Raw genomic sequence first — 57671 nt, 5'->3', positions numbered from 1 at the left:
CCATGGCCAGAACCAGCGACCCCAATAGCGCGCGCTCACAATTTTTCATCAACTTGCGCATGAACCTCTCGCTGGACGCCCGCATGGGCCGCGACGGCTACGCAGTGTTTGCCAGGGTCATCGACGGCCAGCACGTAGTTCGCGACATCAGCAATAAACGCACCCACCGCTTAGGCGACTTTGACGACGTCCCCATTGAACCGATCGTACTGGAACGCATTAGCCTGAGCACCAGCCGACCTTAGCCGGAGCGCACGATGACCGCACTGAGCATCAACCTGAACAAAATTGCGCTTATCCGCAACTCCCGCGACACCGCTTACCCAAGCGTTACCGAGCACGCCCAGCGCTGCATTAACGCCGGCGCCCACGGCATTACCGTCCACCCGCGACCGGACCAACGCCACATTCGCGCCGACGACTGCTACGCCCTCGCGGAGGTGCTAGATGTCGAGTTCAATATCGAGGGCAACCCGCTCGCGCCAGCAATGAAGAGCGACCGGCACGGGGTTAGCGACTACCCCGGCTTTATGGAAATCATCCGCCGCACCCGCCCTGCGCAGTGTACCTTAGTGCCAGACAACAACAGCCAACTCACCTCTGACCACGGCTTTGACCTGCAGCGCGACGGCGATACCCTGCTCCCCATCATTGAAGAACTAAAACAACTCGGCGTCCGAGTCAGCCTGTTCATGGACCCAGACCCCAACCAGATCGTCCTTGCCAAAGCGATTGGCGCAGATCGCATAGAACTGTACACCGGGCCCTACGCGGAACACTTCGGTGGCGCACAGCAACAGGACACCCTGGCGCGCTTTGTCGAGGCCAGCAAGGTTGCTGCCGATTGCAACCTAGGGCTCAACGCCGGCCACGACCTCAACCTGCACAACCTGGCGCTGTTCAAAAACAGTGTCACCGCCCTGCTAGAAGTCTCTATCGGCCACGCCTTTACCGTCGACGCCATCGAACTCGGCCTCGATAACTGTATTGCCGCCTACCTCGACTGCCTGCGCTGAGCGGGCCTTCCTTAGCGAACATCCAGACGACAAAAATTCGCCACAAAATAGCAATTTACGAAAAATTCAACGGCGGGAAAACAGAAAAAATAGCTGGGAAAATGGGGTGGCCGACGGGGCTCGAACCCGCGACAACAGGAATCACAATCCTGGACTCTACCAACTGAGCTACGGCCACCACAAAGTATGACTTTTCCCGTAAATGGCACGCCCGACAGGATTCGAACCTGTGACCGACGGCTTAGAAGGCCGTTGCTCTATCCAGCTGAGCTACGGGCGCAACAAGCGTCAGGAGTTGACCAAAATGGTCGGGGTAGAGAGATTCGAACTCCCGACATCCTGCTCCCAAAGCAGGCGCGCTACCAGACTGCGCTATACCCCGAAACATGTGTAACTCATGCCCCCTTACAGGAGCTGCGCATGATACGCAGGCGCCTTAGAGGCGTCAACAATTTTAGCAAAAAAACTTACAGACTTTATTGGCCTGCACATTTGCAGCGTGCGACAATAACAGCTTAATTTCAATCACCTTTTTTCGGAGAAAAACCGGGATGGCGGCACAGATTCTGGACGGCAAGGCACTGGCGGCAAGCTGGGAAGAGCAGCTCTCAAAGCGCGTGGCAGTGTTAAAGGACAAATCCGGCGGCAAAACGCCCATTCTGGCAACGATCCTGGTCGGTGACGACCCCGCCTCGGCGACCTATGTAAAGATGAAAGGCAACGCCTGCCGGCGCGTTGGCATGGACTCAATGGCCGTCGAGCTTCCCGCCTCTACCACCACCGAACAGCTGCTTGCAAAAATTGACGAGCTCAACAACGACCCCGACGTCCACGGCATTTTGCTCCAGCACCCCGTCCCCGAGCAAATCGACGAACGCGCCTGCTTTGACGCCATTGCCCTGAGCAAGGATGTCGACGGCGTCACCTGTCTAGGCTTTGGCCGTATGGCCATGGGTGAGGCCGCCTATGGCTGCGCCACCCCTAAGGGCATTATGCGCCTACTGGAGCACTACAACATCGATATCGAAGGCAAACACGCCGTCGTGGTCGGGCGCAGCGCAATTCTCGGCAAACCCATGGCAATGATGCTGCTCGAAGCCAATGCCACCGTCACTATCTGCCACTCGCGCACGCAAAACCTGCCCGCACTGATCGCCCAGGCCGACATTCTTGTGGGCGCGGTGGGCAAGCCTGAGTTCATTAAAGCCGACTGGGTTAAAGATGGCGCGGTCGTCGTCGATGCCGGCTACCACCCCGGCGGCGTGGGTGACATCGAGCTGGCTCCACTCATGGAGCGCGCCAGCGCCGTCACGCCGGTTCCCGGTGGCGTCGGCCCGATGACCATCAATACACTGATTTTTCAGAGCGTCGATTCAGGCGAAAAAGCACTGGCCTGAGGCGACTCCGTGGCAAAACGACAACGCAAACCCAAGGTCATTGGCCCCAGCCAAAAGGCCGCGCGAGCCGTTCTCATCGGCTTTATGCACGGCCTGTTTACCCTGACCCGCACAGTGAGGTTTCGCAACAAACCGCAAATAGAAACGCCCTGCGTTATCGCTGTGTTTCACGACGAGTTGCTGCCACTGTGCAAATATTTTGCCCACAGCAACGCCAGCACGATCGCCTCGCAGAACCACTTTGGTTATGCCATCGGCAAAGCTCTGGAGGCCTACGGCATCAGCGTCGCCTTTGGCTCACCCAGCCGCGGCGGCCGGGACGCCTTTTTTCAGCTGCTGCGCCGCGCCAAACACTCGTCGATAACCGTGTTCACCGTCGATGGCTCACGCGGCCCTCGCCACGAAATGAAGCCCGGCGCCGTCGCCCTGGCGCGCAAGACGGGACTGCCCCTTTACCTTATGAGACTGGAATACAAGGGCTGGCGGATCGAGTCGACCTGGGACAAATTTAAAATTCCGCAGCCCTTCACTGGCGCCACCTTTCACTGCGAACGCTTTCCACTAGAAAACTACGACAGCAATGCCGAGGTCGAGGCTATCACCAAAGATGCCGAACGGCGCCTGCAAGCCTTACTGAAAGACGATTACCAGGAAAAACGCGCCCAATGAAGCTGAACCGCTGGCAGCAAATCCTGCTGCTGAGCCTGTACACGGCGGTGATCACCGTCCTGTCGCTCACCCCCGCTCAAGATATGCCATCGCTAAATGTCTGGGACAAGCTGCAACACTTTGCCGCCTATTTTGTCTTTATGGTATTCGCCTACCCGGTGTCCAACAGCAGCCGCGGGCGGCTGGTTTTTGCACTGCTGATTATCGCCTACAGTGCGCTGATGGAGTACGGCCAGTCATTAATGCCCGGCCGCATGCCCTCGGGGGGCGATATGCTGGCCAACAGCCTAGGGGTTGTCGGCGGCTTTATCGCCATGAGCGTCTTCAGCGCCTACCTCGCTAAGCGCAAGCGCTGAAGCGACGCTCAGCTGCGCCGCCAAGTCGTCCCTTGCCGGCTGTCCTCGAGCACCACGCCCTGCTCCAACAGCGACTCGCGGATTTCATCTGCACGGGCAAAATTGCGGTCTTTTTTCGCCTGAACCCGCTCCGCGATTAAGGCCTCGATCGCCTCCGCACTCAGCTCGCCCGCCGAACCGGCCTGCAAAAATGCCTCTGCCTCACAGCCCAGCACGCCCAGCACCGCCGCCAGTGAACGCAGTAAGCCGGCCTGCTCAGTCAGCTTTTCCATATCCCCCGCGGCGCGGCTAGTATTCATTTCTCGCACCAGATCAAACAGCACGGCCAGCGCCTCGGGCGCCGCGAAGTCATCACTCATCGCGGCGTCAAAACGCTGCACATAGGCATTGTCCGCCGGCAAATCGCCATAGGGCGTCAAGGCCGCCAGTGGCAAACCCTTTAAGGCGTGATAAAAACGCTCGAGGTTCTGCCGGGCAATCTGCAAATTCTCCTCGGAGTAATTAATGGCGCTGCGGTAGTGACTGGAAATCAAGAAGTAGCGCACTACTTCCGGGTGGTATTTGTCGAGAATTTCGCGAATGGTAAAGAAATTGCCCAGCGACTTAGACATTTTCTCATTGTCGACCCGCACCGCACCCGCATGCATCCAAGTATTGGCATAGGGCTTACCGGTGGCGGCCTCGGATTGCGCAATTTCGTTCTCATGGTGCGGAAACACCAAGTCGGGGCCGCCGCCGTGAATATCGAAATTGTCGCCCAGACAGCAGGTCGACATCGCCGAGCACTCGATATGCCAGCCCGGGCGCCCCTCGCCCCAGGGTGATGGCCAGCTGACCTCGCCCGCTTTAGCGGCCTTCCACAGGGCAAAGTCACGCGGATCTTCCTTGGCTTCATCAACCGCTATGCGCGCCCCCGACAATAATTCTTCGGGATTCTTCCCCGACAATTTACCGTAGTCGGCAAAGCGGCTCACCCGGTAGTAGACATCACCGTTGGCCGCCGCATAGGCGTAATCGCGCTCAATCAACTGGGTGATCATCGCCAGAATATCGCTGATATGCGCCGTCGCGCGGGGCTCGGCATTTGGTTCCGCAATCCCTAAACGCTCGGCATCTTCATGCATCGCAGCGATAAAGCGTTCAGTCAGCGCGGTGTATTGCTCACCGTTTTCCTCGGCGCGCCGCAAAATCTTGTCATCAATATCGGTGATATTGCGCACGTAATTGAGCTCATAGCCCTTGGCGCGCAGGTAGCGACTAATAACATCAAAGGCCACCAACACGCGAGCGTGACCAAGGTGGCAGTAGTCGTAGACCGTCATACCGCAGACGTACATTTTGACCTTGCCGGGATCAATCGGTGTCAGGGCTTCTTTTTTGCGGCTCAGGGTGTTGTATATCTGTATGCTCATGATCTTCGCTATTGCTGGCAGAAGGGGCTACACGCCCCGCCTGCATAATGAATTGAGACGCCTGCGGCGACCGGCGCTTTACTGGTCGGCCTTGCCCCAGCTGTCACGCAGCGCAATGGTGCGATTAAACACCGGCTGCTCGCTACTGTGCTCATAGCGGTCGGCGACAAAATAGCCGGTACGCTCAAACTGGAAGCGGCTTTCCGGCGCGCACTCCGCCAAACCCGGTTCAATCCAGCAGCCCTCGAAAACGGTCAGCGACTCCGGGTTGACATGGGCCATAAACTCCTCGCCGCCGCGATCCGGTGCCGGGTGATTAAACAGCCGGTCATAACTGCGCACCGTCGCCTGTTTGCCACCTTTGGCGGACACCCAGTGAATCACCCCCTTGGGCTTCACGCCGTCAGCCGGATCCTCGCCCAGTGTATCGGGGTCATAGCTGCAGTGAACCTCGACGATATTGCCCTGCTCATCCTTAACCACTTCTTCGGCCAACAGCACATAGGCGCTGCGCAAGCGCACTTTTTTACCCAGCACCAGACGCTTGAATTTCTTATTGGCCTCCTCGCGAAAATCATCGCGCTCGATATAGATCTCGCGACTAAAGGGCAATACGCGCTCGCCGAGGTTGTCGCGGTTGGGGTGGCCCGGCGCCGACAACTGCTCGACCTTGTCCTCGGGATAGTTGCTAATCACCAGCTTCAGTGGGTCCATCACACACATCGCGCGCGGGGCATTCTTATCGAGATCATCGCGGATTGCATGCTCTAACATGGCCATATCGACAATGCCTTCGCTGCGCGCCACACCGACCATTTCACAGAACTGACGCAGCGCCGCCGGGGTAAAGCCGCGACGGCGCATACCGGCGATCGTCGGCATGCGCGGATCGTCCCAGCCGTCGACCACACCCTCATCAACCAGCGCTTTGAGCTTGCGCTTGCTGGTCACTGTGTAATTGATATTCAAGCGGGCAAACTCGTACTGCTTGGGCTGAGCGGGCACCGGCAAATTGTCGATAAACCACTCATACAGTGGCCGATGGTCTTCAAATTCCAAGGTGCAGATAGAGTGGGTAATCCCCTCGATGGCATCGGACTGGCCGTGAGTAAAATCGTAGGTGGGGTAAATACACCATTTATCACCGGTTTGGTGATGAGACTGCTTGCGAATGCGGTAGATAATCGGGTCACGCATATTCATATTCGGCGCAGCCATATCTATCTTGGCGCGCAGCACCTTTGTACCCTCGTCATACGCGCCGTCGCGCATAGCAGCAAACTCGGTGAGATTCTCTTCTACGCTGCGCTCGCGAAATGGGCTATTGCGCCCCGGCTCCGTCAGCGTACCGCGATATTCACGCGCTTGGTCGGCACTCAGCTCACAGACATAGGCTTTGCCGGCGCGAATCAACTCCAGCGCATAGTCATAAAGGGTATCGAAATAATCCGACGCGTAACGCACCGGCCCCGACCACTGGTAACCCAGCCAGTGGATATCTTCCTGAATGGCATCGATATAGGCCTGCTCTTCCTTCGCCGGGTTGGTGTCGTCGAAACGCAGATGGCAGTGGCCGCCAAAATACTCGGCTAAGCCAAAGTTCAAGCAGATAGACTTGGCGTGGCCTATATGAAGAAAACCATTGGGCTCGGGAGGAAAGCGGGTGACCACCTCACCCTGCAGGCGGCCGGCTTCGATGTCCTTGCGGATAATACTGCGAAGAAAGTTATTTCCGGCGACGTCTTGTTCACTCATTGAATCGTAATTCTCTCGGTTTGTGGCGCCAATCACTGGGCGGGTCGGCAAGAAGGACGGTCGGCCCCACTTACGGGCTCGGTTTCGCCGCCAAGGCAAAAGCCGTATTATAGCGGCTTTAATTTCGGCTTATAAGCGAGATCAAGGCAAATGGTTATCTTTAAAACAAATTTCGGCGACATCAAAATCGAACTGGATTTCGAAAACGCCCCCAAAACAGCGGCAAACTTCAAGCAATACGTTGAAGAAGGCTTCTACGACGGCACCATCTTCCACCGCGTTATCAACGGCTTTATGGTGCAAGGCGGCGGCTTTGAACCCGGCATGAAGCAAAAAGCCACTCGCGAGCCCATCGAGAATGAGGCTGACAACGGCCTTAAGAACACCGTTGGCACCCTCGCCATGGCGCGCACCATGGACCCCCACTCGGCCAGCGCCCAGTTCTTCATCAACGTTAAAGACAACGACTTCCTCAACCACAGCGGCAAGAACATGCAAGGCTGGGGCTACGCGGTATTCGGCAAAGTCAGCGAAGGCATGGACGTTGTTGAAAAAATCAAAGCGGTCGCCACCACCAGCGCCGCCGGCCACCAAGACGTCCCCGCCGAAGATGTCCTCATTGAAAAAGCGGTATGGCAGGACTAAGCATGCGCAGCCTGTTCATCTCTGATCTACATCTCGATGAGCAGCGCCCGGCGATCAGCCGGGCGTTTTTCCATTTTATAGAACACCAGGCCAAAGCCGCTGACGCCCTGTACATTCTCGGCGACTTCTTTGAAAGCTGGATCGGCGACGACGACAGCAGCGAGCTGATTGAACAGGTCAAAACCGCCCTGTCTGCTCTGCGTCCCAGTGGCTGCCAACTTTACCTGATGCATGGCAATCGCGATTTTTTGATCGGCGAGCAATTTTGCCAAGACGTTTCCGCCACCCTGCTTAGCGACCCCACCGTCATTCAGCTAGCCGGCGAAAACACCCTGCTGATGCACGGCGACAGCCTGTGTACCGGTGACCAAGAATATTTGGCCTTTAGGCAAATGGCCCGCTCTGCGCAGTGGCAGCAACAAATACTCAGCAAAAGCCTGGCCGAGCGCCGCGCACTGGCCAAGCAAATGCGTATGGCCAGCAGTGAAGCCAATAGCAACAAGGCCGAAGACATCATGGACGTCACCCCCGAGGAAGTCCTCAAGGTGATGACCGAGCACCGCTGCCAGCGACTGATCCACGGTCACACTCACCGCCCGGCCCGACACGCCATCACCGTCAATGGCCAAAACGCCGAGCGCATCGTGCTAGGCGACTGGCACCAGCAAGGCTGGCAGCTAGAGTGCGACGGCCAACATTTAAGCCTGGACGCCTTCGACATCCGCTGAGCTGTCCAGCCCCCTTCAACAGCCTCCGGCTGCGCGCACTAGCGGTGCACGGTGCCAGCCATTGGCGCTACAGCCCTGCACCACCTTTCCCCAAGGCCCTGTTGTTTTTGCGAAAATAAACGACAACTCACTGTTTCAATTGATTATTTTACAATTGGCACAGCCATTGCTATCTCCATCATAGAACGTTCAGCCGCCGATACCGTCGGCGCAAGCTTCGCACTAGAACTTGAGAGTCTGTGGCCTGATCCCCCTCAGGGCTGTCAATACCAACTTATGGAGAGCAGTAATGTCTTGGTATCGCACCGCCATCAAAACCGCAGTTAGCACACTGGCACTGAGCATCAGCAGCCTGAGCGTGGCCGTTGAACCGGAAAAAGAAGAACTCAAATTTGGCTTCATTAAACTGACCGACATGGCGCCATTGGCCATCGCCTATGAAAAGCAGTACTTCGAGGACGAGGGTCTCTACGTCACCCTGGAAGCCCAGGCCAACTGGAAAGTCTTGCTAGACCGAGTCATTACCGGTGAGCTGGACGGGGCTCACATGCTCGCCGGCCAGCCGCTCGGCGCCACCATCGGCTTTGGTACCCAGGCCCATATCATTACCGCCTTCAGCATGGACCTCAACGGCAATGGCATCACCGTCTCCAATGACATCTGGGAGGAGATGAAACCCCATATTCCCAAGCGCAGCGACGGCAAACCCGTTCACCCGATCAAGGCCGACTACCTCAAACCGGTGGTCGACAAATACAAAGCCGAGGGCAAGCCCTTCAAAATGGGCATGGTATTCCCGGTCTCCACCCACAACTACGAGCTGCGCTACTGGTTGGCAGCGGGCGGTATTCACCCCGGCTACTACGCCCCCGCCAAAGGTGATACCAGCGGCCAAATTGACGCCGACGCACTGCTTTCCGTCACCCCCCCACCGCAAATGCCGGCCACCATGGAAGCCGGCACCATTTACGGCTATTGCGTGGGCGAGCCGTGGAACCAGCAGGCCGTATTTAAAGGCATTGGCGTGCCGGTCATCACCGACTACGAAATCTGGAAAGATAATCCCGAGAAAGTGTTCGGCGTCAGCAAAGCCTGGGCAGATAAGTATCCGCAAACCCATATCGCTGTCGTGAAAGCGATGATCCGCGCGGCTAAATGGCTGGACGCCAACAACAACGCCAACCGCCCAGAAGCCGTCAAGATTCTGTCTCAGCCAAACTATGTCGGCGCCGACTACGATGTCATTGCCAACTCCATGACCGGCACCTTTGAGTACGAAAAAGGCGACAAGCGCGAAGTGCCCGACTTTAACGTCTTCTTCCGTCACAACGCCACCTACCCCTACTACTCTGACGCCATTTGGTATCTCACCCAGATGCGCCGCTGGGGGCAGATTGCCGAGCACAAGCCAGACAGCTGGTATATGGACATCGCCAAAAAGGTATACCGGCCCGATATCTATGCCCTGGCTGCTAAAGAGTTAATTGCCGAAGGCAAAATGGCCGCGAGCGACTTCCCCGACTTTGCCAGTGAAACCGGCTTTAAGGCGCCGCAAACCGAGTTCATTGACGGCATCAGCTACGACGGCCGCAAGCCCAATGACTACCTGTCTAAATTCAACATTGGCCTCAAGGCAGGCGACAGCCTGAAGTAAGCCCAACGCCCGCCGCCTGCGGCGGGCTAACGGAGTGGTTATGTTTAAGCAAAATACCTTCTACTATCTCAACCTCGCTGGCTTTCAGTGGTTGATTCCACTGTTAAAACTCGCCAGCGGGGATGAGCCCCGCGAGCAAGCACGGCAAATCGCCCGCCAAATCGGCCTGCCGCTGTTGGCAATCGCGGTATTTCTGGCGCTGTGGTCTGCCGCCGCCGCGCGTATCGACACCAGCCTGGGCAGCTTCCCTGGGCCCGCTGCGGTCGTCAGCGCCGGCCAGAGCCTCTGGCAGGAACACCGTGCAGAGCGTGAAAAAGCCGAGGCCTTTTACGAACGCCAGCGGCTGCGCAATGAAAAGAAGCTGGCCAAGAACCCCGACGCCGAGGTAAAAATCCGCCCCTACACCGGCAAACCGACCTATCTGGATCAGATTGCGACCAGCCTAATCACCGTGTTCAGCGGCTTCTTACTCGCCTCGCTAATCGCCATTCCAATAGGTATCGCCTGCGGCCTGAGTCCGCTGCTGAACACCGCTATCTCGCCGATCATCCAGGTGCTCAAGCCGGTGTCGCCACTGGCCTGGTTGCCGCTGGTGACCATGGTGGTCAGCGCCGTATATATCAGTGACGACCCACTCATGGCCAAGTCCTTCGTCAACTCAGCCATCACCGTCACACTCTGCTGCATGTGGCCAACGTTGATTAACACCGCCATGGGTGTGGCCAATATCGATCGCGACCTCATCAATGTCGGCCGTGTTATTCAGCTCAACTGGTTAACGCAAGTGCGCAAAATTGCCCTGCCCGCCTCACTGCCGATGATCTTCACCGGCCTGCGTATCTCCCTGGGCATAGGCTGGATGGTATTGATCGCCGCAGAGATGCTGGCGCAAAACCCTGGCCTGGGTAAATTTGTCTGGGATGAATTTCAAAACGGCAGTTCTGAGTCGCTGGCGCGCATCATGTTTGCCGTTATCACCATCGGCCTTATTGGCTTTGCCCTCGACTCATTGATGCAAACCCTTCACCGAATCGTCGCCCACGACGACGCTGCCTGAGGATCAGACTATGCCCCACTATTTGGATATATCGCAGATCAGCATCGACTTCCCCACCAAGAACGGCCCGTTTCGCGCGCTGGATAAAGTGGACTTAAAGATTGAACGCGGCGAATTTATTTCCCTGATCGGCCATTCAGGCTGCGGCAAATCGACCGTTTTAAATATTGTCGCCGGTCTCTACCAGGCCACTGAAGGCGCCGTGGTACTGGAGTCTAAAGAGGTTAATGAGCCAGGCCCGGATCGCGCGGTGGTCTTTCAAAACCACAGCCTCTTCCCCTGGCTGACCGTCTATGAAAATGTGGAACTCGCCGTTAAACAGGTGTTTAAGGGCAGCAAATCCCGCGCCGAAATCCACGACTGGGTGGAGCGCCAGCTCGAACTGGTGCATATGTCGCACGCCATGCACAAATACCCGGCGGAAATCTCCGGCGGCATGAAACAGCGCGTGGGCATTGCCCGGGCGCTGGCCATGGAGCCCAAGGTACTGCTCATGGACGAGCCCTTCGGCGCCCTCGACGCCCTGACCCGGGCGCATTTACAGGATGCGCTGATGGAGATCCAGGCAACCCTTAACAACACCGTTATTCTCATCACCCACGATGTTGACGAGGCGGTATTACTGTCCGACCGCATTGTGATGATGAGCAATGGGCCCGCCGCCAGTGTCGGCGAGGTACTTAAGGTCGATCTGCCGCGACCGCGCGACCGACTGGCGCTGGCCGGCGATGCCGACTACAACCGCTACCGGGCAGCGGTACTGACCTTCCTCCACAAGAAGCAGGCCAAGTCCACACCGATCACCGCGGCCAAATCAACCGCAAGCCACAGCGAAACCTCGTTAAAAAAGGCCGTAGGAGCCTGATATGGCCAAGCACCGCCGCCCACCGGCTAGCGCACCGGAAAAAACCGCCCTGCGCCTTGGCTTTATGCCACTGAGCGACTGCGCGCCGCTAATCATCGCCTACGAAAAAGGTTTTTTTGCAGCAGAGGGCTTAGAGGTCGAACTGTGCAGGGAAACCTCGTGGGCAGCCATCCGCGACAAGGTCGGTCTGGGTATACTCGACGGCGCACAAATGCTGGCGTCTATGCCGCTGACCAGTCGCCTTGGCATCGGCGGCCCGCGCTTTAATTTCATTAGCGCCATGGTGCTCGACTTAAATGGCAATGCCATCACGCTGAGCCGCGAGCTCTACCAGCAACTCGCGGCGATCGACCCCCACAGCGCCAACTGCCCGGCCGCCGCCGCATCGGCTCTGCGCTCGCTGATCAAACAGCGCAAACCCACCCAGCCCAGACTGCGCTTCGGCACGGTCTACCCCTGCTCACCACAGAGTTTCGAGCTGCGCTACTGGTTGGCCTGCGGCGGCATTGATCCGGATCGCGACGTTGAAATCGTCGTCGTGCCCCCTCCCAAAATGGTATCGGCAATGAGCGATGGCAACATCGACGGTTTTTGCGTCGGCGAGCCCTGGAACACACTGGCGGTGCAGCAGCGCCTTGGCGATGTGGTCGCCAGCAAATACCAGCTGTGGAACAACAGTCCGGAAAAGGTCTTTGCCATTACCGAGGACTGGGCGGCTCGCCACCCCAACAGTCATCAGGCACTGCTGCGCGCCCTGTTGCGCGCGTGCATATGGCTAGACCAAGCCGCCCACCGCCAACAGTGCGCCAGGATTATCAGCCAAGCCGCCTATATCGCCCTGCCGGAAGACACCGTCGCCCTGTCCCTGCGTGGCTATTCCCAAAAACACTACGCTGAACGGCCGCAGTACCAGCCCGACTTCCATGTCTTCCACCGCTACTCGGCCAACTTCCCCTGGCTCAGCCACAGCGATTGGTACATCGCCCAACTCTACCGCTGGCAGTTGCTGAGCGAGCCGCTAAACCTGGACGACATCGCCAGCGCGGTATTCAAGCCCGACCTTTATCGCCAGGCCGCAGAGGCATTGGGCATCGACTGCCCCAAAATCGACCGCAAGAGCGAGGGCAATCTGCACGAAAAAATGTTGCTGACTAACTCCACGCAACTGGGACCCAATCGCTTCATCGACGGCACGATTATCCCGGTCGGCGGTACCTTGCAATACCTAAAGCAGTTAAAGTTAGCGGCCAATGCATTGGATACATTGCAACAAGCCAACCCCGAACAACGTCTGAGCAATCAATGAAACTATTACTGATCGACCTCGAGGCAACCGCCGTGGAGCGTTTAAGCTCCGCCCTGTCGAGTGCCGGCATCCACTGCCGCAGCCTCGCCGGCGAGCACTGTGACCTTTATAGCGAGCTGCAGCAATGGCCGGCCGACATCATTCTCACCTGCATTGATTCTCCTCACCGCGACACCTTGGAACACTTCGCTCACAGCCACGCCAACAGCCCTCAGACCGTCATCGAGCTGGCCGGACGCAGCTCGGAAAGTATTGCCCGTCTGGCCAGCGAGCTGCAGCTAAGCCTCTATGCCATTAACAACTTGCGAGACAGCCTGCTACAAGCACTGCTGGATATCGTCATTTACCAGCTGCACAGTCTCGATCAGCTCAAAACTGAAATGGCGGCAGCGCGCTTTACGCTAGAAAAGCGCAATCACACCCAGCAAGCGGTTTCCTATATTGTCGATAAATTTGCGCTGCGCCCCGAGCAAGCGGAAGAACTGTTGCGCAAGAATGCCCACCAGCAGCAGCGCAGTATTGAAGAAGTCGCCAGGGGCTTATTGGCGGGAGGAAAACTGGCCGCGATAGGCGCCTGAACCCTATCAGGCCGCCTGCAGTGGCCCGCTGTGAAAGCGAAACAGAGTGTCGGGCGCGACAATCAGCTCGCCCTCGCGCTGGCGAAATTCGGCGATGCGCTCGTCGATCGCCCCATCGGCATAGGCTCTGGCCAGGCTCAAATAGTCTTTAAAATGACGCGATTCAGACTTTAATAGCGAGCGGTAGAAGTCACCTAACTCCGTATCCAAGTGCGGGGCAATCTTGGCAAAGCGTTCACAGCTGCGCGCCTCAATCAGCGCACCGCAAATCAGAATATCGACCAACTTTCCCGGATCACTGGCGCGGCACAGCTCGCGCAGGCCGTTGGCATAGCGGGCCGAAGAGATATGCCGGTAGGCCACCCCCCGCTTTTTCATAATCGCCAACACCTGCTCGAAATGGCGCAGCTCTTCCCGCGCCAAACGCGACATTTTGTTGAGCAGGTCAATTTTATCGACGTAGCGGAACATCAGGTTCAGCGCGGTACCGGCGGCCTTTTTTTCGCAATTGGCATGATCAATCAGCAGCTCTTCAGGGTGCTGCAAGGCCGCCACCACCCAGGCATCGGGGGTTTCACAGGGAAGAAATTCAAGAATTTCGGAGATATCGACGGCCATCGCCACTGCCTTGCACAAAAGCCGCGATTATATCAGCCGCCGAGCGCTGGCTCAGCCCTCTTTTTGCACATAGCGGCCGATATAGCGCTCATAGTGTGCTTCAGAAAGCAGAAAAAACTCGCGATCAATGGCTTCGCGCAGCGCCAACAGCGACCGGTCCTGCCAATTCACATCCACCGTAAAGCCGTACTCACGGGGCTGATGGATCTGCCCGGCACCGGCGCGCAGCAACTGAAACAGCCAAATATACGGATCTTTATGCAGCGGATAGCGCACACGCTGTACTTGCAGCTGCCAAGCCAACAAATCCGCATTCACAATATGCACTTTGTCCTGCATAACTTGCACAAGAAAACTGTCCAAGCGCGCATCAATAATACGCTTTTGCTCCTGGCTATAACTGTTCCAGTTAATCACCTCGTGACAAAAACGCTTGCAGCCACGGCAGACATCATCGCCGATGCCAGTCGAGCAGACACCAATACAGGGTGTGGCCACACGGCGCAGCAGATCAGACAAAACAACTCCAGACAGGTTTTTCAGCCAAGGCGAAAGAGTAAGCGAGCACCCGACCCGACGCAAGAGCAGTAACAAGATGAACAAACCTTAACCTGGGTAGGGATTTTCAGTATACTTGCCCACCCTATTTCGCATCGATGACGGGCATCGATAGCCCCCGCCTCCGGCGATCCCGGACTAGGGGTACCGAAACTGATAAGAGGAGTTAACAGTGCTAGAAGCATATCGTAAGCATGTCGAGGAGCGCGCGGCCCAGGGCATCGTCCCCAAGCCCCTGAACGCCGAGCAAGTAGCAGGCCTGGTTGAGCTGCTCAAAAATCCGCCTGCCGGCGAAGAAGAAACACTGGTTGAGCTGATCTCAAACCGCGTGCCGCCGGGTGTTGACGAAGCCGCTTACGTCAAAGCTGGCTTTCTGTCTGCCATTGTTAAAGGCGAAGCGAACAGCCCTCTGATCAGTAAAGAACAAGCCGTTAAACTGCTGGGCAATATGCACGGCGGCTACAATATCTCCACCCTGGTGGAACTGCTGGACGACGCGGCCCTGGCTCCTCTGGCCGCCGAAGAGCTCAAGCACACTCTGCTGATGTTCGATGCCTTCCACGATGTGGAAGAAAAAGCCAAAGCCGGCAACGACCTGGCTAAAGGCGTTATGCAAAGCTGGGCGGACGGCGAGTGGTTCACCAACCGCGCCGAAGTCCCCGAAAGCATTGTAAAAACCGTATTTAAAGTCACCGGTGAAACCAACACCGACGACCTGTCACCGGCGCCCGACGCCTGGTCGCGCCCAGACATCCCGCTGCACGCGCTGGCGATGTACAAAATGGAACGCGACGGCATCAAGCCCGACGAGCAAGGCAAAATTGGTCCCCTGGCGCAAATTGCTGAGCTGGAGAAGAAAGGCCACCCCATCGCCATGGTCGGCGATGTAGTCGGTACCGGCTCCTCGCGTAAATCTGCCACTAACTCTGTGCTGTGGTTCTTCGGCGACGACATTCCTGGCGTCCCCAACAAGCGCGGCGGCGGTGTGTGTATCGGCGGTAAAGTTGCCCCGATCTTCTACAACACCATGGAAGATGCCGGCGCACTGGTATTTGAAGCCGACGTTGAACAGCTGAACATGGGTGACGTGATTGAAATTCGCCCCTACGACGGCGTAATCAAAAACGTCGAGACTGGCGAAACGCTGAGCACCTTCGAACTGAAGTCTGAAGTGCTGCTCGACGAAGTTCGCGCTGGCGGCCGTATCAACCTGATCATTGGTCGCGGTCTGACTACCAAAGCCCGCGAATCACTGGGTCTGGAGCCCTCCACCCTGTTCCGCGTGCCCTCGCAGCCCGCCGACACTGGCAAAGGCTTTACTCTCGCACAGAAAATGGTTGGCCGCGCCTGTGGCCTGCCCGAAGGTCAGGGCGTACGTCCCGGCACCTACTGCGAGCCGAAAATGACCACTGTGGGTTCTCAGGACACCACTGGCCCGATGACCCGCGACGAGCTGAAAGACCTGGCCTGCCTGGGCTTCTCTGCCGACCTGACCATGCAGTCTTTCTGCCACACAGCGGCCTACCCCAAGCCCGTTGATATCGATACCCAGCACAGCCTGCCGGACTTCATCATGACCCGCGGCGGTGTTTCCCTGCGCCCCGGCGACGGTATCATCCACAGCTGGTTGAACCGCATGCTGCTGCCGGACACGGTCGGTACCGGCGGTGACTCACACACCCGCTTCCCAATGGGTATCTCCTTCCCTGCCGGTTCTGGTTTGGTGGCGTTTGCTGCTGCCACAGGTGTTATGCCTCTGGATATGCCCGAGTCGGTACTGGTGCGCTTTAAGGGTGAAATGCAGCCGGGTATCACCCTGCGCGACCTGGTTCACGCCATTCCTTACCAGGCGATCAAAGACGGCCACCTGACCGTTGAGAAGAAAGGCAAGAAGAACATCTTCTCTGGCCGCATTCTCGAGATCGAAGGCCTGGAAGGCCTGACCGTAGAGCAGGCCTTTGAACTGTCCGATGCCTCGGCCGAGCGCTCTGCTGCCGGCTGTACCATCAAACAGGGTATTGACGAAATCTCCGAGTACCTGCGCTCCAACATCACTCTGCTGCGCTGGATGGTCAGCGAAGGCTACGGTGACAAGCGCACCCTGGAGCGTCGCGCTCGCAAAATGGAAGAGTGGCTGGCCAACCCCAGCCTGCTGGAAGGCGATGCAGATGCCGAATACGCTGCAGTTATCGAAATCGACCTCGACCAGCTGACCGAGCCGGTTGTTTGCTGCCCGAACGATCCCGACGACGCCAAACTGCTGTCTGAAGTTGCTGGTGACAAAGTCGATGAAGTGTTCATTGGTAGCTGCATGACCAATATCGGTCACTTCCGCGCCGCCGGTAAACTGCTCGATGCCCACAAAGGTAGCCTGTCTACCCGCCTGTGGCTGTCACCGCCGACCAAGATGGATCAGCACACGCTGATGGAAGAAGGTTACTACAACATCTTCGGCGCAGCTGGTGCCCGCATGGAAATGCCTGGCTGTTCACTGTGCATGGGTAACCAGGCACGTGTTGCCGACGGCGCCACCGTGCTGTCGACATCAACGCGCAACTTCCCCAACCGCCTAGGCACCGGCGCCAATGTCTACCTGACATCCGCCGAACTGGCTGCAGTTGGCGCGATTGTTGGCCGCCTGCCCACGCCGGAAGAGTACCAGCAGTACGTGCAAGGCCTGAAGAGCATGTCTGCGGATATCTACCGCTACATGAACTTCGACCAGATCGAATCCTTCCAGAAAGGAGCCGAAGAAGGCGCGCGCATCGCTTCAGTAGAAATTACCGAAGTGTCTGCCTAAGCCTCTGGCCTAGTACGAAGAAAGCCGCCCTCGGGCGGCTTTTTTTATGCCTGCGATTCATTACTTAAAGCGGTAGCGAATCGGCAAACTGCTCAAACCACTAACAAAATGACTGGGGATATAGCCCGGCTCGCCAGCCAGTTCTAGCGACGCCAACTGTGGCAACAGCTGTTGCATAAAGCAGGTAATTTCCATCCTCGCCAAGTGCATGCCCAGGCAATTGTGGCGGCCGTGACCAAAGGCCAGGTGCTTACTGGGCGGGCGCCCCACATCAAAGACGTCCGGCTGAGCGATCGCCTGCGCATCGCGATTGGCCGACTCAAAAAACATCACCACGGTATCGCCCTTTTTCAAGGCCGCCCCGGCCAACTCGGTATCGGCCAGCACGGTGCGCGCAAAATGCTTAACCGGCGACACCCAGCGAATCATTTCATCGGCGGCGCCAGCACACAGCGCGGGTTCCCCCTGTAGTCGCCGCAGCTGCTCGGGGTGCTGCAGCAGTGCCAGCAACCCCCCAGCCAGACTGGCGCTGGTAGTGTCGTGGCCAGCCGTGGCCAGCAGCACCAGGTATGAGGTCAGGGTAAAGGGGTCGATCAATTCACCGCCGAGACGGGCATTGGCCAACACACTGGCAATATCATCGCGCGGCTGGCGGCGGCGCTCGTCCACCAGCACGCTAAAGTACTCCGACATCGCCTGTACGGTTTCCATAAATACCGTAGCGCTGTCTTTGTCCTCACTAATATAGGCATCGGGTGCAAACAGCCGCTGAGTCAACGCCAAGATATCCGCCTCGTCTTGCCGGGGAATACCGATTAACTGCATCACCACCCGCAGCGGGTACCAAAAGGCAATATCGCCGGCAAAATCACAGCGACCGTCACGCTCGCGCATCTGTCCGATAAACTCCTCGGCCAGGCCTTCGACATGACCGCGAAGCTTGGCGATATTGGCGGGCATAAACCAGTCGCGGGTCAGCTTGCGCAGTGCCATATGCTGCGGCCCATCCATATGCACCAGGGTTTTGACCCCCATGATGTCGCCAAACCGTTCGAGATTGGCCTTCTCCAGCGCCTCCAGAATCACCACTGCTCTCGGCTCGGCGCTAAACAGCGCCGGTGTAGACTCGATATAGCGAATATCCTGATAGCGGGTCACCGCCCAATAGGGCCGAATATCATCCGGCTCCACCCAACAAATCGGCTGGGATTGGCGAAGCTCGGCCAACAGCCGGCGTATCTCGGCGGGGCGCGCATAGGCTTGTGCATGCGTTAAATTTCGAGGATCGAGGGCATCCATAATACTGTCCTTAAATTGCGGCGCGGCAGTCAAAACTGCGCCTTAATGCTGAGCCCCAATTGACGGGGTTCATTCAAATAGGCATTGAACGAGCCCTCTTGCACCGGCATGGCAAAATAGATAGTGCGATAGGTGACATCCGTGCAGTTCTTGCAAAACACGCTGACATCCAGCTCCCGCTCAGCAAAATGACGCAGGCCAAGGGTTACATCAAACAGGGTATAGGGCCCCTGGGTCGGCTCATCGGCAGTATCCGGGCTGGCCCAGTGCTCACCGCTGTAGGACGCTGAAATACGCCCGTAGCCCGCCAGCGACGCGGTGATCGGTTGCTCGTAACTCACTATCGCCACGGCAGAGAGTTCTGGCGCCCGCGGAGTTTGACGACCATCGAGGTGGCGAATCGTCTCGGGGGCATCGCCGAGGTCTGAAAACTCGGCCTCTAGCCAAGTCACACTTAATTCCGTACGCAAGCGATCACTTAACTGCACGGTATTCTCCAACTCCACCCCGCGCGATGTCGCCTCACCCGTGTTGCGGGTAAAGAAATTAAAACCGTTAAAGAAGTTGATTTGCAGATTTTCGTAGACCGTATTAAACAGCGCGATATTGGTTTGCGCGCGATTCTCCCAATAGCGCGCCTTCAGCCCAAATTCCCAACTGGTAGCATGCTCGGGTTCATAGCGCTTGTTATTGAAATTATCTGCCTCCTGGAACAGGTTAACCGCGCCCGACTTATAGCCCTTACTGAACGTCAGGTAGGTCATTACCTCCTCAGCCACTTGGTATTGACCCGATACCGTGCTGGTTAGCACGCTGTCCTCGTACTCTTCATAGAAACTTGGCGAGTTGTAAATACCGAATAGATCCAGCGCATTGCGCGGTGTATTGGCATCACCAGAGGGCGGCGTCCCCGCCGCCCCCGTCGCCACAATGGCGCGCGCCAGCTCCGAGTCGTACCAATACAGCTGATCGTAGCCGCCATCCTTTTGATCGATGCTGTAGCGCAGCCCCGCCACCAGCGTCCAGCCGGCCTCAAACTCCGTTTGGGTATGGATAAACGCTGCGGCACTGCTGGCCTGCTGGTAGTAGCCATCACTGATAATTTTCTCACCCTCAGCGGGAAACAAGTCAAAACCCCGAAACCCCAGCGGCACACCAATCATACTCAGCAGCGTGGTGCAGCCGGCGGTCATCCCCGGCGGCCGGCACACCGGCGCCGTGTCCGCCGGCAAGCCAAGCACCTCAGGAATAGCTCGGGTCGTGCGGAAGCTGGCGTAGTTATTGGAATCGGTGTCAGCAATGAAATCCCGCACACTGCGGTAGTCTTCCTCCGAATAGTAAAGGCCAACAACAACATCGACCGGCCCCAGGTTCGTCGCCGCATTAAACTCCTGTGACCAGAAATCGATCTGCGTGGGCTCATTGATCATCAGGATATGGGCTGGACCAAAATCGGCATCACCGCGCAGCTGTTCATCGCGAAAGCGACGCAGGCCGGTGACCGACTTCAGCTCGACATCGCCAAGCTGCCAGTCCAGCTGCCAACTGAGGCCGACATCCTCGCGGTGCTCTTCAGAATCCGCATTATTGTTCGTCAAGCGCTGATCTTCGGCATTGCGGTCAGTATAAAAATCAAGGCCGCGCAGATTGGCATAGTAAGTCAGGTCCTCAGTAAGAGGCCCACTGAGCACTTGCACACTGCCCCAGCAACAACCGGCATCGGATTTTGCGTAGTCGACAATCAGCCAGGATGACAAATCTTCGTTAAGCTCAAACAACCACTGCAACTTGCTGCTTATGCGATCTGTTTGATTGTAAGTACGACCATTCTGCTGACGGCTGCGCAAAAAACCGTCTTGATCGTTGCTGACCACGGACAACCGTAGCGCATGGCGATCACCCAGCGGAAAATTTATCGCCAGCGCCGCATACTGCTTGTTAAAACTGCCGGCCAGCAGCTCGCCGCTAGCCGAGAATCCCTCCACGCTGGGGCGACTGCTGTTTAGCGACAGCGCACCCGCCACGGTGTTTTTCCCAAACAATGTCCCCTGGGGCCCACGCAGTAGCTCCAGCCGGCCAATATCATTCATATCCTGCAGTGCCATGGCCGAGCGAGAGCGGTACACGCCGTCGATAAATACCCCCACCGCCCCCTCAAAGGTGCGGCCATTACCCACCGTGCCAATACCGCGAATTTTTAAACTGGAGTTTTGCGAACTCTGACCAGTATCAAAACTGACACTGGGATTGATATCAGTCAGGTCAGAGGCATCAAACACCCCCGCCGCACGCATCGCCTCCGAAGACATTGCGGTAATGGCAATAGGCACCTCCTGCACGCTTTGACTGCGCTTTTGCGCGGTGACAAGCACCTCCTCCAACTGACTGCTGTGTGCTGGCAGCGCCAAGCCCAGCAACACCGTCAAGCTCAGTCTACCAAAACTGCTAAACCGCATACGCCTCCCCTCAGCGACTCGCTCGTCGCTGCCATGTCGTTTTTATTATTACTACGCTACCGTTAGCTGCTGGGCGCCGGCACTGCCGACGCCCCCCGCGGCTCAAAGGGTTTTGAGATATTCGATTATCGCTCGGCGCTCGGCCTCGCTCAGCACATCGCTAAACACATGCCCGGCGTTGCTGTTGCCCAGCATGCGACTGTCGAAAATCAGTCGCTTATCCACCGCCTCCGGCGTGGGGTCCTCGATAGAGACCGGTGCCAACCAGTTGAAATTGCTTTTCAAAAAGCCCTCCACCATCTGCATAAAGCTGGGGCCACTGGCATCAATCGGGTTGCAGTTGTACTCCGCCGAGCCCGGCATCTCATCACAGCGCAGAGCGCTGTGCTTCCAGCCCAGCGCCTGCGGGTCATAGGCGCTGGCAAAGTCCTGGTCGAAGCCGGTGACCGGACCGAGCGTGCGCAGCTGCCGCTGCCAAATAGCCGGGCGCTTACTGCTATCTAGCAGCGCCTCTACCGTCGGCACCGAGCCATTGTGTAGATACGGGGCCGTCGCCCAAACCCCATACAACGGCGGCGCTTGGTAGCCAATCACGCCCTGTTCCCACCCGCAGGCACCCTGGGGACGCATAGCGGCAGGAAAATTATCGTCTGCAGCCTCGGTAACAGGGTCCTTCTCTTCCGGCGGCACGTAAAGCGCAGAGCCCTCTGGCGAACCCCAGTAACTGGAGCCAAAGATCTCGCGTAAGTAGGGCGACAAATTATCGGCCCTTGCGCTGTCGGTACCGATGGTGGCCAGTGGCGAGATGTGGGCAGCCATGCCCTCTAAAGCAGGGTCCTCCAAAAATGCCGGGTCGTTAACATAGCGCGGAGAATAGGCGCCGTGACAGCTGGCGCAGCTGCCGTTACCCCCCTCCGGGCGCGGCGCGGCACTGTTGCCCTCTTCCGCCCAAAGATCTTTGGTGTGAAACAACACCGCGCCCTGCTCAGCAAGCGCCTGATCGATGCCAGCCGGCCAGGCCGGCGACACCGTGGACAATATATAGGCGGACACATCTTGGTCGTGAGCTTCCACCACATGCCGATAAGTTACGCCATCAAAGGTCTCGGGGGTGAGCGAGCCGGCCGCCATCACAATGCGAGTCGCGTCGACCGACTGCCCGGCATCAAAAAACTTGCGCGCACGGTGGCTGTAATTCCACCAGGGCGGGGTATCCTGCGCCTGGGCGGTAGGGTGATCAAGGTCTGGGCCCTGACTTAAGGTCGCCTTTAAGGGGTTGGGTGCCAAGCCCAGGGTGTCGTTGTCGAGCAACATGGCCAGCAGTTCAAAAGCGCCCACCGCGTTATTGTGACCGCGCTGTTTAACCCCGAGATTGAGTAAGGCTTCCATACTCAGATTCCCGGTATTGACCGGAATCCCCAAGTCGCGCAGCGGTGAATTGTCGGCCCCCATCATAATAAAATCGATGTTGGCATTGCCCAGACCAAAACTCTCGCGCTTGATCAGCAGGCCGTCTGGCGATTCGACCTGTCCGCCATGACACTGAAAACAGGCCACTGTGCCAATACTATTGCTCCAGCTACCATCACTGTTTTTCAACAGCCGATAACCGGCGGGCAATCGCCCCGAGCCGCCGTTGCTGGTATTGGGGTCTTCGCCCGGTAGTGGGTAGGGGTTGTGGTAGTCCACCGCATTTACGCCGTAGCGCAGGGTGAACATCTCATCGAAATTTTCCGGCCGGGAGTCCAGGCCCCACGATTGCCAGGCACTGTTAAACTCGGCCACGCTCATCTGACTCAGGCCGCCCTCAGCAAGACCCTCGGTCAAGGCGAAATACCCGCGGTCGCGGCGCTGACGATACTCACCACAGGTCTTGGCATTTTGTTCGGGCTCGTCGAGCGCCGCCTGGCACTCTTCAAACCAGGCATTAAAATAGACCGCCCGTCCCTCGTTGCGACCGGGCACAATCGTAGCGCGCGGATCCACCGGCAGTGGCTCACTATCCGGTTTGCCCTCACAGGCGACCTCGTAGCGATGACGCGCGCGACTGCTACCAAGTAACGGCAACGGCGGCTCAACTGTGACCCCCGCATCGAAATCGCAGTTGTCAGGCCGATCCCAGCAAGCGAGCAATTGCAACATTGCCCCATAGGCCGCAGACGCCGGCGGCCAGGGCGTGCCACCACTGTGGCCCACACCGCTGTCACTCACTTCACGCAGCAGTACACTATCGGCCACGCCACCGCCCAAGGCCTGCCAGGCCTGCTGTAACCGCAGGTAGTCGTCGCCACTGTCGGCGCTTAACTGCAAACGCCGGCCCTCATCGGTATCCGCAACACCGCCCTGAATATGGCAGGTTCGACAAAAATCCATACTCGACTGCAGCGAGGAGACAAAAAATTGCTCTGCCGTCTGCGGCTGACTGCTGTCAACACCGCCATCACTACTACCCTGTGGCGTTCCGTCAGAGGAACCGCCACAGGCTTGCAGTAATATTGCCAGTATCAAGAACTGAATGTGGAGCTTGATCATATCAGGGAGCCTCTATTGTTATTGTTTCCCGACTGTTACTGCCCGCATTTACATACTTATGTACGCTTTTGTTTCAATTTGTACTCTTGTATGGTTTCCGCGTCAAGTGCTAAGCTTCGCTCATGCATCATTCTTCTGTAAGCACCACCATCGCCCGCCCTCCCCAGCAAGCCCGTGGTCGCGAACGCTTCGAGAAAATATTGTCCGCCGCCCAACAACTGCTGCTACAGCGCGGACTCAGCGATTTTTCCATTCCCGAGCTGGCCAGTACACTGGGCTATACCCGCACCAGCATCTACCACTTTTTCCCGACGCCCTACGCCCTGCTCAATGAATTGACACGGCGCGCACTGGAGGAAGTCGAATTACAAGTCGAGCAGGTCAGCCAAAACATTGAAGGCAAGAGCTGGCAGCAGGTGATTGAGGAAGTGTCGACGGTCGTCGCCAATTTTTACAATCAGCACCCTATCGCCAGCATTCTGATTCTCGGCAGCGTGGCCAGTAATGAAAGCCATCAGGCAATGCAATTGACCATTGTTCACCTGGGGCGGCACGTTGATAAGCTGATGAGCGCGGTGAATATCAAGCTGCCCAGCGAAAACCCCGACGCCAAAGCCCTGACAGTAGAACTGGGCACCGCTTGCCTGCGGCTGTCCTACTTTTTACACGGTAACATTACCCCTGAATATCGCCGAGAATGCGCCAATGCGATGATCGGCTATCTCGAGCGCGTCATTACTCAACAGTCGGTGAAGCAAGCCCCATAACACGGTCTTCAGGGCAAAGACTGCCACCGAGATCACCGCCCTGAGTCACCCACAAATGCGCCAGCGATAAGTCCTGCAACCACTGCCGCCCCGCAGCGACGCCTTTTAGCATGGCCACCGTCGCCCCTGTGCCCGCCAACAGACACAGTGGCGCCACCACGGACACGGAAGCGAAGCTATCGGGCTGTGGCCAGCCCGTATTGGGATTCAGAATGTGGCAATAGCGTTGACCGTCAACCAGCATATAGCGCTGGTAATCACCGCTAGTGGCCAAACCACCCTGCTGCAAAGCCAAGGCGGCAGTCGCGCGCTCCGGGCAACGTGGATCGCGAACCCCCACCTGCCAGGCTCGACCATCCGGATGCGGACCCAGCGCATGAATATCGCCACCCAACTCCACCAGCCCATGGACAATGCCCTCGGCCTTGCAGACCCGCGCGGCACAATCTGCCGCATACTCCTTGCCAAAACCGCCAAAATCCAGCTGCATGCCCGGCGTCGGCAATGCGATCTTCGGCGCCTGCCAGTTGACCTTGTGCCACCCCACCAGGGGCAGCAGTGCTTCGAGCAAGGCGCCGCTGGGCAGGTTTGCGGACTGGAAATCCCAGGCTCGCCGCAAGACCCCCGAACTGATATCAAACAAGCCGCCGCTCTCTCGGTAAGCGGCATCGGCGTAATTCAACAGCCCCGCCGTTTCGTCGTCGACCGACACGACCCGGCCGCCGGCGGCAGCGTTAATTTCGCTGACGATGCTATCGGCACGATAGCGTGAGTATTTATGTTCAATGCGCTGCACCTCAGCTATGGCAGCCCTAGCCGCGCGCTCAGCCTGACGCGGGCTGCTCGCATACAGTCGTAACTCACATGGCGAAGCCATCGCAGTAAATGAAAAGTAGAATAATTTCATTGCAGTTGGATCACTGCCAGCGCCAGCGCATACCCAGGGTAAGCATATCGAAATCGACCAGCGCCGGGTTCTCAACTTGCACGTCTTCTAGCGCATACTTTGCACTCGCGCGATAGGACTCCCAATCCAGGCTCAGGGTCAACTCGTGCCAACTTTTACTTAATGCCAGGCGATAACTGACAGCGCCGTAGGGCGACAAGCGGTAATCCGAAGAACCGTAGCCGTCGTCGCGACCGGTAAAAAAATACGGCGCGTAAAAAAATGCTTGGCTCTGACTGTAATAGCGCAGTGAGGGCACTAACTGCCAGCCGCCAGGCAAATTTTGGTACCAAGCCACATCAATAGTGTGCGACGCCAACTGCCAGTCGTCATCGAAATAGCGATAATCCAGGTGCAGGGCCGCATTGGCCGGCACAGCAAAATAGCGCAGCTTTGCTTCCGCAGTGAACGCTTCACGCCGATCCGGCCGCGCATCAGGCAAGGCGTTACTTTGATCGACAACCCAGTATTTTTTATAGGGGTCAGACAGGTAGCCATCGTGCAGTGCATAGCTGAGGCCCAGCTGCAGGGCAGTATGCTCGTTAACAAGTTGCGTCACACTGCCAAACACATTGGCGCTAGTTTTATCGGCGCTATCGATGCGATCAGCCATTGACTTGCCATCCGTTGGGCTCAGGGCATCATCGCTATAAGCTATCCCGCCGCTCAACGTAGTCTGTTGACCGGGCAAATCGTGATCAACCGACAGGCCGACATTGGCGGCCCGGTAGTCGTTTTCGTCGGAATAACCACCGACGACCGAGGCCACTGTACGACTGCTGAAATAGCGACTTACCGTCACCTGCACATCTTTGCGCTGTTCCCTGATACTGGCGCCACTCATTACCTGAATCGGGCCGTTGTTGCCCGGCATCACAAACCACGGCGAGGCGCCGCTCATGGTTTCATAACTCAGATCAACAGCGAGATCGACGCGCTCTCCCAGGGGCGCCACATAGCGAAGTAAGTGGCTGTCAATGTCATAACGAGAGGTCGTGCCACCCGCGACATCCTCAGCAGCCATATCCGCCTCGCGATAAGCCGAAAACTTGTAATCCAGAGAGGCCTCGCTGGCCGGCGCTAAAGCCGCCAACTCACTGATCATCCCCGGAATCGTTAATGCGGCAGCTGTCAATCTGCGCAGCGCCTTCCCCGTGTTGGCGTCATCACTCATCACGTTCCCTCGGTTAATTACAACCGCAGCCGCCGCCGCTCGCGCTGGCGCCACCACTACTGGCTTCCTTGCTAAAATATACATGCCCACGCTGGTTGGCCAACTGTACATCCGGCTGCCAGGCCATCTCCGGTCGCGCCAGATAGTCGCGCTGCCAAGGCTGCACCGGGCTAACTGCCGAGCACGCACACAGCGCAACGCTCAGTACCAGCACGCCACACACACGCATCATATCGCCCCCTCTTGTGCTAACAACTGAGTAATCATCGCCCTGAGCTGCTCCGCATCCCCGGGGCGAAAACCCTCGTGAATATGTTGAACACGGCCCTGGCGATCCAACAAAAATGCCGTGGGCATACCCTTAACCCCAAACAGCGCGGGCAGCTCGCGCTTGGCGTCATAAACAACGGGGTAATCAACAGGGCGCCGCTGCAAGAACTTCAGTGCCTCACTGCGATGGGCATCCACATTCACTGCAATGACGGCAAAGCCCTTCTCGCTAAAATCCCTATACAGGGTGTTTAACTGCGGCAGTGATAAACGGCAGGGGCCGCACCAGGACGCCCAAAAATCCACATAGATTACCTGGCCGCGGTACGCGCGACTGTCTAGCTGTGCAGGTGACTCGGCTTGCAATGGCGCGAGGCTAAACGACGGCGCCAATTGCCCCAGCTCCAGGGAAAAACCCCGGCTACTGGCCATTAGCACGACAACAACAAAGCCCGCAGTGATTCGACGGAGCATGGCAACTCGACTCTTTTTATTATAATTCCAGCGAGATTACCCTAATATTTGCTAGCTCACTACTGTCCTGACACGCCCAGTGCTGTTCAAGCGCGCCACGACGCCATTTATCTAAAAGGCCTTGGGCGCGTAGCCCGTCACCTCGCTCAGCCCCATTTCCCGCCCCAGCGCCGTAAGAGGGTGGACAACAACTAGACCTCTCACCGACTTTTTCAGCTTGCCCATATCCGCCTGTTCAGCCTTAGTCAATGGACGGTGAAAGGCCAGCTCTTTGAGGGCTTCGGCCTTGCTGCCATTTTGCCGCGAACGCTGCCCCTTGATACTGGCAAGGCGCTTTTCCAAGGTGAGGATTTCTTTGTCAAATTGCAGCACTATCAGTTTATCGTCGCGCACTATCGCCGCCTGGCGCTTGCGGCGCAGCACATCGAGTTTATTGTTCAACTGCTGGATCTCTTTGCTCAAATTCACCACATAATCTCCGCGGGACAGGGGACGCCGGAGTACAGTTCCAGCCATTGCCGCGCAGTGTAACAAATGCACCGCCCTGGCACCCCCATATCAGACGCGGCACTTGCAATAAAAACTGTACATATATACAGTTACAAAAAATCACAACGTTAGAGGTGAACCATGGCGGTAGTAGCCAAGTGGATGTGCGACAGGGACAACACGATGTTTGACAGTAAAAAAGACGCCGATGCCTACGACAAAATGCTGGAACTGGCAGAGCAGTTTAGCGCTTTGCTGCAACGGGAAATTCCGGGCGTCGACGATAACAAGGCCGAAGAATTTGGCATTCTACTGGCGAAAAACAAAGACAGCCTCGTGCAAGCCTGCAAGGGCAAGGTTGAAGTCCTGGAAAGTCTCGGCAGCGAGCCCTCCAGCAATGTCCAAGCCATTGCTGGAGCCTGACCGCCTGCAGTTTTCCGCTATTCCCACAGCCCGGGCTGCAGGAATAGCGCACTACAGCGGCGCAACCTCTACATCGCGCCGCTCGGCCTGGCGCTCCTCTTCCGCAAGGCTGGGGAAATACTTCATCAGATAAGGCCGGCGAAGAATCAAAAACGTGGTCGGCACAAATATCAGTGACAGTATCGTGGTCAGCACCGTACCCCCTGCCAATACCACGGCAAACGGTGGCCAAAACGTCCCCTCGGCCACCAACAGTGGCACCAAACCTGCCACCGTGGTGAACGTCGTCGAGGCTATATGGCGCGTGCAGTCCGACACGGTCTCCACGATCTCCGCGCGGTTGCCCGCCATCGCCAGTGGCGAGGCTTTTAATTCGGTAAGAATCACAATGGCGGCGTTTACCGCCAGCCCCATCAAGCCCATCAAACCAATGATTGCCGTAAAGCCAAAGGGATAGCCAGACAGCCACAGACTCAGCATACCCAAGCCGGCTGACTGAAACGCTACCGCAAACACCAGCGCTGACAAGCGGAATGAATTAAAAGCCATCACGACAGTGACAATGAGCAGCACCATAATAATGCCAACACTGCTCATCAACTTGCCCACCGCGCGATTGCGGCCCTCGGCTTCCCCCCCCACGTCCAGCTTATAGCCCGCCGGCACCACAAAGTTGTTTGCCTCCAGCGAAGCACGCAGCGCATTGAGTACCGTGGCCGGCAGTACGCCATCGCGAATATACACCTCAACCTTATTCATGCGCTGGCCATCCCGGCGAGTGATCTGCGCCTGAGCCGGTCGTAATTCGGCACTGGAAATGGCCGACAGAGGGCGCGCACCAGTAGGTAAGATCAAGGGAAACGACAGGAAACGGTCAACACTGGTCTCTTTGACACCGGCGCCGGATACCCGCACCGGTAACTGCTCACTGCCATCGAGTAAACTGCTAGTCACCAACCCGTCAACACTAGCTGCCAGCAAGCTCGAGACATCCCGCAGGCCTACCTGACTGCGCTGCGCCTCGCTTTCCTCCACATCCAGCCACAACTTGGGCACGACCTCGCCCAAAGAGTCACGCACATGCACAACGTCGTCTAATTCCAAGGCGGTGCGCCGCACTTCATCACCCAGGCGTTTCAACTGCTCGATATCACTGCCATAAAGCCGCAATTCAACGGGGGCGATGGTCGGCGGCCCCTGCCCCAGCCGACGGACAATCGGCTGGTACTCTGGGAATGCACTATCGAGTTCGCGCTGCAATACCGCCACCAAGCGGTTAGCAACCATCGGGTCACTGACCGTGGTCATCGCTTGGGCGTAGTTCGGCATGCCATCGCGATTATCGAGCAGATTGTAGTAAAACGATGGCGCACTGCGACCGATGAACCAGTGTAGCGCCTGCACCTCCGGGTGAGAATTAATGACCTCGGTCAGTCGCTCTGTGGCGCGCTGAGTTTCACGAATGCCGGTGCCAGCCGGCAGGTAAACCTCAATATCGATCATATCCCGGTCCGATGGCGGGAAAAATTGCTCGGGCAAACCGCTGGCCAAAACAAACCCAAAAATCGGCAAAACGCAGCACAGCAGTGCCACGCGACGCGGCGCCATCAATGCGCGGCTAAGCAGACGCCGAAACCACAAAGCGAGCGCCGGCGAGGACATCCCCGACTTTTGCTCGGCCGACAGCCAGCGACCGGCAATCGGGGCGATAATAAACAGGGAGATCAGCCAACTGCCCAGCAGTGCATAGATCACCGAGTTTGCCAGCGGGCCAATAAACTCTCCCGCCGACCCCGGCATCAGCGCTATCGGCATAAAGGTCAACATCGTCGTCAGTGTCGAACCCAGCAGTGCCACCCACAGATGCTTAAACGCCTTGACCGAAGCCGCAATGGGCGAATATCCCGACTCTCGGTAGCGACGCACCATATCAACGACCACGATGGCGTTATCGACCATAATCCCCAATGCGACAATCAAACCGGTCACCGACATCTGGTGAATCGGCAGGCCGCTAAAGTGCATACAGGCCAGCGCATACAGCATGGTCAATGGCAATGACAGCGCGACAATCACCGCTGAACGCCAACCCAGGGTAAACAGCAAAATTGAAAAAATAAACAAGAAGCCTAGAGCGATATTGCCCACCAACTCCGCGAGCCGGGCACTGGTATAGCGCTCCTGAGAAAACAACTCATCAACCACAATTTCCTCAGGCAGATTGACCGCAAAGCGCTGGATTTCGCCGAGCAACTCCGCGGCCCAAAGGTCGCCGCGGACGCTTGGCAACATGCGCACGGCAATGGCAATCGCGCGCTCGCCATCAATCACCGTAATCTCTTTGGGAACTACAGGCTCCCCGCGATACACTTCGGCAAGGTCTTGCAGTTGCAGCGAGCCGCCTTCCGCCAAGGTCAACAGCGGCGTGCGACGAATGCGCTCCAACTGATCAAAGCCGCCAAATAGCTCCACTGGCAACCGCTGTTGGTCGCTGACCAATTCACCCGCCGCACTTTTTGCGTCGCTATTGGCCAACAACGCCGCCACCGACGGCACATCCAGGCCCACCGCACCGGCCTTAATCACATCGACCTTAACCTGTACTTCCTCAGCCGGCACGCCCCATAACTTGACAATATCAGTGCCGTGCAGATTGCGCAGTTCGCTAGCCAGTTCCTCGGCGTAACGCCCCATACGCAATAAATCGGGCTCACCATCCCCCTGCCAGCGAACACTACCTATCCAGGTGAAAGCATAATTGCGCTCGTGATCCAATTGCGGAGGCGACGCGTCGGCGGGCAAACGCTTGCCCGCTTTCTCCAACTTGTCGCGCACCTCTGACCACAAGCGATCGGTGTCGGCCGGTTTTACTTCGTCGGCAAACTCAATACTGATTGCCGCCACACCGGACTTCGCCGTGGCGACAATATGACTGATCTCCGGAATACTGCGCAGCTCTGTTTCAAGCGGTTTAACAATCAGTGTTTCCACTCGCTCGGCACTTGCACCGGGCATACTGGACAATACGATACCGTGACGATTGCCAAATCGAGGGTCTTCTAGACGCGGCAAGGTCGCCACTGCCGCCAAACCCGCCACTAGGATCAGAGCGATACCCAGCGCGATGTAGCGAGGGTTATTCAGCATCGACAAGCACCTCGTCATCGCTCAGCATTACCCGAAGTCCCGGCGCCAAACGATGGGTTCCCGCCACCACCACACGATCACCGTTTTGCAGTGCTCCATCGACGTAGACTTGGCCCTGATACTGGTACAGCGGCTGCACCGAGCGCTTGCGCAGATGGTATTCACCCTGGCCGTCGACACTCACCTGATAGACCGCCCAGGTGCCGCGCACGTCACCCAACAAGGCACTCATCGGCAGCCAAAAACCCTCGCGTTGACGGTTTTCAGGCAAAATAAGGTGCACCGTTTCACCGTCGACCAACGGCGTTTCGGCGGGCAATTGCACGCGTATGCTGCGAGTCTGCGTACGCCAATCAAGGTTGCGCGATACCGACAGCAGCTTCACTGTCCATAGTTGCTGACCACGGCGAATTAGCAGTTCCTGGCCCAACACCAAGTCGCGTCCCAACTGATCCGACACGCCAAATACGGCTTCACTACTCCCCGTTTCAACCAGCTGCAGCACTGCCTGACCTGCGGCCACAACAACGCCCTCTTCTATCGTCAGCGCGGCGATTTCACCGGAAAACGGCGCCAGTAACCGCGACTTTTGCAAGCGCAATTCATTGCCCTTCAGCTTTTCTTCAACTTGCTTGAGCTGGGCGCGAGTACTTCGCAAGCGACTTTTCAGCTCATCCATCTGACCCTCTGAGACATATCCCTTGTCCGACAGCGAGTTGTAGCGCTTATAATCACGCGCCAGTTGCTGAAAACGTGCACGCACCTCACGACTAGCGGCGCGCAATTCGCCCTGTTCAATGTCCAAAGCTTCGGTGTCCAACTCCGCCAGCAGCTCACCTTTCACAACTGACTGCCCATTGACGACCTGTAAACGCCGAACTTTACCCGTTAACTCAAAGCCGATATCCGCCCGCTGGCTACCCACCACACGCCCGGCAAACAAGCGCTGCACCTCATAACCCGCCTGCCTTTCCACCCTTTCACTTTTCACCGGATGGGGGCTGGCCTGCACCAAGTCGGCGACGGCCATTAGCAGTAAGCAAAGCAGCGGCAACACCGGCGACAGTAGCTTGCAAGGAAAGTGCGGGAACAACATGGCGAAGACTCTAAGTGGACTACACAGTCCAGAATATATTGAAAACAGACTAGACTGTCCAGTCTATTTTGGTTACGGTAATCACTGCAGCGTAGACTAAGGTGTTGGACGTGGGTCAAGAAAAAAATCGCGGACGCAGTAAAAGTGAAGAAAAGCGCAGCCTGATTATCAGTGCGGCCGGCGATTTGTTCATGGAGCAAGGCTATGAAAACGTCAGCATGGACGGTATCGCCAAACTCGCAGGTGTCTCCAAACAGACGCTTTACAGCCATTTCGGCAACAAAGAACAACTATTCAGCGCAGCCATTGAGAGCAAATGCGAGGAGTACCAGCTCGATGGCAGCCTGGACAACAACCAGCGAAACTGCCGGGAAAACCTGGAATACTTCTGCGAGCACCTAGCCCAGTTAATCGCCAGTCCAGAAGCCGTACAAGTTCTTAAAGCCTGCGCAACCGAAGCGGGCCGCTCTAACGTGGGCAAGCTCTTTTGGGAGGCCGGGCCGGCGAAAATCCGCCTGCAGCTACACGAGTTTCTCAGCAAACAGCAGCAACTGGGCATCTTGCAGATCGATGATATCGACCAAGCCTGCAGCCAACTGATTGCCATGCTTCACGGCGAGGCTCACACCTGTACCTTATTGGCCCTGCCCTGCTCCGAGTCCGGCAGTAATTTGCGCGACTACAGCCGCTCTTGCGTAGATATGTTTTTGCGCTACTACGAAGTCTGAGTATCCGCCTCGTCCGGCTTCTTGGGAGCCACCCAGCCCGGGGGTAACTTGATCACCGGTTTCTGTAACAACGCGCTATTAGGGTAGGTAATCGTGCCGCCATCTTCGCGGCGAATCAGCACATGAAAGGAGGCAATCTCGACAATTTCACCGGAAATGTCTTCATCGGCATCAACCACTTTTACACGGTCTCCCACCCGATAGGGAAACGCGAAAAAAATAATCACCCCTGCAGTCAAATGGCTGAGTATCGACCACTGGGCAAACAGGGCAATACCGATTACCGCCAGTACTGAACTCAGAAAAATATACACCTGGTGGTAGCCCAGGCCGAGCACAAAGCAAGCCGCCAACACCGATAGCAGCACCATCGAGAAATTCAGCAACTTGCGCACGGCAAAAACGCGGCGCGCAGCAATACGCCGGCTCTCAGAAAAATCATTGATCAAGCGGTTGAGCGCATCGTTGAAATACACCAGTGCCGCAATCACCGCCACCGCCAATACAACCTTCAACATACCTACATCCTCTTACTTGGCAGCCTTGCGCGGCCGACGCAATTTGCGCAGCTTTGCCAGCTGCTCTGCCGTGCTGTCTGCACGGTAATAACAGCGCTCGAAACACTCATACATTTCGCCAAACCACGCTGCCCAGCGCGGAGCTTCACACTGCACTCTTGTCAAAAACGCCGCCGCCGTTTCGCCCTGCTGTTGCCGCAGGCCGGTGCGCCGTGCCAGCGCACGACAGGCCGCCAGATAATAACGCAGCGCGGGCTCAGGGCGTGACAACAAACTGGGACCCAATACCGACAGCGCGACGACGGCCAGTGGCAGCGCCACACAGATCAGTAGCGCCAACAACATACGCTTCACATTAATTTCGCCGAGCAGCGACGATAGTACGCCAGTTTGCGACTCACTATCGTAGTTCAACACCCATTTTGCCCAGGCGTAATTAACGCTGTCGAGATAAAGGCGAAGATCCCGCGCCCAACTGAAATTACGCAGCGAAAACGGCGAGCCCGCCAAAAAACCCAGCTGATCGCGCAACAGCAAGTCGGCCCCCAAGGCAACGCGATCCGGCGCGACAGTCTGAGTGGGATCGATACGCTGCCAACCCACACCGTCTAACCACACTTCGGCCCAGGCGTGGGCGTCACTCTGATGCACCAACAGGTAATTCTCGCTGTCGTTAAACTCTCCGCCCTGATAACCCACCACGATCCGCGCCGGCACCCCCGCCGCACGCATCAAAAATACGAAGCTACCGGCGTAGTGTTCACAGAAGCCTTGCAGGCTGTCAAAAATAAAATCATCAACATTGTCACGCCCCAACAGCGGCGGCTTCAATGTATAACCAAAGTCACCTGTTGCAAAAAAATTAAGCGCCGCAGACACCCGCAAGGCAGGCTCGGCATACTGCTCGCGCCACCGCGCCGCCAGCGCCCGCGCCCGGGGATTATCCTGGCCACTGAGCCGCAAGTTGCGGCGCAACAACTCGGCGTCCGCCTCCAGGCGCGGTTGATCAAGGGCACTGCGCACGTGATATTGCAAGCGACCGGTGAGCGGTGACGATGGCAGCCATTGATAGCTACCGGCATAATAAATGTCGTCGCGGCGCACATTGCCCACCGCCAAGGTGTACAGCCAGTTATGTACCCCCGATTCCAAAGTCACCGTGTAGTCTATTTGGGGGCCGCTGAGGGGCCCGGCTGTGGGCCTGCGCCAACCCCGCAGCCGATCAACGGTCCAGTGCCCATCGCGGTAATGCTCCAAGACCAAGCCCCGCCAATAGCGCTGCGCTGGCGCCGGCGGCAAGCCGTCAAACGTCACTCTAAACGCCAGGGCCCCGGACTGACTCAGTTCAGCGATATCGCCAAACCGCAAGCTGTCGGACATAGCGGTCTGGGCTTTTACGCTCGGCAGCGGCATCGACCACAATGGCCCGATACGCGGAAAAACCAAAAACAGGAAGAGCATCAACGGCAGCGCCTGCAACAGCATGACCGCAGCCAAACGCAAGCTGGCTAGCGCCGCCGGACGTTGGCGATACATCGCCTGCTGGGCAAGCAGTAAAATCAGTACTTGTAGCGTAGCCACGAACAGGGCGGAAATTTGCTGTTCGAACAAAAAACGGCAGGCGAGCACGAAATAACACAGCAATAGCACTAGCCAGCGATCACGGCGGGTTTTCATCTCGATTAATTTCAGCAACACCGCCAGCACCAGTGTCGCCACCATCGGCTCCAGCGCCAGCCACTGACGATATTGCAGATAGATACCCAGTACCGACACGGTCACCAATCCGACCTTGACCACCGCACTTGGGAACGGCCAAGCCGCACTGATAATCTGCCAATACCACCAGGCGAATAGCGCCCATACCGCCACCATCCACAGAGGAATAATTGGCATCAGCGGGACAATTACCGCCAACTGGGCCAGCAACAGCCACTTAACGGCGTAGCCCTCACCCCCGCTCGCCACAAGCCCCCCCCGGGAACAACGCCAGTTCGCGCAATACCGCCGCCAAGTGCGCAGGCCCGACACCCGCGGCGACAGTGACCGCCGGCAACCGCAGCGAGAATGACAAGTCGCGTCGGTCACATTCCAAAGCCCAGGCGCACAAGGTGCTCAGACGGTCCTCCACCCCGAGATCCCCGAGACTCTGCCAATCGAGTATTAACTCCTTGGCATGACTTTGCTCATAGCGCTTGCTGTACAGACCCTGCCCCTTGGCGTAGGCCTTCCAGAAAATACGGCGCGGCGACTCGCCCACCCGATAACGCTCAAAGCCACTGAATTCTTCACTGTCAGCACGCACATCCAAGGCGTAACCTTCGCCGTCGTCGCCAGCACTTTGCAGCGGCCGCAGCAGCTTTGGTTGCGGGTAGACCAAACACTGCCAATTCAATGCCGGCATCGCCCAGCAGCGCAGGATCCCCAAAGGGTAGTCCGAGCGCAATTGCAAGCGCCCAGGCTGCAAACGACCGCGTTGGCTAGCCGGCCATGCCAAACGCAATTCCGCCCCCTCCCCGGCACTTTCCAATTCACAGAGCTGTCGGTGCTGCCCCATGAAACGCAGCTGTAACTGGTAGCGCGGCCGCCGGCCCGATTCAATGTGCAAATGAAAGTGGGCGGTATCGCCCGCAAACACCGGTTCACTGGCGCCCGCGCGCAGCCTCAGCCCGGACAAATTGATATAGGTGTGCAGGATCGCTACCAAGAAAACACCAAATAGACCAAAGCAAAAGGCAAACACCAGGTTATTTTGGTAATTGATGGCCAACAACAATAGACCCAGTAGCATCACCGAGAATGCGCCACCGGCGGTGGAGAGAAAGATAAATATCGTATTCTGCCGCAGGGTAATCTCACTGCGCGGCGGGTTGCGCTGATCCAGCCAAGCTTCGAAACGCCTCCGCACGGCGGCCCGTAAAGCGCTCACCCTAGATCAACACCGAAACCTGGGAAAGCATTCTCGTCACCAGCTCAGCGCCATCGGCATTGCTATCAGCGGCCGCTTGCAAGCGGTGCGCGGCAACCGGCTCTAACACCGCTTGCACATCGTCCGGCAGGAGATAGTCCCGCCCCTCAAGCAAGGCCCAGGCCTTGGCACACTGCAGCAGCGCAAGTGCCGCGCGTGTAGACAAACCAAAGGCGATCTCCGCATCCTGGCGACTAAAAGCGATAAGGCGCTGCATATAACTCAGCACGCTGGCACGCACTTCCACCTTCTTTACGCGCTCGCGCAAGCTCAGAATCAACTCCTCACTCAACAGCGCCCGAAGTTGCCCCAACTGTTCTCTTGGATCTCCCCCTTCCAGTAATTGCCGCTCCGAACGCTCGTCAGGGTAGCCCAGCGAAATACGCATAAGAAATCGATCTAACTGGGATTCCGGCAGTGGAAAAGTGCCCGACTGGAACCAGGGGTTTTGTGTCGCCATCACAAAAAATGGCCGCGGCAGGTCCCGGGTTTCACCTTCAGTAGTCACCCGGCCCTCAGCCATCGCTTCAAGCAGTGCGCTCTGTGTTTTAGGGCTGGCACGGTTGATCTCGTCCACTAGCAGAAACTGGGTGAAAATAGGCCCGGGGTGAAAGTGAAAGGCGTTGCTGTTGCGATCAAAAATGGAGACACCGAGGATATCCGAGGGCAGCATATCGCTGGTAAATTGCACGCGCCGATAACCGAGCCCGGTTACCGCTGCGAACGCCTGCGACAGTGTCGTTTTACCCACTCCGGGTAAATCTTCGATCAGCAGGTGGCCGCCGGCGAGCAAGCAACACAACGACTGCTGAATCTGCCGCTCCTTGCCCAGCACGATCTTGCCAATTTCTGCACTGGCCGCGCGCAGCAGCTCCAGTTCAGACTGCATCAATCCCCCTTTGCATATCGGCTTTTAGATCGCGAATATCTTCCAGTCCAACTGCGACACGAATCAGCGTATCACTAATTCCCGCCTGCTCACGCTGCTCTGGGCTCAAGCGCCCATGGGTGGTAGTCGCCGGGTGAACAATAGTGGTTTTGGCATCTCCGAGATTCGCCGTAATCGACACCAGGCGTGTTGCATCAATAAACCGCCACGCCGAATCGCGATCCCCACGTACCGTAAAGGACAGCACGCCGCCAAAGGCCTGCTGCTGACTCGCAGCCAAGGCGTGCCCCGGATGGCTGGGCAGCCCCGCGTAAAACACCCGCTCTATCGCCGGCTGCGTATCCAGCCAAGTCGCCAGAGCTAGGGCATTGTCACTGTGCGCGAACATGCGCAAACGCAGAGTCTCCAAGCCCTTGAGAAAAACCCAGGCATTAAACGGGCTCATACTTGGCCCAGCGCTGCGAATAAATCCCAGCACCTCGTCCATCTGTTCGCGCCGACCGACTACCGCTCCGCCGACACAACGCCCCTGACCATCCAAATACTTCGTGGCCGAATGCACGACAATATCGGCGCCCAATTCAAGCGGTCTCTGTAAGGCTGGCGTACAAAAACAATTGTCTACGACTAACAAACAGCCGCTTTCCTTGGCCAGGGCAGACAGTGCCTTAATATCGGCAATTTCCGCCAGGGGGTTAGAGGGCGACTCGAGAAACAGCAGTTTCGTGTCAGGCCGAATCGCCGCTCGCCAAGCGTCTATGTCAAGTGGCGAGACAAAGCTGCTACTGACACCAAGCTTGGCCATATATTTGTTCAGCAGAACGGTGGTTGTACCAAACACGCTGCGCGAACAAACAATATGGTCACCACATTGCAACAGCGCCATACAGGTACTTAGAATCGCCGCCATACCTGAAGATGTAGCCACCGCGGCTTCCCCGCCCTCCATCGCCGCGATACGCTCCTCAAAGGTACGCACTGTCGGATTGGTGTAACGCGAATAAACATTGCCGGCTTGCTCGCCAGAGAAGCGCGCGGCGGCTTCCTCCGCCGAGGCAAAAACGTAGCTCGATGTCGTAAAAATCGGTTCGCTGTGTTCCCCTTCGGCACTGCGGCGCTGACCCGCGCGCACCGCCTGCGTATCTAATTGCGCATCGCGCAGCACCTGGCGGCGCTGCTCTTCGTAATCCTGGCTCATCGGCATTGCTCCATTCAGGACACGTCGTTATGCAGACCAACCAATGCGCCGTCACCCGAGGCAGCATTGCGCACACTCTGCTGGCTGTCATTGCGGTCGGCGGCCAACTTATCAAGATATGCTTGATCCACATCACCGGTGACATAATCGCCGTCAAAAACCGCGCAATCAAAAGTATCAATATTCGGGTTGCCCTCGGCAGAGCACTCAACCAAATCTTCAAGGTCTTGGTAAATCAGCCAGTCGGCACCGATTTCTTGCTGTATCTCCTCGACACTGCGGCCGTGAGCAATCAGCTCTTCCGCTGAGGGCATATCGATACCGTAGACATTAGGGTAGCGCACCGGCGGCGCCGCCGAAGCAAAATACACCTTGCGCGCACCGGCCTCCCTAGCCATCTCGATAATTTGCTGGCAAGTGGTGCCGCGCACGATGGAATCATCCACCAGCATCACATTCTTGCCCTTAAACTCCAGACCGATGGCATTGAGCTTCTGTTTTACCGATTTTTTGCGAGCGCTCTGACCGGGCATAATAAAGGTTCGGCCAATATAGCGATTTTTCACCAAACCCTCGCGAAATTTCACCCCCAATACCGAGGCCATCGACTGCGCCGCAATACGGCTGGAATCGGGGATAGGCACTATCACATCGATATCGTGATCGGGGCGATCACGCAGTACTTTTTCAGCTAATCGCTCACCTTGACGCAAGCGCGACTTGTAGACTGACACGCCATCCATAATCGAATCGGGCCTGGCGAAGTACACATGCTCAAAAATACAGGGGCGACAGTGGCTTTCCTCCGCGCACTGCCGCAGAGTAATCTCACCAGCATCACTGATGTACACCGCCTCGCCAGGCGCCACGTCAGCCACCAATTTAAAACCCAACGCATCCAGCGCCACGCTCTCCGAAGCGAGCATATATTCCTTGCCTTCAGCGCTGTCACGGACTCCGTAAACCAACGGCCGAATACCATTGGGATCACGAAAACCGACCACCCCGTAGTTCGCAATCATCGCCACCACGGCATAACCACCACGACAGCGCTTGTGGACACCTGCGACAGCAGAAAAAATATCATCGTCACTGGGGACTAACTTGCCGAGCTTTTGCAATTCATGGGCAAACACATTGAGCAGCACTTCCGAATCCGACTCGGTATTGAGGTGGCGCAAATCCGATTGAAAAAGCTCCTGAGACAGCTGCTCGGCATTCGTTAAATTGCCGTTGTGCGCCAGGCTGATGCCATAGGGGGAGTTAACGTAAAACGGCTGCGCCAGTGCGGGGCTAGAACTGCCCGCCGTCGGATAACGCACATGGGCAATACCCATATTCCCCAGCAAGCGCTGCATATGCCGCGTGTGAAACACATCGCGCACGAGGCCATTGCCCTTGCGCTGATTAAGCCGGCCATCCTGGCAAGTGACTATGCCGGCGGCGTCCTGGCCGCGGTGCTGGAGTACAGTCAGGGCATCATAAAGATCCTGATTGACGTTGCGTTTGGCGACGATGCCAGCGATACCACACATGCAGCCCTACCTCTTGTTGCATATCGGTTAGATTAGCGGTGAGTGTCCCACAAAGACGACACCCACCCTACGAGATCACTAAAACTTTGTTCTGACCAGTCCCGCATTAACAGGAACTCTGGAATCAACTTGGATTGCTGCCACCACAGGTCGTTTTCTATACCGGCAAGCAGTGACGGCAGCAACACCAAAGCCGCCAACACCACGATCATGCCCCGGGTGGTGCCAAATATCATACCCAGCAAGCGATCGGTTCCACTCAAGCCACTGCGTTTAACCACTTCGGCGATCAAGTGGGTCGCCAGGCTTCCCAGCACCAACGCACCGGTAAACAGCAGAACATAGGCGAGAATGTCACGAAGGTAGATTTTATCGACCAGCGGCTCCAGCACCGCCACCATTTGCTGGTGGAAGGCAACGGCAATAAAAAACGACACCGCCCAGGAAACCAAGGACAGGGCTTCGCGAACAAAGCCGCGCAGCAAGCTGATCAGTGAGGAAACGACGACAATGGCGAGAATGGCCCAGTCAGCCCAATTAAAGCTCGTCAGCACCGCTTGCGGCTCCAGGAATCTGTAAAGGAGCGAATTCTACCAAGCTGAGCCTTCCAGCCCAAGCCTTTATCCTTCAAAGCGGCTGAGTATCGACTTTAATGCAAAGCGACGGTTAATTTCGACCCGCAACGCCTCGGCGCGCTCGCGGTTCAAAGCAGGCCCCACTAACACCCGGTAAAGGGTGGTACCTCGGCGCTCAACCTTCTCGCTGTAGGCCTTATAGCCACTCTGGCGCATCCGCTCCACCAGCTTGTCAGCGTTGCTCTGCTGCCCGAAACTGCCACACTGTATCACCCATGCAACCGGCAAGCCCCTGGCCTCGACACTGGGCTCAGCCGGCGGCACCGGCTTAGACTCTGCCTCGGGCTTAGACTCTGCCTTGGGCTTAGACTGAACCTCAACAGTAGCGACTTTGGGCGCCGGCGCAGCAGCGCTCCTTTCCTTCGCCTCCGACGGCGGACTGGCGGCAGCTTTGACGCCACTGCCATTAAAGCGCCCACCATCATCCTCTTCATCCAGCTGCGCGACCACCGGCTGCGGCTCGACAATAGGCGCCAACGCCGACGGAATGCCTTCTGGCTGTTGTGGCTCGACATCTTCTTGCAAGTCGATACGCGGCGCCACGGGAATTTGTGAAGTGCGATCCAGCTTATATTCTGCCGGCCCGGTAAACAGCAGCGACCAAAGAATAACCCCGCCACAGAGCAAAACCAGGGTGCCCACCAAACGCTGTCTCATCATCAGTGCAAGCTCTCCACAAAAGCAGTTGCCGGCATAGCCTGCATCGCTGCTGCTACCGTAAAAAACGAGCCAAATACGACCAGGCAATCATCTGCCTTCAGCTCAGCGCGAATAGCCGCCAGCGACTCGGCAAGTTCCGACGGCTGCGACACCGCCGTCTCTGCCGCGCCCGCCGCAAGCAGGTGTTCGCGCAACACACCTGGCGCCATTGCCCGCGGAACACCCGGCAACGGCGGCAAATACCAATGATCAATACGAGCTATCAAGGCCGCCAAGCTATCGGCCACGTGCTTATCGGCCATCACCGCAAACACCGCCACGACCTTCCCTGTTGGCGGCAACTCAGCGAGCTGCTCAGACAAATGGGCCAGTGCCGCAGGATTGTGAGCGACATCTAACAATAAACCATGCTCGCGCAGCTGCAGGTACTCACCACGGGCAGCGATGCGCACCGCCGTCAAGCCCTGACGAATGGCCCCTTCATCCACTGGCAGCGACAACAATTGCACAGCCTGAATGACCGTGGCAGCATTGTCCAGCATCACCGCAGGCAGGGGCAGTGCCGCTAAATGCGCATCGCCACCGGCATCACTACGACCACGCCAGTCCCAGCACTGGGCCTCACGAACAAAGTCAAAATCGACACCGCGCTGATAAAGCGGCAGCTGCAATGCCTCGGCAAGAGTGAGCACCGCCTCGCAGCGGCGTGGGTCACCAAACACCAGGGGCCTGCCGCGACGTGCTATGCCGGCCTTTTCCTTGGCGATCGCCTCCCTATCATTGCCCAACCAGGCCTCGTGATCGAGGTCTACCGAGCTAATAATCGCGATGTCGGCATCGACAACATTCACCGCGTCCAAACGGCCACCCAGCCCCACTTCCAACACCAGCACATCGGGCTGCGCATCGGAAAACAGCTGCAGCGCCGCCAGAGTACCGAATTCGAAATAACTGAGAGATGTGTCACCGCGAACGCGGTCAACCCGATCAAAGGCGGCCACCAGGGCCGCATCACTGACCTGTTGGCCATCGATTACCACGCGCTCGTTGTAGCGTAGCAAATGCGGCGAGGTATACGCCCCAACGCGGTAACCGGCGGCACTGAGCACCGCCGATAACAGCGCCACGCAAGACCCCTTGCCATTGGTACCCGCAACGGTAATTACCGGCATCGCCAACGACAGATTCATTTGCGCCACTACTGCGGCAACACGCTCTAAACCGAGGTCAATTTCGCGGGGGTGCTGCGCCTCTATCCATTGCAACCAGTCCTGCAATTGCACAAACCGCATAGGGCGCAACCCTGTTAATTTTGATAATGGGTGAGATTGCCCAGCACTCTGGCCAATGTGTCGCGCATATCCGCGCGGCGAACAATCATATCGATGGCGCCGTGTTCTAGCAAAAACTCACTGCGCTGGAAGCCCGGCGGTAATTTCTGGCGAATGGTTTGCTCAATAATATTGGGACCGGCAAACCCTGCTCGCGCGCCCGGCTCCGCAACATTTACATCTCCCAACAGCGCCAAACTGGCCGACACACCGCCATATATGGGATCGGTCATTACCGAAATATAGGGAACGCCTTGTTGCTTAAGTCTCTCCAACACCGCACTGGTCTTGGCCATCTGCATCAGCGAGATCAATGCTTCCTGCATACGCGCTCCGCCCGAGGCCGAGAAGCACACCAAGGGGCGTCGCTGCTGAAGGGCAACATTGGCAGCCTGGGTAAATTTCTCCCCCACCGCCGACCCCATAGAGCCACCATGAAAATTAAATTCAAAGGCGACCACCACTACAGGAACAGACTTCACTGTACCGGTATAGGCAATCAGCGCATCCTTCTCGCCGGTACTCTTTTGCGCCGCACTGAGGCGATCACGGTATTTTTTCTTGTCCTTAAATTTCAAGCGATCCACCGGCTCGATGTGGCTGAGAATTTCCTCTCTGCCCTCTTCATCGAGAAATAGCGCAATACGCCGACGAGCGCCGATACGCATATGGTGGTCACACTTAGGACAAACGTCCTGATTCGCTTCCAAATCGGGGCGATACAATACCGCCTCGCACTTCACACACTTTTTCCACAGCCCCTCGGGCACCACACCACCAGCCTTCCTTCTCTCGGAAGGATCCGAACGGCGCACCCCAGAGGGCAGAATCTTATCAACCCAACTCATTGTGATTTCCTGTCTACTATTTTGTTTTTATCTTCCGATACGGCGCCGCTTCAGACGTCGGCTACCGCATCTATGGCCTTGCGGATATCGGCAATCAAACTCACCGCCTCCGCGATTTGCTGCTCAGTATCCTTAGCACTATCCCATTTCGCAAGTCGATCCACCAAGGCGCTGCCGACCACGACTCCTTCGCACAGCGGGGCGATGGCGGCAGCGGAGGCTCCATCCTTAATACCGAAGCCCACGGTTACCGGCAGCTCGCTTTTCGCGCGAATACGCTGCATTTGCGCGCGCACACTGTCAATATCCAGATTCCCCGCGCCGGTCACACCTTTTAGCGACACACAGTAAAGATAACCGCTGGCGAGCGCCGCCACCTTGGCAATACGCTGGTCACTGCTGGTCGGCGCCAGCAAGAAAATATTGTCCATACCGGCATCTTTGAGCAAGCGGCTGGTTTCCTCGGCCTCTTCCGGTGGCATGTCGACGGTCAACAGACCGTCAACGCCAGCAGCACGGGCGCGCTCGGCAAACTCGCTGTAGCCCATACGCTCTACCGGGTTGGTATAGCCCATTAACACCACCGGCGTATTGCTGTCGCACTGTCGAAACTCGGCGACCATCGCCAAAACCTGCGCCAGTGATACATGGTGTTCCAAAGCGCGCTCATGGGCCAACTGAATGGTCGGGCCCTCGGCCATCGGGTCGGAGAACGGCACCCCGAGTTCGATAATGTCCGCACCGCTGTCTACCAGCGCGTGCATCAGGGCCACGGTATGCTGCGGGCCTGGATCACCGGCCACCACATAGGGAACCAGCGCTTTTTTTCCGCGCTCGGCAAGCTGTTCAAAAACCTGGACTAAACGACTCAATGCACTTCCCCGTCAATCAATACCGATGCCATCGATGCTGGCAACCGTGTGAATATCCTTGTCTCCGCGGCCCGACAAATTGACCACGATACTTTGCTCTGGACTCATCGTCGCCGCTAGCTTCTCGGCGTATGCCACCGCATGGCTAGACTCGAGCGCCGGCATAATGCCCTCTGTTAACGTCAACTTACGGAAGGCCTCGAGAGCTTCATCATCATTGATAGCGACATAATTTACCCGGCCAATATCCTTCAGCCAGGAGTGCTCGGGCCCCACTCCAGGATAATCCAGCCCGGCCGAGACCGAGTGAGTGTGAATAATCTGGCCATTCTCATCTTGCATAAGGTAGGTACGGTTACCGTGCAGTACACCGGGACGGCCATCGCTAAGCGGCGCTGCGTGCTCGCCAGTGGCAACACCGTGGCCGCCAGCCTCTACGCCGTACATGGCCACCGATTCGTCATTCAAAAATGGGTGGAACAAACCAATGGCATTCGAGCCGCCACCCACACAGGCAACCAAAGCGTCCGGCAGCTTACCGGTTTGCTCCAAGTGTTGAGCCCGCGCTTCGCGGCCAATCACTGCCTGAAAATCGCGCACCAGCATCGGGTAGGGGTGCGGCCCCGCCGCCGTGCCAATAATATAAAAAGTGTCGTCAACATTGGTCACCCAATCACGCATGGCTTCATTCATGGCATCTTTGAGCGTGCGTGAGCCGGATTTGACCGAGATAACTTCGGCACCCAATAGCTTCATACGGTATACATTCAGTGCCTGGCGATGAATATCTTCCTCGCCCATAAACACCTGGCACTCCATACCCAAGCGTGCGGCCACCGTCGCCGAGGCCACACCGTGCTGCCCCGCACCCGTCTCGGCAATGACCCGCTTCTTGCCCATGTACTTGGCCAGCAAGGCCTGACCTACGGTGTTGTTGACCTTGTGCGCGCCGGTATGGTTTAAATCTTCACGCTTAAGGTAAATCTGCGCACCGCCCACTTCGCGCGACCAGCGCTCGGCGTGATAGAGCGGCGATGGGCGCCCCACATAGTGAGCCAAATCGCGATCAAATTCGGCACGAAAATCCTTGTCCTGACTCAGGCGCTGGTAACTCGCCGCCAACTCATCCAGGGCAAAGATCAGTGTCTCAGAGACAAAGCGCCCACCGTAGGGGCCGAAATGCCCTTGGGCATTGGGAAACTGACTAAAATCGATAGGTTCTGACTGCTTACTCACTCAATACTCCCGTCGGTCTGCATCTGCGACCGCTTGAATAAATTGCCGGATACGTTCGGGGCATTTAATTCCAGGCTGCTTTTCCACGCCACCACTGACATCAACGGCCCAAGGCCGGCAGCTGGCGATGGCTGCCCCGACATTCTCACTGGACAAACCGCCAGCCAGCAACAGCGGAAAGTCCCGTTCCAGCGGAATTTTTTGCCAGTTAAAGGTCTCACCCGTGCCACCTGGCATCCCGCGTTTATAACTATCTAGCAGTATCGCCCTGGCGCTAGGGTACTGCGCGGCTTCAGCGACAACATCAATCCCATCGCGCATACGCAGCGCACGCAAATAGGGCCGCCCCAGGGCCTCGCAGAATGCCGCTGATTCATCGCCGTGAAATTGCAATATATCCAAGGGACAGTTATCCAAGGTCTGCTGCAACTGCTCTCGCGAGGCATTGACAAACAAGCCAACACTGCTGACAAACGCGGGCAGCTGCACAATGATCTCGGCGGCCTGCTCGATGGTAACGGCGCGCGGGCTCTGCTCATAAAACACAAACCCCAAGGCGTCAGCGCCCGCCTCAACCGCAGCGAGAGCGTCTTCCAGGCGGCGAATGCCACAAATTTTTACGCGAGTACGAAACACTCAGATCTGACCAAGCCACTAAACGGCTGGCAATACTAGCAAATATCCACGCTTTCTGCCGCAAATTCAGCATCGAAGGCACGGATAAATTCAGGCCCCGGCGACAACTTGGGCAGGCCAAACTCAGATGGGTAATGCACATCGACAAGGTATAGGCCGTGGGGCTTAGCGGTCACCCCGCCGCGACTGCGATCGCGGCCAGCCAGCACCTCAGCGGTCCAACCTGGCGGCTGTTGGCCACTACCGACAGCAATCAGCACACCGGCGATATTGCGCACCATATGGTGTAAGAAGGCATTGCCCTGGATATCAATGATCACCAGCCTTCCGCGACGCTGGACATCGACAAAATGAATATTGCGCATCGGCGTCAGTGACTGACAGGACGCCGCGCGAAAGGCGCTAAAATCCTGCTCGCCGACCAGCACTTGCGCCTCTTTATGCATCAGCCCGGCATCCAGCGGCAGCTCCACATGCGTGAGCGCTCCCACCATATGCGCGGCGCGGCGCGCCTGATTGAGAATAATATAGCGATAGCGCCTAGCGGTCGCTGAAAAGCGCGCATGAAAATCGTTGGCCACCGGCACCGCCCAGCGCACCGCGATATCATCGGGCAGCAAGGCATTGCTCCCCGCCAGCCATGCCTTCGCACTTCTGGCCGTCGGCGCATCAAAGTGCACAACCTGGTGAGCCGCATGTACCCCGGCATCGGTGCGCCCAGCACAAATTACGGTAACCGGAGCAGCAGCCACCGAGGAAACGGCACCCTCCACAGCATCCTGAACGGTAGCCACACGGGGTTTATCTTGACTCTGCCATCCGCGATAACAGCTGCCCTGATACTCAACAGCCATTGCAATGCGACTGCCAGCAGGCAGCAATTGGGTATCGGCCCGAGCAAACGCCTCGGGCTCGACAATAGTGGTGTCCACGCTTATTTCAATTGTTCTAGCAAGGCACTGGCTTCCGCCTGCTGTGCCTCATTACCCAGTTCCAGCACCTCATTGAGAGCATCGCGAGCGCTGTCAACATCCCCCATCTCGACAAACATACGAGCGAGGTCCAACTTATTGGTAATGTCATCGCTATCTGACAATGTGCCAATTTCGTCATCAGACAATGCATCTTCAGACAATTCATCGGCCGAAAATTCATCGAAGACAAGGTCATCCAAGTCCAGCGCCTGCTCGTCGTCGGCGGGTTTATCGCCGGCATCCGCCGACGGCTCCTCGAGTGCCTCCTCAGCCGTCGAAGACAAGTCGCCAACTTCCGCATCCAGATCAGCGAGCGCGGCATCCAGATCTGCCAACTCATCCCCAGCGCTATCCTCTAGCGAGGCATCGCCAATCTCAGCATCGTCCAGCGACAATTCCGCCGTATCCGCATCCAACTCGGCGAGCGAGGCATCGCCAGCCTCAACATCGTCCAGCGACAATTCCGCTGTATCCGCATCCAGCTCGGCGAGCGCCGAATCCACATCACTTAGATCGGCAGCCCTGTCGTCCCGCTCTCCCTCACTCTCAACTGAATCAGCAGAGAAGGTCGTCTCATCATCGCCAAGGTCAAAGTCAAATTCACCCAAGTCAGCATCCAGCTCGAGGTCCATTCCCTGATCTTCGCCCGAACCCAGCTCGCCCTCCCCTAATGCGGTGTCATCGGCCGCGACTGACAATGAATCTGGCTCGCCCTCTGCAGCACCATCCCCATCCTCGGCAAACGCCTCGAGCTCAGTCGAAAACGCGCCAGCCTGACCAGTCGGTTCTTCTGCGCTGAGAACATCACTCTCAGCGCCGCCTTCGTCAGCCAGGGCATCGAGATCAAAGTCATCATCGAGCTGCAATTCAAATTCTTCCAGCTCCGACTCGCTGCTGTCGCCAGCCACTTCGGCTTCAGCAGCGGACTCAGCCACACTGCCGGCCGCGTCATCATCAAGGAAAGAAAGCTCCGAATCGAGGTCATCCAGCGCGCCATCGGCCACCGCCTCAAAATCGGGGGCAACACCAACACCCCCGTCATCCAACCAGCCACTAACACCTTCGACCGCGGACATCGACTCCTTCACTCTGGCCAGCGCCGCACTATCACCGCTCGCCTCCAACTGCCGATAGCACTCTAAGAACGCCTCACGATCGCGAGTATCCAGATAAATATCCAGCAACTTAAGTTGCAGCTCCGCATTCCCCGGCTCTTTGGCAATCGCGGATTTCAGCAGGCTCGCAGCCTGGTCGTAGCGGCCATAGGCCACATAAATTTCCGCCTCGGAAATGGCGTCATCGGTCTGCGGTTCCACCGGCTCTTGATCGAGGGTCAGCGCCTCGTCGCCGGCAGTCTCGCCAGTGGACAGCTCCATATCGCCGAGGCTGTCAAAATCGAAACCTTCGGCAGCACTGTCGTCGGCGGGTTCGTCCAAATTTGGAATATCAACTTCGGCCGCAGCGTCCTGCGCAGCATCTGCATCGGCATCACTCGCATTCTCAGCAGCCGCCACCGGCGGCGCCATCACCGCGTCAAATGCCTGAGCGTCATCTTCTTCGGCAGCTTGACTGCGACGACGCAAAGCCAGCAGCAACAGCAAGAAGACCGAGACACCCGCGGCAATGTACTGATAGAGAGGCGTCAAGTACCACGGCTTTGCAGGCGCAGGCACAATCACACTTGCCGGCGCCTCGCCCTCCGGCGCAGCGCTATCACCACCCTCATCCGACAGCTGCTCGCCGCCCTCATCCCCAAGACCGGCATCGCCGCCAGCCACCTCTGGCGCTGACGCCGCTATTTCCGCCTCGCGCTCGGCCAGCACCTGCTGATCATCCTGCAAATCAGACTCTACCTCGGCAATCTCTACCGCCAAAGCTTCGGCTTGAGCGCTGTCAATATTCGGCTGGGAAGCAAGACCGGCTTGCAGCGCCGCGAGTTCTCGGTTTTTTAACGCGATGAGCTTTTGCAGGGTATCAACCTGCTTCTCCATCTCCCGAACGCGGGTCGCCATCGAGGCATTTTCCAACTGGACTTTCTCCAGCACCTCCTGCTCATTGCGCAGGCGCTGCCGCAAGGCATCCACTTCCTCGCCCGACGCACTATCCCCGGCACTACCTATGCTAAAACGCACATCGTCGCCAGCAGCGCCGGAAGGCGCCTGCTCGGCGCCCTTGGTTGCATCAAGCTGCGGCGCCGACTGCTGAGCCGCCGCACTGGCACCTGCCGGTGCCGCACTACTGCTGCGACGCCGGCGCCAGTCGCTGGCCTGCTGGCGAATCTCGCGCAGGGCATCGCTGTGATCTAGTGCCTTGGCCTCATCCTCGCTGGGCGCCTTGAGCAAATACCCGGACTTAACCCGATTAATATTATTGCCAATAAAGGCATCTGGATTCTTGCGCAACAGCGCAATCATCGTTTGCTCGGTCGTCACAAAAGGACTGGGGCGCAAGCGAGCGGCGATTTTCCACATGGTATCGTGGTGCTGGACGCGGTATTCCTGGTCATTGCCACTGGCTGGCAAATCGGTTTTCTGATCGGCCGGGCGCGGGCGCAAGCCCGCCGCCGAAGTGCTTTCCCGCAACACGGGCGCCGATACCGGGACACTACCTCGCGAACCGCCGGGCTCGCGCTCGACAGCGGCGGGCTCGGCCTGCTCAGACATTTCAGAAACAATGGTCGAGGACGCAGAAATCTGAGCGGGCCTAGCGGGCGCTGCGTCCGACTCAAAAACCGGCAAATCCAACAATACAGTGTATTCACGCAGCATACGGCCATTGGGCCAACGCACTTCTAAAATAAAATCCAAGTAGGGCTCGACCACCGGCTGCCTGGTGGAAACGATAATACGCCCACGCCCGTCTTTACCCACCTCAACCAGAAATTCCAGCTTACTGAGAAACTGGGCGCGATCGACTCCCGCATTGCGAAACGCCTCGCTATCAGCCAGCTCGACACGCAGCTGAGCCGCCTGCAGGCCGTCGGCTTCGCGCAGCGGAATAAACGCTTTCAGTGGCTGATTGAGTGAAGACGCCAGCGCGATCTCCCCGACCCCCAAGGCGCTCGCCAAACTGCCATGCATGGCACCCACTAACAGTACCGCTTGGGCCAGACTCTTCCTCATATTTCCACCGTCTCGTTGCTGCATCGCCCCGACCCGACCACAAGGCGAATCGAGGCGACGATAATTTCGAATAGCTTCGCAGTGTGGACCGCAAACTACAGGCGTTTTTATCTAGAATTATTCTCGGATAGTATGCGTAAATATTAGCTATATGTCGTTTTTTATCAAGATTTTAAGCAATTCAATAATGTTAAGTACGACACCTTTGCGCAAATTGTCCGCCACTAAAGTACAGCGCAGCACATTATCACTGCGTCTATCCAGCGCCAATTCAGCAATATCAATGGTCTCACTACCCTTTAATCCAGCCGGACTGGCCAGCTCTTCGCCCTCGCCGAGCAGTACCCGGAAACGCGCATCACCAAGCAGTGCGGTGCGGCAATCTCCGAGCTTGAGCGGCTCGTCAAATTCAGCGCGCAACATTGCACAGTGGCCGTAAAAAACCGCCGCCATCACCGCCTGGCAATTAACCTGAGGACGCACACCGTCAGCGGCCAACAGCGCCCCGAGGTTATGCTCGATTTCAGCGCTCTTGGCGGCGGGAATGGGCAGAACGTTAAACGCGATTTGCGCCGCCAGCGCACTGCTTTCCAAGGCCTGACCGTTAAGTAACCGGGCACTTTCCGCCGCCAAGGCATCCACACCCTCTTTCCCGGCGACAGAAACCGGCTGTGCGACGGCAACGTCAACACGCCGCACCGCCGGCAGCAAGCGCAACACCAGCGCGATATGGCTGCTTACGGCATCAGCAATAGCGATACTGCGCGCATCAAGCGGCAACTCACCACCCGCCCCATATACCGGCACATCGCCCCGCTGCGCCAGCACGTCAGCGGCGTCAAGCACCCGACAACCCGCCAGCTCTGCAGCCTCGACACAATCGCCCAAGCTCTGCCCCGGCATAAATACCGCAATGTCGATCGCCGTGTAATCGGCATCCTCTAAGGGCCTGAAATCCAGCGGCCGGCCGCGGTACATCGCCGGCTCGGCATCGTAGGCTGCAGCACTGTAGAGCCGCAGCGACTGGGGAGCCGGTTCGAGATCAGATAGGGCCTCAAGGAGCTGCTGCCCCTCGAGATTGTCGGCAGAGAAAATTGCCAGATTTGCCATCAGCTAATATCACCTCGAATAATCCGCAACATGCGGCGCAAGGGCTCTGCCGCGCCCCACAACAACTGGTCGCCAACGGTGAAGGCCGACAGGTATTGCTCGCCCATGTTGAGTTTACGCAAACGGCCAACGGGGACTTTTAAGGTGCCGGTCACGGCGGTGGGCGTCAGCCGCTGCAATGTCGCGTCGCGATCGTTGGGCACAACATCTACCCAGTCATTGGCAGAAGCCAAAATACGCTCGATTTCCGCAAGTTCAACATTCTTGTTGAGCTTAATCGTCAACGCCTGGCTGTGGCAGCGCATGGCGCCAATACGCACGCAGTTGCCGTCGATGGCAAGCGGCGAGTCATCGCGACCCAGAATCTTGTTGGTCTCTGCCTGACCCTTCCACTCCTCGCGGCTCTGGCCGTTTTCCAGCTGAGTATCAATCCATGGCAACAGACTGCCCGCCAGCGCGTGACCAAACTCACTGCTAGGGAAGCTCTCGGCGCGCATCGCCTCGGCAACCTTTCGGTCAATATCGAGGATATTACTACGCGGATCAGCCAGCTCCGGCGCCACCGCATCGCGAATACTGCCCATTTGCGCGATCAATTCGCGCATGTTTTTAGCGCCAGCACCGCTGGCCGCCTGATAGGTCTGGGCGCTGACCCACTCCACCAGACCCTCGCGAAACAGCCCGCCAATGGCCATCAACATCAGGCTGACGGTGCAGTTACCGCCAATATAGTTTTTAACACCGCGCTGCAGCCCATCCTTCACCACATCCAGATTAACCGGATCCAGCACGATAATGGCATCGTCGTTCATACGCAGAGACGAAGCGGCATCTATCCAGTAGCCCTGCCAGCCGCTGGCGCGCAAATCGGCAAAAACCGCCTTGGTGTAGTCGCCGCCCTGGCAAGAAATAATGGCGTCCATTTCCGCCAACGCCGCAATATCGTGCGCATCTTTTAACGGCGCAGTTTCCCGGCCAATATCCGGCCCCTGACCACCGACATTCGAGGTGGTAAAAAACTGCGGTTCAATACCATCAAAGTCGTTTTCTTCCAGCATGCGGCCCATCAGCACCGAGCCGACCATACCGCGCCAACCGACAAATCCTACTTTCATATCGCTATCTCCTGTTCGTCAAGGTGAGCCGCCAAACACCCGGCGCGCTCACTGTGCGCCCGCAAAACACGGCGGGCGACGCTGGCGGTAATTAGCCTTCCGCCAAAGCTGCGAGCACGGCATCACCCATTTGCGTGGTGCCTACCTTTTCGCAACCTTCTGAATAGATGTCGGCCGTGCGCAGCCCCTTGTCCAATACCCGGCTAACCGCATCCTCGATCGCCTGTGCCGCCTCGGGCTCCGCAAGCGAATAACGCAGCATCATTGCTACCGACAAAATCGTCGCCAGCGGATTGGCAATCCCCTGGCCGGCAATATCCGGCGCACTGCCGTGACAGGGCTCGTACATACCGCGACCGTTCACATCCAGTGATGCCGAGGGCAGCATACCGATAGAACCGGTCAGCATCGCCGCGGCGTCAGACAGAATATCGCCAAACATATTTCCGGTCACAACCACATCGAATTGCTTGGGTGCGCGCACCAGCTGCATCGCGGCGTTGTCCACGTACATGTGGCTCAGCTCCACATCGGGGTAGTCCTTGGCCATATCGGCAACCACTTCGCGCCACAGCATGGTCACTTCCAGAACATTGGCCTTGTCTACCGAGCACAGACGGCCGCCACGTTTTTGCGCAAGTTCAAAGGCCACTTTGGCAATGCGGCGAATTTGCGACTCATTGTAAACGTAGGTGTTGTAGCCCTCGCGCTCGCCATTCTCCAGTTCGCGAATGCCGCGCGGCTGACCGAAGTAAATCCCGCCGGTCAACTCGCGAACAATCAAAATATCCAGGCCGGCAACCAGCTCGGGCTTAAGCGATGAGGCATCCGCCAGCTGGGGATAGAGAATTGCGGGACGCAGATTACCGAACAAATCGAGGCGCTTGCGAATCTCCAGCAAACCGCCCTTTTCGGGACGATCAGCAGGCGGCAAATTATCCCACTTAGGCCCACCGACCGCGCCCAGCAAAATAGCATCGGCCGCTTCACATTTGGCAAAGGTTTCATCGGGCAGGGCCTTACCCACCGCATCAATTGCCGCGCCGCCAAGCAGCGCCTCATCCAGCTCCAACTGCAAGTTATGCGAAGCATTAACTGCCTCGAGCACTTTGCGAGCCTCAGCCATAATCTCTGGGCCAATGCCGTCACCGGCCAACATCAAAACTTTGCGTGCAGTATTCTCAGACACGATTTCTGTTCCTGTATTCATTCAAAAAAGCGTTACGCAGAGTGCTCGCGAAACAGCCAGGGAGATTTCTTCTGCCACGCCTGCTCGAACTCGGCAATGGCGTCGGCGTCTTGCAGGGTCAGGCCAATATCATCCAGGCCATTGACCAGGCAGTGCTTGCGAAAGGCGTCGACCTCAAAGGCGATCTCACGGCCATCCGGGGTGCGAATTATCTGCGCCGGCAGATCAACCCGCAACTGATACCCTTCTTGCTCATACATCGCCACAAACAGCTCGTCGACCACCTCGGCCGGCAACACTATCGGCAGCACACCGTTTTTAAAACAGTTATTAAAGAAAATATCGGCAAAGCTGGGCGCGATCACGCAGCGAAAACCGTAGTCTTCCAGCGCCCAAGGCGCGTGTTCACGACTGGAGCCACAGCCGAAATTCTCCCGCGCCAGCAGCACCGAAGCGCCCTGATAGCGCGGCTGATTAAGCGGGAAATCGGGATTCAGTGGCCGGCCACTACAATCGGCTCCGGGCTGCCCCTCGTCAAGATAGCGCAGCTCATCAAACAGATTGGGGCCAAAACCGCTGCGCTTGATCGACTTGAGGAACTGCTTGGGAATAATCATATCGGTGTCGACATTGGCGCGATCCATCGGTGCCACAAGACCGTCTAACTGGGTAAATGCTTTCATCGCGCTCTCCTTATTTCCACTCACGTACGTCAACAAAATGACCGGCTATCGCCGCTGCGGCGGCCATCGCGGGGCTGACCAGATGGGTGCGACCACCAAAACCCTGGCGCCCCTCAAAATTGCGATTCGAGGTCGACGCGCAGTGCTCACCGGCACCCAGCTTGTCGGCATTCATCGCCAGACACATCGAGCAACCGGGCTCGCGCCACTGCAGACCCGCTTCGACAAAAATTTTATCCAAGCCCTCGGCTTCCGCCTGCTTCTTCACCAAGCCCGAGCCCGGCACCACCAGGGCCTCTTTCAGGCTGGCAGCGATTTTTTTACCCTTCACCACGCTGGCGGCCTCGCGCAAATCTTCAATACGCGAATTGGTGCAGGAACCAATAAATACCCGGTCGAGCTGAATGTCAGTAATAGGCTGGCCGGCACGCAAACCCATATAGGTCAGCGCCCGCTCGCAGGCACTGCGCTTGGCCGCATCACTAAACTCGTCGGGAGCGGGCACATTGGCACCAACCGGCAACACCATTTCCGGGCTTGTCCCCCAGGTCACTTGCGGGGCAATCTCACTGCCATCGAGTTCCACAACGGCGTCAAAATGCGCGCCTTCATCACTGTGCAAGGTTTTCCAGAACGCCACCGCCTGCTCCCACTCTTGCGCATTCGGTGCAAACGGGCGCCCCTTAACATAGTCGATGGTGGTGTCGTCTACCGCGACCATGCCCACGCGCGCGCCAGCCTCAATGGCCATATTGCAGATCGTCATCCGCCCTTCCATGGACATGTTTCGAATGACCTCGCCGCCAAATTCAATGGCATAGCCAGTGCCGCCCGCGGTGCCAATCTTGCCGATCACCGCCAGCACCACATCTTTAGCGGTCACGCCAGCGCCCAACTCGCCATCGACGCGCACCAACATGTTTTTGCTTTTCTTCTGAATCAGGCACTGGGTGGCCAGCACATGCTCCACCTCAGAGGTACCAATACCGTGGGCCAGCGCCCCCAAAGCGCCGTGGGTAGCGGTGTGCGAATCGCCGCAAACGACCGTCATGCCCGGCAGAGTGGCCCCCTGCTCGGGGCCGACCACGTGTACGATGCCCTGGCGCTCGTCGTTGATAGAAAATTCGGTAATACCGAATTCCTCGCAGTTATCATCCAGGGTCTTCACCTGGATACGCGACACCTCATCCTGGATACCGCTCACCCCGCCGCTGCGCTCAGCCAGCAGCGTCGGCACATTGTGATCCGGGGTCGCCAGATTAGCGCTGGTCCGCCAGGGTTTGCGACCGGCCAGGCGCAAGCCCTCAAAGGCCTGCGGCGAGGTCACCTCATGCACTAGCTGCCTATCGATGTAAATCAGCGCCGTGCCGTCATCGCGCTCTTTCACCAAGTGCGCGGCCCATAATTTATCGTAAAGTGTTTGTGCAGCCATGAGCAGATCCTGTGAAATGGAGAGTTGGGGCAATTTTACGCAGCAGGAACCAATAAAACAAATTCATATTTTTCATTATTTGCATTCCTATATGGAATGTATAAGCTAAGGACTATGGACACACAATCACTGCAAGCCTTTCTCAGCGTCGCCGAATACCAGTCGTTTTCCGACGCGGCGACCCAGCTCCACCTCACCCAGCCGGCCATCAGCAAACGCATAGCCACACTGGAAAAACAGCTGGATTGCCGCCTGTTCGACCGCATCGGCCGCCGGGTCCACCTCACCGAAGCGGGACGCGCACTGCTGCCCGAGGCACAGAAAATTTTACAGGATATCCGCGAGGCGCGGCGGCGCATCAGCGACCTGCGCGGCAGCGTCTCGGGCCGTTTATCGATGGGCATCAGCCACCATATTGGCCTGCACCGCCTGCCCCCCGTGCTGCGCGAATTCAGCCAGCGCTACCCCGACGTGCAGCTGGACATCGACTTTATGGATTCCGAACAGGCCCACCACCGGATTTTGCACGGCGAAATGGATCTGGCGGTCATCACCCTGTCGCCGAGCCAGGAGGAGCACCTCAGTTTTTTACCGGTATGGGAAGACAAGCTCACCGTCGCCGTTGCCAAAGACCACCCACTGGCAAGCGCCGGCCAGGTGACAACGGCCATGCTCAGCCAGCACACCGCCCTCCCCCCGGGACTAAACACCTATACCGGCCAAATCATCAAGCAGCTGTTTGACGACGCCGGCCTGAAAATGACCATTGGCATGTCGACCAACTACCTGGAGACCATCAAGGTGATGGTCGGCATCGGCCTGGGCTGGAGCATTTTACCCGACACCCTACTGGATGATTCCGTCGTTGCTCTGGAACTGGAAGGCTTGCAGCTTAGCCGCACCTTGGGCTGCGTTCACCACCGCAACCGCAGCCTATCGAATGCCGCCGAAGCGTTCATTCATTTGCTGCCACGCATGAGCAGCTCAGGGCGGCGACAACCGGCCAAATAATTCGCGCATCCTGTCGCTGGTGTCGGCGTCGCTAAAAATACCGGGGTCGTCAACATCGACATAATGAGGCGGAAGGGACTGCGCCGCGATCAGTTTTTTCGCTCCCACATCACCACGGAGCTGAGTCAAGGCGGGCCAGAAATGCCGCCCGAATGCCACCGGATGCCCCTGCCTGCCCGCGCAGCGAGGCACAACAATAGCCCCCTCAGCCGCCTGTTCAGCGACCTTGCGAATAGACGAAATACGCAGCAATGGCAGATCGGCCGGCATAAGCAATACGGCTGCCGGCAGCTGTTTTGGATTGTCCGCGGCAAGGCAGTCCGCCGGCTCGGCGCCGAAATGCGCGAGCAACTGTGCAATACCATCGGCCAGAGAATAGCCCATTCCGCCCTCAGCACGCGGAGAATACAATCGCTCCGCCGCCAGCGCATTGAGATCGGGGTTATCAACATCGCGCGCGGCGCTCAGCACCACAAAGCTGCTAAGGCCGGCCT

Annotated in this window: 52 protein-coding genes and 3 tRNA genes (1 of these 55 running past the window's edge); 17 read left to right on the top strand and 38 right to left on the bottom strand. The window is 57.5% G+C overall.

The genetic code is table 11. The features are described 5' to 3' along the window. Together ABYM29_RS03745 and ABYM29_RS03740 are read left to right on the top strand one after the other, a co-directional pair. Positions 1–245, top strand: partial view of a peptidylprolyl isomerase gene (locus ABYM29_RS03745; protein WP_372862280.1) — the final stretch only. The gene continues 331 nt to the left of window position 1, outside the view; the window shows 245 of its 576 coding nt (coding positions 332–576); its start codon lies beyond the left edge, outside the window; its stop codon occupies positions 243–245. A 12-nt stretch (positions 246–257) separates the two neighbouring features. Next, entirely contained in the window at positions 258–1016 is a 759-nt protein-coding gene (locus ABYM29_RS03740) for a pyridoxine 5'-phosphate synthase (RefSeq protein ID WP_372862277.1), read from the top strand. 102 nt (positions 1017–1118) lie between these two features. Here the strand turns inward: ABYM29_RS03740 and ABYM29_RS03735 are convergent. From ABYM29_RS03735 to ABYM29_RS03725, 3 genes are all read right to left on the bottom strand, one after another. Beyond that, positions 1119–1194 (bottom strand) — tRNA-His (locus tag ABYM29_RS03735). Between the two features lie 25 nt (positions 1195–1219). Next, positions 1220–1296 (bottom strand) — tRNA-Arg (locus ABYM29_RS03730). A 25-nt stretch (positions 1297–1321) separates the two neighbouring features. Then, positions 1322–1398: transfer RNA gene (locus tag ABYM29_RS03725), tRNA-Pro, on the bottom strand. Between the two features lie 169 nt (positions 1399–1567). Here ABYM29_RS03725 and folD point away from each other — a divergent pair. Genes folD through ABYM29_RS03710 form a run of 3 tightly spaced genes read left to right on the top strand, consistent with a single transcriptional unit; the run spans position 1568 to position 3438 of the window. After that, positions 1568–2413, top strand: coding sequence for a bifunctional methylenetetrahydrofolate dehydrogenase/methenyltetrahydrofolate cyclohydrolase FolD (gene folD / locus ABYM29_RS03720; protein WP_372862274.1), 846 nt, complete (start codon positions 1568–1570; stop codon positions 2411–2413). A 9-nt stretch (positions 2414–2422) separates the two neighbouring features. Continuing rightward, a complete protein-coding gene (locus tag ABYM29_RS03715; protein WP_372862271.1) occupies positions 2423–3082 on the top strand; it encodes a lysophospholipid acyltransferase family protein in 660 nt (219 codons plus the stop codon). Next, positions 3079–3438: a VanZ family protein gene (locus ABYM29_RS03710; RefSeq protein ID WP_372862268.1), complete on the top strand. Its 360-nt coding sequence runs from the start codon at positions 3079–3081 to the stop codon at positions 3436–3438. Before ABYM29_RS03715 ends, ABYM29_RS03710 begins: the two co-directional genes overlap by 4 nt. A gap of 8 nt (positions 3439–3446) precedes the next feature. Here the strand turns inward: ABYM29_RS03710 and cysS are convergent, their stop codons facing one another. After that, positions 3447–4850, bottom strand: a complete 1404-nt coding sequence (gene cysS, locus ABYM29_RS03705; RefSeq protein ID WP_372862266.1) for a cysteine--tRNA ligase — start codon at positions 4848–4850, stop codon at positions 3447–3449. Positions 4851–4928: 78 nt separating this feature from the next. Continuing rightward, positions 4929–6605 (bottom strand): glutamine--tRNA ligase/YqeY domain fusion protein, encoded by a 1677-nt coding sequence (locus ABYM29_RS03700; protein ID WP_372862263.1) that lies wholly within the window; start codon positions 6603–6605, stop codon positions 4929–4931. A 150-nt stretch (positions 6606–6755) separates the two neighbouring features. Between ABYM29_RS03700 and ABYM29_RS03695 the strand changes: the two genes are divergently transcribed. From ABYM29_RS03695 to ABYM29_RS03665, 7 genes are all read left to right on the top strand, one after another. After that, positions 6756–7250, top strand: coding sequence for a peptidylprolyl isomerase (locus ABYM29_RS03695; protein ID WP_372862261.1), 495 nt, complete (start codon positions 6756–6758; stop codon positions 7248–7250). Between the two features lie 2 nt (positions 7251–7252). Further along, a complete protein-coding gene (locus ABYM29_RS03690; RefSeq protein WP_372862259.1) occupies positions 7253–7978 on the top strand; it encodes a UDP-2,3-diacylglucosamine diphosphatase in 726 nt (241 codons plus the stop codon). Between the two features lie 289 nt (positions 7979–8267). Further along, positions 8268–9632 carry a CmpA/NrtA family ABC transporter substrate-binding protein gene (locus ABYM29_RS03685; RefSeq protein ID WP_372862256.1) on the top strand — a complete coding sequence of 455 codons (1365 nt, stop codon included), beginning with the start codon at positions 8268–8270 and terminating at the stop codon, positions 9630–9632. 40 nt (positions 9633–9672) lie between these two features. Next, a complete protein-coding gene (locus tag ABYM29_RS03680) occupies positions 9673–10689 on the top strand; it encodes an ABC transporter permease (RefSeq protein WP_372862254.1) in 1017 nt (338 codons plus the stop codon). Between the two features lie 10 nt (positions 10690–10699). Continuing rightward, complete coding sequence (locus ABYM29_RS03675; RefSeq protein ID WP_372862252.1) at positions 10700–11554, top strand: ABC transporter ATP-binding protein; 855 nt, start codon at positions 10700–10702, stop codon at positions 11552–11554. Between the two features lies 1 nt (position 11555). Beyond that, positions 11556–12860 (top strand): CmpA/NrtA family ABC transporter substrate-binding protein, encoded by a 1305-nt coding sequence (locus ABYM29_RS03670; RefSeq protein ID WP_372862249.1) that lies wholly within the window; start codon positions 11556–11558, stop codon positions 12858–12860. Continuing rightward, entirely contained in the window at positions 12857–13438 is a 582-nt protein-coding gene (locus ABYM29_RS03665; RefSeq protein WP_372862246.1) for an ANTAR domain-containing response regulator, read from the top strand. The genes ABYM29_RS03670 and ABYM29_RS03665 overlap by 4 nt, the downstream gene beginning before the upstream one ends. A gap of 6 nt (positions 13439–13444) precedes the next feature. On the opposite strand, the gene ABYM29_RS03660 is transcribed toward ABYM29_RS03665, so the two are convergent. Both ABYM29_RS03660 and ABYM29_RS03655 read right to left on the bottom strand, forming a co-directional pair. Beyond that, positions 13445–14056, bottom strand: coding sequence for a tRNA-(ms[2]io[6]A)-hydroxylase (locus ABYM29_RS03660; RefSeq protein WP_372862245.1), 612 nt, complete (start codon positions 14054–14056; stop codon positions 13445–13447). A 51-nt stretch (positions 14057–14107) separates the two neighbouring features. Beyond that, positions 14108–14575: a DUF1289 domain-containing protein gene (locus tag ABYM29_RS03655; protein WP_372862242.1), complete on the bottom strand. Its 468-nt coding sequence runs from the start codon at positions 14573–14575 to the stop codon at positions 14108–14110. 211 nt (positions 14576–14786) lie between these two features. Between ABYM29_RS03655 and acnB the strand changes: the two genes are divergently transcribed. Then, complete coding sequence (gene acnB / locus ABYM29_RS03650; protein ID WP_372862240.1) at positions 14787–17414, top strand: bifunctional aconitate hydratase 2/2-methylisocitrate dehydratase; 2628 nt, start codon at positions 14787–14789, stop codon at positions 17412–17414. A 60-nt stretch (positions 17415–17474) separates the two neighbouring features. On the opposite strand, the gene ABYM29_RS03645 is transcribed toward acnB, so the two are convergent. From ABYM29_RS03645 to ABYM29_RS03635, 3 genes are all read right to left on the bottom strand, one after another. Continuing rightward, complete coding sequence (locus ABYM29_RS03645) at positions 17475–18713, bottom strand: cytochrome P450 (protein ID WP_372862238.1); 1239 nt, start codon at positions 18711–18713, stop codon at positions 17475–17477. A 29-nt stretch (positions 18714–18742) separates the two neighbouring features. Further along, complete coding sequence (locus ABYM29_RS03640) at positions 18743–21169, bottom strand: TonB-dependent receptor (RefSeq protein WP_372862235.1); 2427 nt, start codon at positions 21167–21169, stop codon at positions 18743–18745. A gap of 102 nt (positions 21170–21271) precedes the next feature. Continuing rightward, complete coding sequence (locus ABYM29_RS03635; RefSeq protein WP_372862233.1) at positions 21272–23701, bottom strand: hypothetical protein; 2430 nt, start codon at positions 23699–23701, stop codon at positions 21272–21274. Between the two features lie 122 nt (positions 23702–23823). On the opposite strand from ABYM29_RS03635, the gene ABYM29_RS03630 reads away from it, so the two are divergent. Continuing rightward, positions 23824–24468 (top strand): TetR/AcrR family transcriptional regulator, encoded by a 645-nt coding sequence (locus tag ABYM29_RS03630; protein WP_372862231.1) that lies wholly within the window; start codon positions 23824–23826, stop codon positions 24466–24468. On the opposite strand, the gene ABYM29_RS03625 is transcribed toward ABYM29_RS03630, so the two are convergent. The 5 genes from ABYM29_RS03625 to ABYM29_RS03605 form a co-directional block, all read right to left on the bottom strand. Continuing rightward, positions 24437–25375 carry an FAD:protein FMN transferase gene (locus ABYM29_RS03625; RefSeq protein WP_372862229.1) on the bottom strand — a complete coding sequence of 313 codons (939 nt, stop codon included), beginning with the start codon at positions 25373–25375 and terminating at the stop codon, positions 24437–24439. The genes ABYM29_RS03630 and ABYM29_RS03625 overlap by 32 nt on opposite strands. A gap of 10 nt (positions 25376–25385) precedes the next feature. Continuing rightward, positions 25386–26588 carry a DUF3570 domain-containing protein gene (locus tag ABYM29_RS03620; protein ID WP_372862226.1) on the bottom strand — a complete coding sequence of 401 codons (1203 nt, stop codon included), beginning with the start codon at positions 26586–26588 and terminating at the stop codon, positions 25386–25388. A 13-nt stretch (positions 26589–26601) separates the two neighbouring features. Further along, positions 26602–26820, bottom strand: a complete 219-nt coding sequence (locus ABYM29_RS03615; RefSeq protein WP_372862224.1) for a DUF4266 domain-containing protein — start codon at positions 26818–26820, stop codon at positions 26602–26604. Beyond that, a complete protein-coding gene (locus ABYM29_RS03610; RefSeq protein ID WP_372862221.1) occupies positions 26817–27332 on the bottom strand; it encodes a TlpA family protein disulfide reductase in 516 nt (171 codons plus the stop codon). The genes ABYM29_RS03615 and ABYM29_RS03610 overlap by 4 nt, the downstream gene beginning before the upstream one ends. Positions 27333–27443: 111 nt before the next feature. Then, entirely contained in the window at positions 27444–27800 is a 357-nt protein-coding gene (locus ABYM29_RS03605) for a YibL family ribosome-associated protein (RefSeq protein WP_372862219.1), read from the bottom strand. A gap of 162 nt (positions 27801–27962) precedes the next feature. Here ABYM29_RS03605 and ABYM29_RS03600 point away from each other — a divergent pair, with 162 nt between their 5' ends. After that, entirely contained in the window at positions 27963–28244 is a 282-nt protein-coding gene (locus ABYM29_RS03600) for a YebG family protein (protein ID WP_372862216.1), read from the top strand. A gap of 51 nt (positions 28245–28295) precedes the next feature. Here the strand turns inward: ABYM29_RS03600 and ABYM29_RS03595 are convergent, their stop codons facing one another. Further along, positions 28296–31391: an efflux RND transporter permease subunit gene (locus tag ABYM29_RS03595; RefSeq protein ID WP_372862214.1), complete on the bottom strand. Its 3096-nt coding sequence runs from the start codon at positions 31389–31391 to the stop codon at positions 28296–28298. Continuing rightward, positions 31381–32487 (bottom strand): efflux RND transporter periplasmic adaptor subunit, encoded by a 1107-nt coding sequence (locus ABYM29_RS03590; protein ID WP_372862211.1) that lies wholly within the window; start codon positions 32485–32487, stop codon positions 31381–31383. The genes ABYM29_RS03595 and ABYM29_RS03590 overlap by 11 nt, the downstream gene beginning before the upstream one ends. A 110-nt stretch (positions 32488–32597) precedes the next feature. On the opposite strand from ABYM29_RS03590, the gene ABYM29_RS03585 reads away from it, so the two are divergent. Then, positions 32598–33215 carry a TetR/AcrR family transcriptional regulator gene (locus ABYM29_RS03585; protein ID WP_372862209.1) on the top strand — a complete coding sequence of 206 codons (618 nt, stop codon included), beginning with the start codon at positions 32598–32600 and terminating at the stop codon, positions 33213–33215. On the opposite strand, the gene ABYM29_RS03580 is transcribed toward ABYM29_RS03585, so the two are convergent. From ABYM29_RS03580 to leuC, 20 genes are all read right to left on the bottom strand, one after another. Beyond that, positions 33203–33733, bottom strand: a complete 531-nt coding sequence (locus tag ABYM29_RS03580) for a mechanosensitive ion channel domain-containing protein (RefSeq protein WP_372862206.1) — start codon at positions 33731–33733, stop codon at positions 33203–33205. The two genes, ABYM29_RS03585 and ABYM29_RS03580, sit on opposite strands and share 13 nt — an antisense overlap. A 12-nt stretch (positions 33734–33745) precedes the next feature. Next, positions 33746–35701 (bottom strand): DUF3488 and DUF4129 domain-containing transglutaminase family protein, encoded by a 1956-nt coding sequence (locus ABYM29_RS03575; RefSeq protein WP_372862203.1) that lies wholly within the window; start codon positions 35699–35701, stop codon positions 33746–33748. Next, a complete protein-coding gene (locus ABYM29_RS03570; protein WP_372862201.1) occupies positions 35685–36662 on the bottom strand; it encodes a DUF58 domain-containing protein in 978 nt (325 codons plus the stop codon). The genes ABYM29_RS03575 and ABYM29_RS03570 overlap by 17 nt, the downstream gene beginning before the upstream one ends. Before the next feature lies 1 nt (position 36663). Then, on the bottom strand, positions 36664–37590 hold the full coding sequence (locus ABYM29_RS03565) for an AAA family ATPase (protein ID WP_372862198.1): 927 nt from the start codon (positions 37588–37590) through the stop codon (positions 36664–36666). Continuing rightward, complete coding sequence (locus ABYM29_RS03560) at positions 37580–38788, bottom strand: O-succinylhomoserine sulfhydrylase (RefSeq protein ID WP_372862195.1); 1209 nt, start codon at positions 38786–38788, stop codon at positions 37580–37582. Before ABYM29_RS03560 ends, ABYM29_RS03565 begins: the two co-directional genes overlap by 11 nt. 14 nt (positions 38789–38802) lie before the next feature. Then, positions 38803–40323: an amidophosphoribosyltransferase gene (gene purF, locus ABYM29_RS03555; RefSeq protein ID WP_372862193.1), complete on the bottom strand. Its 1521-nt coding sequence runs from the start codon at positions 40321–40323 to the stop codon at positions 38803–38805. A 32-nt stretch (positions 40324–40355) separates the two neighbouring features. Continuing rightward, on the bottom strand, positions 40356–40877 hold the full coding sequence (locus ABYM29_RS03550) for a CvpA family protein (RefSeq protein ID WP_372862191.1): 522 nt from the start codon (positions 40875–40877) through the stop codon (positions 40356–40358). Between the two features lie 66 nt (positions 40878–40943). Then, on the bottom strand, positions 40944–41618 hold the full coding sequence (locus tag ABYM29_RS03545) for an SPOR domain-containing protein (protein WP_372862189.1): 675 nt from the start codon (positions 41616–41618) through the stop codon (positions 40944–40946). Continuing rightward, on the bottom strand, positions 41618–42910 hold the full coding sequence (gene folC / locus ABYM29_RS03540; RefSeq protein ID WP_372862187.1) for a bifunctional tetrahydrofolate synthase/dihydrofolate synthase: 1293 nt from the start codon (positions 42908–42910) through the stop codon (positions 41618–41620). Before folC ends, ABYM29_RS03545 begins: the two co-directional genes overlap by 1 nt. A 14-nt stretch (positions 42911–42924) precedes the next feature. Further along, the gene (gene accD / locus ABYM29_RS03535; RefSeq protein WP_372862184.1) at positions 42925–43797 is read right to left on the bottom strand and encodes an acetyl-CoA carboxylase, carboxyltransferase subunit beta; all 873 of its coding nucleotides are present in this window, start codon (positions 43795–43797) and stop codon (positions 42925–42927) included. 50 nt (positions 43798–43847) lie between these two features. Continuing rightward, positions 43848–44669, bottom strand: a complete 822-nt coding sequence (trpA, locus tag ABYM29_RS03530) for a tryptophan synthase subunit alpha (RefSeq protein WP_372862182.1) — start codon at positions 44667–44669, stop codon at positions 43848–43850. A gap of 12 nt (positions 44670–44681) precedes the next feature. Further along, the gene (trpB, locus tag ABYM29_RS03525) at positions 44682–45905 is read right to left on the bottom strand and encodes a tryptophan synthase subunit beta (protein ID WP_372862180.1); all 1224 of its coding nucleotides are present in this window, start codon (positions 45903–45905) and stop codon (positions 44682–44684) included. Continuing rightward, positions 45906–46541, bottom strand: a complete 636-nt coding sequence (locus ABYM29_RS03520; protein WP_372862177.1) for a phosphoribosylanthranilate isomerase — start codon at positions 46539–46541, stop codon at positions 45906–45908. A 35-nt stretch (positions 46542–46576) separates the two neighbouring features. Then, positions 46577–47473: a tRNA pseudouridine(38-40) synthase TruA gene (gene truA / locus ABYM29_RS03515; protein ID WP_372862174.1), complete on the bottom strand. Its 897-nt coding sequence runs from the start codon at positions 47471–47473 to the stop codon at positions 46577–46579. A 2-nt stretch (positions 47474–47475) separates the two neighbouring features. Beyond that, positions 47476–50637 carry a FimV/HubP family polar landmark protein gene (locus ABYM29_RS03510; protein ID WP_372862172.1) on the bottom strand — a complete coding sequence of 1054 codons (3162 nt, stop codon included), beginning with the start codon at positions 50635–50637 and terminating at the stop codon, positions 47476–47478. 147 nt (positions 50638–50784) lie between these two features. Next, the gene (locus ABYM29_RS03505) at positions 50785–51747 is read right to left on the bottom strand and encodes an Asd/ArgC dimerization domain-containing protein (RefSeq protein WP_372862169.1); all 963 of its coding nucleotides are present in this window, start codon (positions 51745–51747) and stop codon (positions 50785–50787) included. Beyond that, complete coding sequence (asd, locus tag ABYM29_RS03500; protein ID WP_372862167.1) at positions 51747–52862, bottom strand: aspartate-semialdehyde dehydrogenase; 1116 nt, start codon at positions 52860–52862, stop codon at positions 51747–51749. The genes ABYM29_RS03505 and asd overlap by 1 nt, the downstream gene beginning before the upstream one ends. A gap of 91 nt (positions 52863–52953) precedes the next feature. Further along, the gene (leuB, locus tag ABYM29_RS03495; RefSeq protein ID WP_372862297.1) at positions 52954–54021 is read right to left on the bottom strand and encodes a 3-isopropylmalate dehydrogenase; all 1068 of its coding nucleotides are present in this window, start codon (positions 54019–54021) and stop codon (positions 52954–52956) included. 62 nt (positions 54022–54083) lie between these two features. Beyond that, positions 54084–54734, bottom strand: coding sequence for a 3-isopropylmalate dehydratase small subunit (gene leuD / locus ABYM29_RS03490; protein ID WP_372862164.1), 651 nt, complete (start codon positions 54732–54734; stop codon positions 54084–54086). 10 nt (positions 54735–54744) lie between these two features. Then, on the bottom strand, positions 54745–56166 hold the full coding sequence (leuC, locus tag ABYM29_RS03485) for a 3-isopropylmalate dehydratase large subunit (RefSeq protein WP_372862161.1): 1422 nt from the start codon (positions 56164–56166) through the stop codon (positions 54745–54747). 114 nt (positions 56167–56280) lie between these two features. On the opposite strand from leuC, the gene ABYM29_RS03480 reads away from it, so the two are divergent. Beyond that, complete coding sequence (locus tag ABYM29_RS03480) at positions 56281–57177, top strand: LysR family transcriptional regulator (RefSeq protein WP_372862159.1); 897 nt, start codon at positions 56281–56283, stop codon at positions 57175–57177. Here ABYM29_RS03480 and ABYM29_RS03475 read toward each other — a convergent pair. Further along, positions 57151–57671, bottom strand: a 521-nt coding sequence (locus ABYM29_RS03475) for an NTP transferase domain-containing protein (RefSeq protein WP_372862156.1), incomplete at its 5' end; no start/stop codon positions are given. The two genes, ABYM29_RS03480 and ABYM29_RS03475, sit on opposite strands and share 27 nt — an antisense overlap.

It is taken from the genome of Spongiibacter sp., assembly GCF_041602295.1.
GTDB lineage: Bacteria > Pseudomonadota > Gammaproteobacteria > Pseudomonadales > Spongiibacteraceae > Spongiibacter.
The sequence above is the reverse complement of the archived record's forward strand: the minus strand, read 5'-3'. Positions and strand labels throughout refer to the sequence as shown.

Excerpts from the sequence above, each read along its gene's own strand:
- ABYM29_RS03740 (WP_372862277.1), top strand. The coding sequence starts at position 258 with ATGACCGCACTGAGCATCAACCTGAACAAAATTGCGCTTATCCGCAAC.
- folD (WP_372862274.1), top strand. The coding sequence starts at position 1,568 with ATGGCGGCACAGATTCTGGACGGCAAGGCACTGGCGGCAAGCTGGGAA.
- ABYM29_RS03710 (WP_372862268.1), top strand. The coding sequence starts at position 3,079 with ATGAAGCTGAACCGCTGGCAGCAAATCCTGCTGCTGAGCCTGTACACG.
- cysS (WP_372862266.1), bottom strand. The coding sequence starts at position 4,850 with ATGAGCATACAGATATACAACACCCTGAGCCGCAAAAAAGAAGCCCTG.
- ABYM29_RS03700 (WP_372862263.1), bottom strand. The coding sequence starts at position 6,605 with ATGAGTGAACAAGACGTCGCCGGAAATAACTTTCTTCGCAGTATTATC.
- ABYM29_RS03695 (WP_372862261.1), top strand. The coding sequence starts at position 6,756 with ATGGTTATCTTTAAAACAAATTTCGGCGACATCAAAATCGAACTGGAT.
- ABYM29_RS03690 (WP_372862259.1), top strand. The coding sequence starts at position 7,253 with ATGCGCAGCCTGTTCATCTCTGATCTACATCTCGATGAGCAGCGCCCG.
- ABYM29_RS03685 (WP_372862256.1), top strand. The coding sequence starts at position 8,268 with ATGTCTTGGTATCGCACCGCCATCAAAACCGCAGTTAGCACACTGGCA.
- ABYM29_RS03680 (WP_372862254.1), top strand. The coding sequence starts at position 9,673 with ATGTTTAAGCAAAATACCTTCTACTATCTCAACCTCGCTGGCTTTCAG.
- ABYM29_RS03675 (WP_372862252.1), top strand. The coding sequence starts at position 10,700 with ATGCCCCACTATTTGGATATATCGCAGATCAGCATCGACTTCCCCACC.
- ABYM29_RS03670 (WP_372862249.1), top strand. The coding sequence starts at position 11,556 with ATGGCCAAGCACCGCCGCCCACCGGCTAGCGCACCGGAAAAAACCGCC.
- ABYM29_RS03665 (WP_372862246.1), top strand. The coding sequence starts at position 12,857 with ATGAAACTATTACTGATCGACCTCGAGGCAACCGCCGTGGAGCGTTTA.
- ABYM29_RS03660 (WP_372862245.1), bottom strand. The coding sequence starts at position 14,056 with ATGGCCGTCGATATCTCCGAAATTCTTGAATTTCTTCCCTGTGAAACC.
- ABYM29_RS03645 (WP_372862238.1), bottom strand. The coding sequence starts at position 18,713 with ATGGATGCCCTCGATCCTCGAAATTTAACGCATGCACAAGCCTATGCG.
- ABYM29_RS03640 (WP_372862235.1), bottom strand. The coding sequence starts at position 21,169 with ATGCGGTTTAGCAGTTTTGGTAGACTGAGCTTGACGGTGTTGCTGGGC.
- ABYM29_RS03635 (WP_372862233.1), bottom strand. The coding sequence starts at position 23,701 with ATGATCAAGCTCCACATTCAGTTCTTGATACTGGCAATATTACTGCAA.
- ABYM29_RS03630 (WP_372862231.1), top strand. The coding sequence starts at position 23,824 with ATGCATCATTCTTCTGTAAGCACCACCATCGCCCGCCCTCCCCAGCAA.
- ABYM29_RS03625 (WP_372862229.1), bottom strand. The coding sequence starts at position 25,375 with ATGAAATTATTCTACTTTTCATTTACTGCGATGGCTTCGCCATGTGAG.
- ABYM29_RS03620 (WP_372862226.1), bottom strand. The coding sequence starts at position 26,588 with ATGAGTGATGACGCCAACACGGGGAAGGCGCTGCGCAGATTGACAGCT.
- ABYM29_RS03615 (WP_372862224.1), bottom strand. The coding sequence starts at position 26,820 with ATGATGCGTGTGTGTGGCGTGCTGGTACTGAGCGTTGCGCTGTGTGCG.
- ABYM29_RS03610 (WP_372862221.1), bottom strand. The coding sequence starts at position 27,332 with ATGCTCCGTCGAATCACTGCGGGCTTTGTTGTTGTCGTGCTAATGGCC.
- ABYM29_RS03600 (WP_372862216.1), top strand. The coding sequence starts at position 27,963 with ATGGCGGTAGTAGCCAAGTGGATGTGCGACAGGGACAACACGATGTTT.
- ABYM29_RS03595 (WP_372862214.1), bottom strand. The coding sequence starts at position 31,391 with ATGCTGAATAACCCTCGCTACATCGCGCTGGGTATCGCTCTGATCCTA.
- ABYM29_RS03590 (WP_372862211.1), bottom strand. The coding sequence starts at position 32,487 with ATGTTGTTCCCGCACTTTCCTTGCAAGCTACTGTCGCCGGTGTTGCCG.
- ABYM29_RS03580 (WP_372862206.1), bottom strand. The coding sequence starts at position 33,733 with ATGTTGAAGGTTGTATTGGCGGTGGCGGTGATTGCGGCACTGGTGTAT.
- ABYM29_RS03565 (WP_372862198.1), bottom strand. The coding sequence starts at position 37,590 with ATGCAGTCTGAACTGGAGCTGCTGCGCGCGGCCAGTGCAGAAATTGGC.
- ABYM29_RS03560 (WP_372862195.1), bottom strand. The coding sequence starts at position 38,788 with ATGAGCCAGGATTACGAAGAGCAGCGCCGCCAGGTGCTGCGCGATGCG.
- purF (WP_372862193.1), bottom strand. The coding sequence starts at position 40,323 with ATGTGTGGTATCGCTGGCATCGTCGCCAAACGCAACGTCAATCAGGAT.
- ABYM29_RS03545 (WP_372862189.1), bottom strand. The coding sequence starts at position 41,618 with ATGATGAGACAGCGTTTGGTGGGCACCCTGGTTTTGCTCTGTGGCGGG.
- folC (WP_372862187.1), bottom strand. The coding sequence starts at position 42,910 with ATGCGGTTTGTGCAATTGCAGGACTGGTTGCAATGGATAGAGGCGCAG.
- accD (WP_372862184.1), bottom strand. The coding sequence starts at position 43,797 with ATGAGTTGGGTTGATAAGATTCTGCCCTCTGGGGTGCGCCGTTCGGAT.
- ABYM29_RS03510 (WP_372862172.1), bottom strand. The coding sequence starts at position 50,637 with ATGAGGAAGAGTCTGGCCCAAGCGGTACTGTTAGTGGGTGCCATGCAT.
- ABYM29_RS03505 (WP_372862169.1), bottom strand. The coding sequence starts at position 51,747 with ATGGCAAATCTGGCAATTTTCTCTGCCGACAATCTCGAGGGGCAGCAG.
- asd (WP_372862167.1), bottom strand. The coding sequence starts at position 52,862 with ATGAAAGTAGGATTTGTCGGTTGGCGCGGTATGGTCGGCTCGGTGCTG.
- leuB (WP_372862297.1), bottom strand. The coding sequence starts at position 54,021 with ATGTTGGCCGGTGACGGCATTGGCCCAGAGATTATGGCTGAGGCTCGC.
- leuD (WP_372862164.1), bottom strand. The coding sequence starts at position 54,734 with ATGAAAGCATTTACCCAGTTAGACGGTCTTGTGGCACCGATGGATCGC.
- leuC (WP_372862161.1), bottom strand. The coding sequence starts at position 56,166 with ATGGCTGCACAAACACTTTACGATAAATTATGGGCCGCGCACTTGGTG.
- ABYM29_RS03480 (WP_372862159.1), top strand. The coding sequence starts at position 56,281 with ATGGACACACAATCACTGCAAGCCTTTCTCAGCGTCGCCGAATACCAG.